At 59.7% G+C, this 44,079-nt stretch carries 41 protein-coding genes, 1 other RNA gene and 2 pseudogenes (1 of these 44 cut by a window edge); 18 read left to right on the top strand and 26 right to left on the bottom strand.

All coding sequences use genetic code 11. From position 1 onward, the window contains the following. The 11 genes and pseudogenes from E1958_RS04190 to rpsU all read right to left on the bottom strand — a co-directional run. On the bottom strand, nt 1–15 hold the 5' end (the start) of the coding sequence (locus tag E1958_RS04190; RefSeq protein ID WP_133510746.1) for a type II toxin-antitoxin system VapB family antitoxin. 180 nt of this gene lie to the left of the window's left edge; the window shows 15 of its 195 coding nt (coding positions 1–15); the start codon lies at nt 13–15; its stop codon lies beyond the left edge, outside the window. Between the two features lie 199 nt (nt 16–214). Then, entirely contained in the window at nt 215–1,504 is a 1,290-nt protein-coding gene (gene nuoF, locus E1958_RS04195) for an NADH-quinone oxidoreductase subunit NuoF (RefSeq protein ID WP_133510747.1), read from the bottom strand. Between the two features lie 4 nt (nt 1,505–1,508). Then, nucleotides 1,509–2,036: an NADH-quinone oxidoreductase subunit NuoE family protein gene (locus E1958_RS04200; RefSeq protein ID WP_133510748.1), complete on the bottom strand. Its 528-nt coding sequence runs from the start codon at nt 2,034–2,036 to the stop codon at nt 1,509–1,511. Next, nucleotides 2,036–3,295 (bottom strand): NADH-quinone oxidoreductase subunit D, encoded by a 1,260-nt coding sequence (locus E1958_RS04205; RefSeq protein ID WP_133510749.1) that lies wholly within the window; start codon nt 3,293–3,295, stop codon nt 2,036–2,038. Before E1958_RS04205 ends, E1958_RS04200 begins: the two co-directional genes overlap by 1 nt. Before the next feature lie 18 nt (nt 3,296–3,313). Then, nucleotides 3,314–4,036, bottom strand: a complete 723-nt coding sequence (locus tag E1958_RS04210) for an NADH-quinone oxidoreductase subunit C (protein ID WP_133510750.1) — start codon at nt 4,034–4,036, stop codon at nt 3,314–3,316. Nucleotides 4,037–4,050: 14 nt separating this feature from the next. After that, nucleotides 4,051–4,527, bottom strand: a complete 477-nt coding sequence (locus E1958_RS04215; protein ID WP_089726532.1) for a NuoB/complex I 20 kDa subunit family protein — start codon at nt 4,525–4,527, stop codon at nt 4,051–4,053. A gap of 74 nt (nt 4,528–4,601) precedes the next feature. Beyond that, nucleotides 4,602–4,958, bottom strand: a complete 357-nt coding sequence (locus E1958_RS04220; RefSeq protein ID WP_133510751.1) for an NADH-quinone oxidoreductase subunit A — start codon at nt 4,956–4,958, stop codon at nt 4,602–4,604. A gap of 531 nt (nt 4,959–5,489) precedes the next feature. Beyond that, nucleotides 5,490–7,244 carry a DNA primase gene (dnaG, locus tag E1958_RS04225; RefSeq protein WP_133510752.1) on the bottom strand — a complete coding sequence of 585 codons (1,755 nt, stop codon included), beginning with the start codon at nt 7,242–7,244 and terminating at the stop codon, nt 5,490–5,492. An 819-nt stretch (nt 7,245–8,063) separates the two neighbouring features. After that, nucleotides 8,064–8,525, bottom strand: coding sequence for an RDD family protein (locus E1958_RS04230; RefSeq protein WP_133510753.1), 462 nt, complete (start codon nt 8,523–8,525; stop codon nt 8,064–8,066). 142 nt (nt 8,526–8,667) lie between these two features. After that, a pseudogene (locus E1958_RS04235) lies at nt 8,668–9,112 on the bottom strand (GatB/YqeY domain-containing protein). A gap of 25 nt (nt 9,113–9,137) precedes the next feature. Continuing rightward, nucleotides 9,138–9,353 (bottom strand): 30S ribosomal protein S21, encoded by a 216-nt coding sequence (rpsU, locus tag E1958_RS04240; RefSeq protein ID WP_089729578.1) that lies wholly within the window; start codon nt 9,351–9,353, stop codon nt 9,138–9,140. A gap of 51 nt (nt 9,354–9,404) precedes the next feature. Between rpsU and E1958_RS04245 the strand changes: the two genes are divergently transcribed. Both E1958_RS04245 and tsaD read left to right on the top strand, forming a co-directional pair. Then, a complete protein-coding gene (locus E1958_RS04245; RefSeq protein WP_133510754.1) occupies nt 9,405–9,590 on the top strand; it encodes a hypothetical protein in 186 nt (61 codons plus the stop codon). A gap of 338 nt (nt 9,591–9,928) precedes the next feature. Further along, a complete protein-coding gene (tsaD, locus tag E1958_RS04250) occupies nt 9,929–10,954 on the top strand; it encodes a tRNA (adenosine(37)-N6)-threonylcarbamoyltransferase complex transferase subunit TsaD (RefSeq protein WP_133510755.1) in 1,026 nt (341 codons plus the stop codon). A 365-nt stretch (nt 10,955–11,319) separates the two neighbouring features. On the opposite strand, the gene plsY is transcribed toward tsaD, so the two are convergent. Next, the gene (gene plsY / locus E1958_RS04255; protein ID WP_133510756.1) at nt 11,320–11,922 is read right to left on the bottom strand and encodes a glycerol-3-phosphate 1-O-acyltransferase PlsY; all 603 of its coding nucleotides are present in this window, start codon (nt 11,920–11,922) and stop codon (nt 11,320–11,322) included. Between the two features lie 161 nt (nt 11,923–12,083). Between plsY and E1958_RS04260 the strand changes: the two genes are divergently transcribed. The 4 genes from E1958_RS04260 to folK all read left to right on the top strand — a co-directional run bounded on the left by E1958_RS04260 (nt 12,084) and on the right by folK (nt 14,673). Further along, nucleotides 12,084–13,106 carry an AAA family ATPase gene (locus E1958_RS04260; protein ID WP_133510757.1) on the top strand — a complete coding sequence of 341 codons (1,023 nt, stop codon included), beginning with the start codon at nt 12,084–12,086 and terminating at the stop codon, nt 13,104–13,106. Then, entirely contained in the window at nt 13,103–13,618 is a 516-nt protein-coding gene (locus E1958_RS04265) for a hypothetical protein (RefSeq protein WP_133510758.1), read from the top strand. The genes E1958_RS04260 and E1958_RS04265 overlap by 4 nt, the downstream gene beginning before the upstream one ends. Before the next feature lie 73 nt (nt 13,619–13,691). Then, the gene (gene folB / locus E1958_RS04270; protein WP_089729569.1) at nt 13,692–14,048 is read left to right on the top strand and encodes a dihydroneopterin aldolase; all 357 of its coding nucleotides are present in this window, start codon (nt 13,692–13,694) and stop codon (nt 14,046–14,048) included. A 25-nt stretch (nt 14,049–14,073) separates the two neighbouring features. Next, a complete protein-coding gene (folK, locus tag E1958_RS04275) occupies nt 14,074–14,673 on the top strand; it encodes a 2-amino-4-hydroxy-6-hydroxymethyldihydropteridine diphosphokinase (RefSeq protein ID WP_133510759.1) in 600 nt (199 codons plus the stop codon). 1 nt (nt 14,674) lies between these two features. On the opposite strand, the gene E1958_RS04280 is transcribed toward folK, so the two are convergent. Beyond that, complete coding sequence (locus E1958_RS04280) at nt 14,675–15,430, bottom strand: pteridine reductase (protein ID WP_133510760.1); 756 nt, start codon at nt 15,428–15,430, stop codon at nt 14,675–14,677. A gap of 478 nt (nt 15,431–15,908) precedes the next feature. Here E1958_RS04280 and E1958_RS04285 point away from each other — a divergent pair, with 478 nt between their 5' ends. Beyond that, nucleotides 15,909–17,192: a hypothetical protein gene (locus tag E1958_RS04285; RefSeq protein ID WP_133510761.1), complete on the top strand. Its 1,284-nt coding sequence runs from the start codon at nt 15,909–15,911 to the stop codon at nt 17,190–17,192. A 73-nt stretch (nt 17,193–17,265) separates the two neighbouring features. Continuing rightward, on the top strand, nt 17,266–18,489 hold the full coding sequence (locus E1958_RS04290; RefSeq protein ID WP_133510762.1) for a class I SAM-dependent methyltransferase: 1,224 nt from the start codon (nt 17,266–17,268) through the stop codon (nt 18,487–18,489). A gap of 317 nt (nt 18,490–18,806) precedes the next feature. On the opposite strand, the gene E1958_RS04295 is transcribed toward E1958_RS04290, so the two are convergent. Together E1958_RS04295 and ffs are read right to left on the bottom strand one after the other, a co-directional pair. Continuing rightward, the gene (locus tag E1958_RS04295) at nt 18,807–19,706 is read right to left on the bottom strand and encodes a complex I NDUFA9 subunit family protein (RefSeq protein WP_133510763.1); all 900 of its coding nucleotides are present in this window, start codon (nt 19,704–19,706) and stop codon (nt 18,807–18,809) included. 166 nt (nt 19,707–19,872) lie between these two features. Further along, nucleotides 19,873–19,969: signal recognition particle sRNA small type (ffs, locus tag E1958_RS04300), an RNA gene on the bottom strand. Between the two features lie 500 nt (nt 19,970–20,469). Between ffs and E1958_RS04305 the strand changes: the two genes are divergently transcribed. After that, the gene (locus tag E1958_RS04305; RefSeq protein ID WP_133510764.1) at nt 20,470–20,958 is read left to right on the top strand and encodes an LEA/WHy family protein; all 489 of its coding nucleotides are present in this window, start codon (nt 20,470–20,472) and stop codon (nt 20,956–20,958) included. Nucleotides 20,959–21,065: 107 nt separating this feature from the next. Here E1958_RS04305 and recG read toward each other — a convergent pair whose 3' ends face one another. Then, nucleotides 21,066–23,177, bottom strand: a complete 2,112-nt coding sequence (gene recG, locus E1958_RS04310) for an ATP-dependent DNA helicase RecG (protein WP_133510765.1) — start codon at nt 23,175–23,177, stop codon at nt 21,066–21,068. 524 nt (nt 23,178–23,701) lie between these two features. Between recG and E1958_RS04315 the strand changes: the two genes are divergently transcribed. Together E1958_RS04315 and E1958_RS04320 are read left to right on the top strand one after the other, a co-directional pair. Beyond that, nucleotides 23,702–24,454 carry an SDR family NAD(P)-dependent oxidoreductase gene (locus E1958_RS04315; RefSeq protein WP_133510766.1) on the top strand — a complete coding sequence of 251 codons (753 nt, stop codon included), beginning with the start codon at nt 23,702–23,704 and terminating at the stop codon, nt 24,452–24,454. Nucleotides 24,455–24,780: 326 nt separating this feature from the next. Further along, on the top strand, nt 24,781–25,203 hold the full coding sequence (locus tag E1958_RS04320) for a secondary thiamine-phosphate synthase enzyme YjbQ (protein WP_133510767.1): 423 nt from the start codon (nt 24,781–24,783) through the stop codon (nt 25,201–25,203). 678 nt (nt 25,204–25,881) lie between these two features. Here the strand turns inward: E1958_RS04320 and rplI are convergent. The 7 genes from rplI to E1958_RS20770 form a co-directional block, all read right to left on the bottom strand. Then, a complete protein-coding gene (rplI, locus tag E1958_RS04325) occupies nt 25,882–26,331 on the bottom strand; it encodes a 50S ribosomal protein L9 (protein ID WP_133510791.1) in 450 nt (149 codons plus the stop codon). Nucleotides 26,332–26,598: 267 nt separating this feature from the next. Next, complete coding sequence (locus E1958_RS04330) at nt 26,599–27,480, bottom strand: hypothetical protein (RefSeq protein WP_207787743.1); 882 nt, start codon at nt 27,478–27,480, stop codon at nt 26,599–26,601. A 102-nt stretch (nt 27,481–27,582) separates the two neighbouring features. Then, nucleotides 27,583–27,807: a 30S ribosomal protein S18 gene (gene rpsR / locus E1958_RS04335; RefSeq protein ID WP_089725656.1), complete on the bottom strand. Its 225-nt coding sequence runs from the start codon at nt 27,805–27,807 to the stop codon at nt 27,583–27,585. A 15-nt stretch (nt 27,808–27,822) separates the two neighbouring features. Next, nucleotides 27,823–28,260 carry a 30S ribosomal protein S6 gene (rpsF, locus tag E1958_RS04340; RefSeq protein ID WP_133510769.1) on the bottom strand — a complete coding sequence of 146 codons (438 nt, stop codon included), beginning with the start codon at nt 28,258–28,260 and terminating at the stop codon, nt 27,823–27,825. A 304-nt stretch (nt 28,261–28,564) separates the two neighbouring features. Then, nucleotides 28,565–29,008, bottom strand: a complete 444-nt coding sequence (locus E1958_RS04345) for a tetratricopeptide repeat protein (RefSeq protein ID WP_133510770.1) — start codon at nt 29,006–29,008, stop codon at nt 28,565–28,567. A gap of 128 nt (nt 29,009–29,136) precedes the next feature. Beyond that, nucleotides 29,137–30,012: an inositol monophosphatase family protein gene (locus E1958_RS04350; protein ID WP_243448405.1), complete on the bottom strand. Its 876-nt coding sequence runs from the start codon at nt 30,010–30,012 to the stop codon at nt 29,137–29,139. A 251-nt stretch (nt 30,013–30,263) separates the two neighbouring features. Then, nucleotides 30,264–30,500, bottom strand: coding sequence for a hypothetical protein (locus E1958_RS20770; RefSeq protein ID WP_165741859.1), 237 nt, complete (start codon nt 30,498–30,500; stop codon nt 30,264–30,266). A gap of 67 nt (nt 30,501–30,567) precedes the next feature. On the opposite strand from E1958_RS20770, the gene E1958_RS04355 reads away from it, so the two are divergent. The 5 genes from E1958_RS04355 (at nt 30,568) to E1958_RS04375 (ending at nt 36,930) form a co-directional block, all read left to right on the top strand. Continuing rightward, nucleotides 30,568–31,737: a hypothetical protein gene (locus E1958_RS04355; protein ID WP_133510771.1), complete on the top strand. Its 1,170-nt coding sequence runs from the start codon at nt 30,568–30,570 to the stop codon at nt 31,735–31,737. A gap of 162 nt (nt 31,738–31,899) precedes the next feature. Continuing rightward, nucleotides 31,900–33,396 (top strand): hypothetical protein, encoded by a 1,497-nt coding sequence (locus E1958_RS04360; protein WP_133510772.1) that lies wholly within the window; start codon nt 31,900–31,902, stop codon nt 33,394–33,396. 36 nt (nt 33,397–33,432) lie between these two features. Beyond that, entirely contained in the window at nt 33,433–34,863 is a 1,431-nt protein-coding gene (locus E1958_RS04365) for a UbiA family prenyltransferase (RefSeq protein ID WP_133510773.1), read from the top strand. Between the two features lies 1 nt (nt 34,864). After that, on the top strand, nt 34,865–36,196 hold the full coding sequence (locus tag E1958_RS04370; protein ID WP_133510774.1) for an FAD-binding oxidoreductase: 1,332 nt from the start codon (nt 34,865–34,867) through the stop codon (nt 36,194–36,196). After that, nucleotides 36,193–36,930, top strand: coding sequence for an SDR family oxidoreductase (locus E1958_RS04375; RefSeq protein WP_133510775.1), 738 nt, complete (start codon nt 36,193–36,195; stop codon nt 36,928–36,930). Before E1958_RS04370 ends, E1958_RS04375 begins: the two co-directional genes overlap by 4 nt. A gap of 455 nt (nt 36,931–37,385) precedes the next feature. Here E1958_RS04375 and E1958_RS21610 read toward each other — a convergent pair whose 3' ends face one another. From E1958_RS21610 to E1958_RS04390, 3 genes and pseudogenes are all read right to left on the bottom strand, one after another. Further along, nucleotides 37,386–37,517, bottom strand: a complete 132-nt coding sequence (locus tag E1958_RS21610; protein ID WP_279512414.1) for a hypothetical protein — start codon at nt 37,515–37,517, stop codon at nt 37,386–37,388. A gap of 1 nt (nt 37,518) precedes the next feature. Then, nucleotides 37,519–38,157: pseudogene (locus E1958_RS04385) on the bottom strand (integrase core domain-containing protein); the annotation flags it as partial. Between the two features lie 532 nt (nt 38,158–38,689). Next, on the bottom strand, nt 38,690–39,409 hold the full coding sequence (locus tag E1958_RS04390) for a ComF family protein (RefSeq protein WP_207787606.1): 720 nt from the start codon (nt 39,407–39,409) through the stop codon (nt 38,690–38,692). Between the two features lie 734 nt (nt 39,410–40,143). On the opposite strand from E1958_RS04390, the gene acnA reads away from it, so the two are divergent. Together acnA and E1958_RS04400 are read left to right on the top strand one after the other, a co-directional pair. After that, nucleotides 40,144–42,804 carry an aconitate hydratase AcnA gene (acnA, locus tag E1958_RS04395; RefSeq protein ID WP_133510777.1) on the top strand — a complete coding sequence of 887 codons (2,661 nt, stop codon included), beginning with the start codon at nt 40,144–40,146 and terminating at the stop codon, nt 42,802–42,804. An 811-nt stretch (nt 42,805–43,615) separates the two neighbouring features. Next, on the top strand, nt 43,616–44,079 hold a 464-nt coding region (locus E1958_RS04400; RefSeq protein WP_481752897.1), incomplete at its 3' end, for a transposase.

Consider the following 44,079-nt stretch of genomic DNA (forward strand, 5'->3'; position numbering starts at 1 on the left):
AAGTGTTGTTCTCATATTCGCCTCCATAAGCAATATATGCATATTCATACCGTACTAAAAGTAAAGAAAGTAAAGCCATAGTCACTGCAATGCTAATAGGACAGGATTATCTTTTGAATGAAAAATCTTGTTAATCCTGGAAATCCTGTTAATCCTGTACCATTAGGACGAAAGCACGAATCACCAAGAATTGCTCCACATACCTCCCGCCACCTCAGGCGGCCTCGGCCATGCTCCTGCCATGCTCGATCATGTATTCGAATTCATGGCGGTAGTGCTTGAGGAAGCTCTGGACCGGCATGGCCGCGGCATCGCCCAGGGCGCAGATGGTACGCCCGCCGATGCGCGCCGCTACCCCATCCAGCAGGTCCAGGTCTTGGGGTCGGCCTTGTCCGTGGAGGATGCGATGCAGCACCCGGGACAGCCAGCCGGTTCCCTCACGGCAGGGGGTGCATTGGCCGCAGGACTCCGCGGCATAGAAATGGGACAGATTGGCCAGGACCTTGACCATGCAGGTCCCCTCGGCCATTACGATGACGGCCCCGGAGCCGAGCATGGAGCCTGCCTTGGCGATGGAATCATAGTCCATGTCCGTCTCCAACATGACCTCCCCCGGCATCACGGGCACCGAGGAGCCGCCGGGGATGACCGCCTTGAGCGCCTTCCCGTCCTTAACGCCGCCGGCCATCTCCAGCAGGTCTTTGAAGGGCGTACCCAGGGGGACCTCGAAGTTGGCGGGCTTATTGACATGACCCGTCACCGAGAACAACTTGGGACCGCCGCTGTTGGGCCGTCCCTGGTCCAGGAACCACTGACCGCCCTGCTCCAGGATGACGGGAACCGATGCCAGGGACTCGGTATTGTTGATGGTGGTGGGCCTGCCGTAAAGCCCTGCCTGGGCCGGGAACGGGGGTTTGGGGCGGGGCTGGCCCTTCTTGCCTTCGATGGACTCGAGCAGTGCCGTCTCCTCGCCGCAGATATAGGCGCCGGCCCCCAAGTGGACGTAGAGATCGAAATCTACGCCCGAACCCTGGATATCCTTACCGATCAGGCCCGCCTCGTAGGCCTCCCGCAGGGCGGTCTCGAAGCACGCGATGGGCTCGTAGAACTCACCGCGAATATAGTTGTAACCGACCGTGGCGCCGATGCAGTAGCCGGCAATCGCCATGCCCTCGATGAGCTGGTGGGGGTTGTAGCGCAGGATATCCCGGTCCTTGCAGGTGCCGGGCTCGCCTTCGTCCGAGTTGCAGACGATGTATTTCTGGCCCGGGGCAGTGCGGGGCATGAAGCTCCACTTGAGCCCGGTGGGAAATCCCGCGCCGCCGCGCCCACGCAGGGCGGAACGCTTGAGCTCCTCGATGACATCATCGGGGTCCGGTTTGTCCTTGAGGATCTTCTCCCACTGGACGTAGCCGCCGATGCCGCGGTAAGTCCCGAGGGAAGCCGGATCTTCCAGATACAGGGTGCGGAAGCAGACGCTGTTGTGAGTGGGGGACTGGACCATGGCCTCACTCCAACCCCGCGATCAGCGCGTCCAGCGCCTGAGCGGACAGGTTCTCGTGATAGGTCTTGCCGATGAGCACCGCGGGGGCATGGCGGCAGGCGCCCAGGCACTCCACCTCCTTGAAGGTGAATCTGCCGTCAGCCGTGGTTTGGCCGGGCTTGACACTGTACTTCTTCTCCAGGTGCGCGATCAGGTCCTCGGAGCCGGACAACATGCAGGAGATGCTGTTGCAGACGCATACTTTGTGCTTGGCCGTCGGCTCCAGGTCGTACATGCCGTAGAAGCTGGCGACCTCGTAGACCGCGATTTCGGGCATTTCGAGGTAGGCGGCCACGTCATCCATGAGTTCCCGACTCAGCCAGCCGCCGTTGGACTCCTGCACCAGGGTCAGGGTCGGCATGACTGCGGATTGCTTCCACTCGGGCGGGTATTTGGCGATGTGGCGGTCGATCTCGGCGCGGAGCTCGGGTGTGAACAGGGTCTCCTTGTCACAACCGGCGGGGACACTGAGGGGGGCCGTTCGGAAGCTCATCAGCGGTCGATCTCCCCGAATACGATGTCCATGGTGCCGATGACGGCGACCACATCCGCCAGCATGTGTCCCTTGGTCATCTCGTCCATGGCGGAGAGGTGGACGAACCCCGGCGCCCGGATCTTGAGTCGATAGGGCTTATTGGCACCGTCGGAGAGGATATAGCAACCGAACTCACCCTTCGGCGCCTCCACCGCGGCATAGACTTCGCCGGGAGGCGGACAGTAGCCCTCGGTGAAGAGCTTGAAATGATGGATCAGGGCCTCCATGCCGTCCTTCATTTCCGAGCGGGGAGGCGGTGCGACCTTGTGGTCGTCGATCATCACCGGGCCCGGATTGGCGCGCAGCCAATCCACGCACTGTTTGATGATCCGGTTGGACTGACGCAGCTCCTCGACCCGCACCAGGTAGCGGTCGTAGCAGTCGCCGTTTTGGCCCACCGGGATATCGAAATCCACCTGGTCATAGGCGGCGTAGGGCTGTTTCTTGCGCAGGTCCCAGGCAAAACCGGAGCCGCGGATCATGGGACCCGTGAAGCCGAGCTGCAGGGCGCGCTCGGGAGAGACGACGCCGATGCCGACCGTGCGCTGCTTCCAGATCCGGTTGTCGGTGAGCAGGGTTTCGTACTCGTCCACATAGGTCGGGAAGCGCTCGGTGAAGTCTTCGATGAAATCGAGCAGCGACCCGCCGCGGGCGGCGTTCTTGCGCTCCATATCCGCCTGGCTGTGATACTTGGTGGCCGCTTCCGAATAGCGGGGCATCCGGTTGGGCAGGTCCCGGTAGACGCCGCCGGGGCGGTAATAGCCGGCGTGCAGGCGGGCACCGGAGACCGCCTCGTAGCAGTCCAAAAGGTCCTCGCGCTCGCGAAAGCAATAGAGGAACATGGTCATGGCGCCTACATCGAGCCCATGGGACCCCAACCAGAGCAGGTGGTTCAGGATACGTGTGATCTCGTCGAACAGGGTGCGGATCCACTGAGCGCGTTCGGGGGCTGTAATCCCCAACAGCTTCTCGATGGCACGCACATAGCCGTGCTCGTTACACATCATGGACATGTAATCGAGCCGGTCCATATAGCCGATGCTCTGATTGAAGGGCTTGGACTCGGCGAGCTTCTCGGTGCCCCGGTGCAAGAGTCCGATGTGGGGATCGGCGCGGACGATCACCTCGCCGTCCAGCTCCAAGACTAGGCGCAGGACCCCGTGGGCCGCCGGGTGCTGGGGGCCGAAGTTGAGGGTGTAGTTGCGGATTTCAGGCATCTTGCTCAGACATCTTGCTCAGACATCCGGGGCATCCGGTGATGTGGCCGATCCGCCCTCACAGCGGGCATCGGCGCGGATGACGCGGGGCACCAGGGTCCGCGGCTCGATGCTCACGGGTTGGTAGACCACCCGCGCCTGCTCGGGATCGTAGCGCATCTCCACCTGCCCGACCAATGGAAAGTCCTTCCGGAACGGATGGCCCATAAAGCCATAATCGGTCAGGATACGTCGCAGGTCCGGGTGACCATCAAAGAGAATACCGAACAGATCGAAGGCCTCGCGCTCGAACCAGTCGGCCGACGACCAAACCGTCACCACCGAATCCACCATGGGCCGGGGCGCGCCGGCATACACCCGCACCCGCAGGCGCCGATTGTGAGTCAACGAGAGCAAATGGTAGACCACGGCGAAGCGCTTGGGATCCTCGATCTCCTCCAGCTCGAAACCGCGGGCGACACCACGACCGAAGCCGCTGCTCGAAGCCTCTGCCGTTACCCACTCCGAACGCCCGTAGACCGCATAGTCCACCCCACAGACGTCAATGAGCTGCTCGCAGCGAAAAGCCTCATGGTCGCGGAGCGCGGTGGCGACCGCGATCAAGGTTTGCCGGGGAACCACCAAGGTGACTTCACCCGGAGCGGTCAACACTCCGCAATCCTGGGCGCCGAAATGTTCGGTGAGCCCATCTGCCAGTGTATCCAACCTGGCGTCGCCGGTTTTCGATTCCTGGTATGACATGTGCAGATAACTGCTCAGCGGGCGATGGTGTTGGTACGGCGGATCTTGTTCTGGAGCTGGAGGATGCCGTACAAAAGGGCCTCCGCCGTCGGTGGGCAACCGGGAATATAGATATCCACCGGCACGATGCGATCACAACCCCGCACTACCGAGTAGGAGTAGTGATAATAGCCGCCGCCGTTGGCGCAGGAGCCCATGGAGATAACCCAGCGCGGCTCGGCCATCTGATCGTAGACTTTACGCAGGGCCGGCGCCATCTTGTTGCACAGGGTGCCGGCTACGATCATCACGTCGGACTGACGGGGACTGGGGCGGAAGACGATGCCGAAGCGATCGAGGTCATAGCGGGCGGCACCCGCATGCATCATCTCCACGGCGCAACAGGCCAAACCGAAGGTCATGGGCCACAGGGAACCGGTACGCGCCCAGTTGATCAGCTTATCCGCCGTGGTGGTAATCACACCCTGCTGGAGGATGCCCTCGATACCCATAACCGACCTCGCCAGTGATGGTTAGAAGCACAAGAACGGCAACGCCGCCGGTCCGCACCTTTATGCCGGGACCCTTATTCCCACTCCAGGGCCCCTTTCTTCCACTCGTAGATGAAGCCGACAACGAGAATGCCCAAGAAGACGACCATGGCGACAAAGCCGACCTTGCCTACGGCGTCCAGCACCACGGCCCAAGGAAAGAGGAAAGCGATTTCGAGATCGAAGATGATGAAGAGGATGGCGACGAGATAGTAGCGCACGTCGAACTTCATGCGCGCACTCTCGAAGGCCTTGAAGCCGCATTCGTAAGGGGCGTTTTTGGCCGCATCCGGACGCTGCTCGCCAAGCACGAAGCCCGCCGCGATGGCCCCGCCCCCAACCAAGATCCCAATCACCAGAAAGATCAGGATGGGCAGATAGTTTTCGAGCATCCCCCCTTCTCCTACCCCGCACGATGTAATTCTTATGATGGCAGGTGTAGCGGCGGAGTCTAGTGTAGTTCGTGCTCGCCTGTCAAGCCGCCTTTCCGCTGATAATTATCCTATTTTTCATGTAATTAGCCCTTATCCCCTAGTACCCAATTCACCTGATTTTACTGGTTGTCATTGCGAGCGAAGCGAGAAATCCTTGTCCCGACGAAGGAGGGATCTTGTAACTTTGTGGTTGTCTCATCGCCAAAGATCCCTCGCTACGCTCGGGACAAGGATCTCTCCCTGCGGTCGAGATGACAAATGACAATCGGCAAAATTGGATGAAACGGGGTGCTAGGATGTGTTGACATTTAGGGTTAAAACGGATCCGAGCATCGGATTGCGTTACGCCGCGTTCGGCACGGTGCCTGTTCGGGTGCAAGACACCTGCGGCGCGGAGTCGAGGTTCACGCGGCGCGGGAACAAGAGAGAATCAATGGGTTAGTTAGACAGCCTCTTAGGCATTGCTGTGCTCGATCAAGGCGCCCGGTATTACAGGCCGTCGCGTCGTGTATCGGATCGATATCCCCGTAGGCCCTGCTTTTCTTCGTCGTCGAGCTCGGATAGGCTGGCGCGGCGGCACAGGAGTTCAAACTTGGCGTCTCTGGCCTCGGCGTTGAGGGCCTTGATAGCGCCGCACAGATCGGCCGCCCGCCCCGCTTCGGGGATGCCGGCGAGCAGTGCAGGATCGGTGAGCCGGCTCAGATAATGCCGGTAACCCTCATCCAGGCTGTCTTCCAGGTGGTGGACGAGTTGGGCGGTGGTGAGCTCGGGGTCGGCGGCAATCCGTTCGAGCAGCTCGGACAGTAACTTGAGGCCGGGTTGGTCGAGGGTCTTCCAGTCATCGTCCAGCTCGGCTAACTGCGCGGCCAGCCGCGGCTGTTGCAGGACCAGGGCGACCACCAGCCATTCCCGGGGTGGCCGTTTGTGGGGTTCCGGCGATCCGGTGCGTCTCCTGCCGGCACCCGTGCCGGTATCGAGGCGGTTGCGGGCTACGCCCACCAGCTTGGCGAGGCGAGTGCCCAACATGTCACGAAATAGGCCGGCGGGGACTCGGTCCAGCAGGGGCTTGGCCAGGGTCGCCAAGCGGGCGCGACCGTCCAGGCTGGACATGTCGACCTGAGCGGCGAGGCGGTCGAACAGAAAATCGGACAGGGGCGTCGCGGTATCTAGGTGCTGCTCGAATTCGGTGCGGCCTTGGCACCGAATCAGGGTATCCGGGTCGTCGCCCTCGGGCAGGAATAGGAAGCCGATCTGCTGGCGGCCGGTGGCCAGCGGCAAGGCGGTCTCCAGGGCCTTCCAAGCGGCATCGCGCCCGGCGCGGTCGCCGTCGAAGCAGAATATCAGCTCCGGGGCGGCGCGCAGGAGCAGCCGCAGATGCTCGGCGCTGGTGGCGGTGCCCAGGGTGGCGACGGCATAGGTGATGCCGAATTGGGCCAGGGCGATGACATCCAGGTAGCCTTCGACCACCAGCAGGCGCTCGAGTCTACGCTTGGCCTGCTGGGCCTCATACAGCCCGTAGAGCTCGCGGCCCTTGTGAAAGACAGGGGTCTCGGGCGAGTTCAGGTATTTGGGCTTTTCGTCGCCGAGCACCCGGCCTCCGAAGCCGATGACTCGGCCCCGGCGGTCGCGGATGGGGAACATGATCCGGTCGCGAAAGCGGTCGTAGCGCCTGCCGTCCTGCTCGATTACGAGTCCGCCCTGGAGCAGGCGCTCGCGGACCTGGGCGCTGCCGCCGAGGGTCCCGAGTAGGAAATCCCAGCCGGGTGGTGCGAACCCGAGCCCGAAGGCGGCGGCCACCTCCCCGCTCAGGCCGCGACCTTTGAGATATTCCACGGCCCGGGGAGCCGAGGGGTGTTGGCGTAGCTGGCGGCGATAGAGCTGAGCCGTTTGGTCAAGCAGGTCGTAGAGTGGACGCAGATCCGGACCTGCCCGGACACCCTCCCCATCGACAGGGATCTCCATACCGGCCTGTTGTGCCAGCTCCTCCACCGCCTCGCGGAACTCCTGGCGCTCGTACTCCATCAGGAAGCCGATGGCGCTGCCGTGGGCACCACAGCCGAAGCAATGGTAGAACTGCTTGTCGGGGCTGACGGTGAAGGACGGGGTCTTCTCGTCGTGAAACGGGCAGCAGGCCTGGTAGTCCTTCCCAGCCTTGCGCAGGGAGACCCGGCTATTGATGAGATTGACGATGTCGGTGCGGGCGAGCAGGGCGTCGATGAATTCGGGAGGGATCCTGCCGGCCATGGGTCAAAGCGAGCAGCAGCGGTAACCAGTACGGATGTTCTCAACTACCGATAACATCGAGCCGGAGCCTCAGGGAAAAGTTAGCCGCAAACAAACGCAAATGGCCGCAAATCGACGAAAACGGACCTGGAACCGTCACCGATGGCGAGCTGATTATGACCACTTTGCGTCTATTTGCGCTCATTCGCGGCAAACGAATCATTCCCATGTTATCGGTACTTCGGCACTGTTGTACTCGCCCCACAAATTACCGGCAGTGAAAAGCGGAGCTCGTTAGGTTGGGCAAAGCCGGTAGGATGTGGTGAGCGCCTGCCTACCGCCCCAGGGATGCCTGCCTGTGCGTCCCACACGCAGACAGGCCGGTACGGCAGACAGGGGGCAGGTAGGCAGCGAACCGCATCTTTGGACGGCAGCGTGCCCAACAAATCATTTAAATATTAACCACCACCCGATAATCGCCTCCGTAGCTGTGAAGCGGTAGTGCCGTAGGATGCGGTGAGCGCGCTAGGTCTTACAGGATGGCACCACGAGGAGGCGCGAACCGCATCGATGGACGCCCGTAACGAACCGCATCAACCCTCATTGCGCTCGTTCCCACGCTCCAGCGTGGGAACGTCGTCTTGTCCGCTCCAGCGGACGCAGCTCTTCTGTGCTGATAGACATTGGTGGTTAGCCTACCGAGGCGCTTAATCGACGCTGGAGCATCGGGATCTGCTCCCACGCTGGAGCGTGGGAGCCAGCCGAACCACAACTCACCAGCAGCGAAAAGCAGAGCGAGGAACGAGCGGTGCTTTTTCCTGCCCGAGCGCACTCGCCTTGTTAAGTATTTTCTATCTTTATGACAAGTGTGCCTGCCATCATATCGTGCAGACCTTGCTTCCTCTTTGTCCAGCCAACCATCATATATCCGATACCGAGGATTAACGCAGAGATGAATGATGCGAAGTACCGGCCTGTAGCTCTGCCAAAAGAAATACGATTGCCATTTTTATCGACAACCTTCAAGTTCACGACTTTTTTCCCGACCGACGCTTGCCATGATGATGAATGCAGTGCTGCAAAATAAATCCAGTACACGATTATATTGAGAATAGCACCCATCAGTTCTACCACCGCTATCTCCATCTCATCAGTTGCGGGTGTCACTGCACGAAATAGAAACGAGATAAGTAGTACAGGGATAAGTAGGACCACCATATCAATAAAGGAAGCTCCTACCCGTATCCAGAACCCCCCAAATCGAGTTGCCTCGTTTATTTCATAATGCGTTTGTGTATTCATTGCTATCTAATCCTCTTATTGAGACCTTGAAAAACGCTTTCTAGCAATTTTTCAAGACACAAAATCAAAACGGCAGGGCATTCTCGTTCCCTACGGATACCTTAAGTTTTAAAGTGCCCGTGAAGAGTAGCAAGAGGAGACGTCAGCCCGCGAGGCGTTCCTTGACCAGCCTGCTGACGACGCCCATGTCCACCCGGCCTTGGGCCTGGGGTTTGATCCGACCCATGACCTTGCCCATGTCCTGCATGGAGGTGGCCGCTACGGCGGTGATGGCCTCGTCGACCAGTGCAATCAACTCGTCTTCACCCAGAGCCGCGGGCAGGTACTCTTGGCAGATACCAACCTCGTAGGCTTCCTGCTCGGCCAGATCTTGCCGGTTCGCCTTGGTGTATTGCTCACGAGCATCGCGCCGCTGCTTGACCAGCTTGTCGAGCACCGCCAGGACCTTGGGTGTCGTCGAGCTCGATCCGCTCGTCTACCTCCCGCTGCTTGATCGCGGCGAGTATGAGGCGGATGACGCCGAGCCGGCGTTTGTCGCCCGCCTTCAGGGCGGCCTTCATGTCATCTTGGATGCGCTGTTTGAGCATGGATGTGTGCCCTGTGGAGTCCGGCTCAGTAGAGGCGATCCCAACGCCGATTCTCGCGCTGTAGCTTTTTGTGATGGCGCTTGACGGCGGCGGCTTTTTTGCGCTTGCGCTCCGCGGTGGGTTTCTCGTAGAACTCGCGGCGGCGCACCTCCGCCAGGACGCCGGCCTTCTCGCAGGAACGCTTGAAACGACGCATGGCGACTTCGAAAGGTTCATTTTCCTTTACGCGGACATTGGGCATGAAACAGGTTTCCTCGTTTGGTCGCTCGTAATGGCTGAGATAAAGTAAAATATGATACTTGAATCGTTTGCAGCCTTGCAAAGGCGTTGCAAAGCAATCCTGAATGATTTGGCGCTGTTTGGGGAAGCGGACGTGTTGCGTTCGACGCACAAGGGCGCGCTGATCGTCTGCCAGGTCAGTACCGGCGTCGGTAGTGGTAAATTTTTAACTGATAGATTGGCTGATAGCGCCCGTTAGGATGCGGTGAGCGCGGTATACCGCCTCATGGATGGCACCGACTGTCGGCGCGAACCGCACCGCCGGATGGTCCGTGCCCGACAGTGCGCACGCGCTTTCGGGATTCGATTACGGGCACCTTTTTCGTCAACGGCATGCTTGAATAAGCAACGGGTTAGAGCCGCCTGATCGCTGAAAATACCTATTTTTTCAAGGTGCCTTTAGGGGGGTTGATGCGGTTGCTACGGGCGTCCATCGATGCGGTTCGCGCCTCCGCGTGGTGCCATCCTGTAAGACCTACCGCGCTCACCGCATCCTACGGCACTACCGCTTCACAGCAGCAGCAATAGATATCCATCATGCGGGTGCTGGGCATCGAGACCTCGTGTGACGAGACGGGCGTGGGCGTCTTCGACGGTGACCGCGGTCTGCTCGCCCACGCCGTCTACAGCCAGGTGGAGATCCACGCCGAGTACGGCGGCGTGGTGCCGGAGCTCGCCTCCCGTGACCATGTGCGCAAGACCCTGCCGCTGATCCGGCAGGTCTTGCGTGAGGCCGGGCTGCCCAAGGAATCCATCGACGGCGTGGCCTTTACCGCAGGCCCCGGGCTGATCGGCGCCCTGCTGGTGGGGGCCGCTGTCGGCCGCGCCCTGGCCTGGGCCTGGGGCGTACCCGCGATCGGTATCCACCACATGGAGGGTCACTTGCTCGCCCCCATGCTGGAGGCGCCGGCACCTGCTTTTCCCTTTGTCGCCCTGCTGGTGTCCGGCGGTCACACCCAGCTCCTGGAGGCCGCGGCGATCGGCCGCTACCGCCTGCTCGGGGAGTCCCTAGACGATGCCGCCGGGGAGGCCTTCGACAAGACCGCCAAGATCCTCGGGCTGCCCTACCCCGGCGGTCCTGCCCTGGCGAGACTGGCGGAGCATGGGGACCCGCAGCGTTACCGATTCCCGCGGCCCATGACCGATCGTCCGGGACTGGATTTCAGCTTCAGCGGGCTCAAGACCTTTACCCTGAACACCTTGCAGCGGGAGACGGCACGGACCCATGATCCGGCACGGACCCGGGCCGACATCGCCCGCGCCTTCGAAGAGGCGGCGGTGGATACCCTGGTCATCAAGTGCCGCCGCGCCCTGCGCCAATGCGCGAACAGGCGCCTGGTGGTGGCCGGCGGCGTGGGCGCGAATCGACGCCTGCGGGCGCGGCTGGACGCCATGGCGGCGCAGGAGGACACTGAGGTCTTCTATCCGCGACCGGAATTCTGTACCGACAATGGGGCCATGATCGCCTACGCCGGCTGGCAACGGCTGCGCGCCGGTCAAGCCGAGCCCCTAGCCTTCACGCCCAGATCGCGTTGGTCCATGGAAGAGCTGCCGCCGGTTTGAGCGCTTGCCCGGCATACGAGAGCGTAGGATGCGGTGAGCGCGGTGGTTCTGAGCCTGCCGGTCGGTGCGCGCACTCCCCGCGCGAACCGCATCAATGGTGTGGTGAGCGTCTGCCTACCGCCCCAGGAGGGTGTCGCAAAAGGCACCGATCTCGCCCTTTGACCCCTCTCCCCAACCCCTCTCCCGGCGGGAGAGGGGCTTTTGCGACACCCTCCCCAGGGACGGGGCGGGCGGGCAGCGAACCGCATCTTTGGACGGTGGGCATGCCCACACTGGTTGGGCACGGGCAGTTCATTGATGCGGTTCGCGCCTCCTCGTGGTGCCAGCCTGTAAGACCTACCGCACTCACCGCATCCTACGGGCGATCAGGGCCTTTTTTCGGGATCGGTGAGCTTGGCCTCGGCACCGGACATCAGGTTCCGGATGTTGCTGCGGTGACGCCAGAACAGGCTCAGGCTGATGAGTACCTGCATCCAGATCAGTAGGGGCTCCGGCCGGAAGATCCAGACCACGACCGGCGCCAGGGCCATGCTGACCAAGCCGGAGACCGAGGAGATCTTCAGCAACTTGGCGACGACCAACCAGATGGCAGCCACCGTAAGCCCGATGGGCCAGTAGAGTCCGAATTGTACCCCCAGCGCCGTCGCGACCCCCTTCCCCCCTCGAAACCCGAAGAACACCGGATACAGGTGGCCGAGGAAGACCGCCAGCCCGGTTGCCGCCAGCAACCCCGGGCCCGCATCGAGCAGTTGGCCGACCAACATCGGTATCAGTCCCTTGAGGCCGTCACCCAGGAGGGTGATGGCCCCGGCCCGTTTCCCACCGATGCGCAGCACATTGGTCGCGCCGGGGTTGCTCGAGCCCTGGGTCCGCGGATCCGGCAGGCCCATCAGCCGGCACACGATGATGGCACTGGAGACAGAGCCCAGCAGATAGGCACCGATAACGAGGAGTAGGTCTGCAATCATGGCATCCCATTGGAATCCCAATCCGGGTAGAGGTCAAGCCGACCGGAGGAGAGATTCCGTACCTGTCAGTTGCCCTTGGTGGCCGGTCCAGCCCTCGGGATGTTAGCATCTTGGGATATCCTTAAGCTGAGCATCGGAATGCCGCAAACGGTAATCCATCCATGGGCCTCTCACGCATCCGTGTCGACCACTTCACAGCATTCGATACCCTCGACCTTGATCTTTCGCCCGGGGTCAACGTCTTGGTCGGGGCGAATGCAACGGGCAAAACTCACTTGATGAAGATCGCCTATGCCGCTTGCGATATCACCAAGACCCGGCTGGACTTCGCCGAGAAGCTGGTGCGTGTCTTTCTTCCATCCGGTCGTGCCCTGGGGCGTTTGGTGAAACGCCGGCAGGGGGGCTCTCAGGGCATGGCGGAGATTTTTCGGGGCAAGCACAAGTTGCGGGTATCTTTCACCAATCACGGGAAGGCACCGGAGTCCGCGACAGTAACAGGTAGCAAGCGCTGGGGGACAAAGCCGATCGAGTGTGTATACATTCCGGTCAAGGAGATGCTGTCCAATGCGCCGGGGTTTCGGTCACTCTATGCACAACGAGAAGTTCACTTCGAGGAGATCTACGCGGATATCCTGGATCGCGCCTATCGACCGGCCCTGCGTGGCCCGATGGACGACCAGCGCAAGCAATTACTCACCATGATTCAGCACGCCATGGAAGGTAAAATCGTGCTCAAGGAAGAAGAATTCTTCCTGCGCAACAAACAGGGAAATCTGGAATTCACTCTGCTTGCGGAGGGCATGCGAAAGCTTGGCCTCCTGTGGCTGTTGATCCAGAATGGAACTCTGCTGCGCGGCTCCGTGCTATTTTGGGATGAGCCGGAGACGAATCTCAATCCCAAACAGTTCGGTGCACTGATTGAAATCCTCCTTGAGTTACAACGTCTCGGGGTCCAGGTATTCCTGGCGACCCATGATTATGCCATCCTCAAGGAACTGGATCTTCGGCGACAAGAGAGGGATCAAATCCTATTCCACGCGCTGCACCGGGACAAAAATTCGGGTGAGATCGGTTGTTACAGCACGTCTGCATTCCTGGACATCCATCCGAACGCAATCCTCGATGCCTTCGCTGATCTCTATGACCGCGAAGTCAAACGTAGCCTCGGGGATATGACCCAGTGACCACCCTGCGGGAGCGGAACATCGAGATCGAGATCCCGGATGCCCTCAATGGGCGTAAGTTCGACGACCGGACACATGGTCTTTCGCATTGCATGAAGGCTGTGGATTTCATCGTCGAGCTGACCGACCGTATCCTGTTCATCGAGATCAAGAATCCGCCCGATACCGCGTCATTGCCACCTAACGCCAAAGGCGATTATGTCGAACAATTCCTTAGCGGTGGTGAGGATGCTGAGTTCTATTACAAGTGTCGGGACTCATTCCTCTACGAATGGGCGGCCAAACGGACCAAAAAGCCGATCTATTATCTGATCTTGGTAGCCTTCGCACGTTTGACCAAGGCGGATCTTGTCGCCCGAACCGAGGCGCTCAAGCGCAAGCTGCCTGTGGTGGATGCGGTGCCGGAAACAGCAGGCTGGCAAGGTTCCTTCGTCGCCGGATGCGCCGTGTTCAACCTTGATACCTGGAACCAGGCGTTTCCGACATATTCCGCCCGGCGCATTTCGGCATAGGGCCAGAAGCCATATCTGCGCTTGTCAGACGGTGAAACCGTTGTGACCGGAGAAATCATAAAGAGGAGCTCACATGGATATCGTCTTCCTGCGCGGATTGCGCATCGAGACCGTCATCGGTATCCACGACTGGGAGAAGGAGATCAAGCAGCCAGTCGTTTTGGATCTGGAGATGAGTACGGACGTAGCCAGGGCCGCGGCCAGCGATCGCATCGAGGACGCGCTTGACTACAAGGCCGTTTCCAAGCGCCTGAAGCAGTTCGTAGGCGAGAGTCGGGTCGAGCTGGTGGAGACCCTGGCGGAGCGCTGCGCCGGGATCATCCGTGACGAGTTCGGGGTGCGCTGGGTTCGGCTCAGACTCAACAAAATCGGCGCTGTTTCCGACGCCACGGACGTGGGCGTCGTCATCGAACGCGGGGCGCGCGGTTGACTCTGCGCAACGGCAGTCGATCGTCATGTCCCACGGTCAACCGCTCGATCCGAAGCGCGAACGTCCTGCTACCGCACCTCACCTCCGTGGTGAGGCCACTCTTACATCGCAGGATCCCCATGGAAAATTCAGCCGCAAGGCGCGTTGCTGGATCAGTATCGGCAGCAATCAGGATCGGGAACGCTGTATCCGGGGTGCGGTGCACGCCCTGCGCGCACGGTTCGGGAGATTGATCTTGTCTTCCGTATATGAAAGCGAGGCGCTTGGCTTCGATGGCCAACCCTTCTTCAATCTGGTTGCCGGATTCGATTCTGGCGAGCCGGTAAGCGTGCTCCTGGCCTCCTTGCGCGCCATCGAAGATGGCTTCGGGCGCGTCCGCGGTCCGAACAAGTTCGCGCCTCGGACCCTGGACCTGGATCTGCTAACCTACGGGGGTCTCGCCGGAACGATCGACGGCTGTACCCTGCCCCGAGACGAGATTCTGTACCACGCCTTCGTATTGGGCCCCTTGGCGGAAGTAGCCGCTCAGGAGCGCCATCCGGCTAGTGGACGCTGCTATGGGGAACTCTGGCGGGCCTTTGAAAAATCCGCCCAGCCCCTGCGGCCGGTTGCCTTTGAGTTCTGATTTATTGCTGGAGCGTCCTGCCGCCGTCGACCGTGATAATCTGGCCGGTGATGTAATCGGCGTCGCGGACCAAGAATATCAGGGCGCGGGCGATATCCATGGGCGTACCGGTACGTTTGAGGGCCGTGTGTGCGAGTATCTCCTCTTTGGCGCCTTCGCCTAGCGCCTGCTCGGGCCATAGGATGGCCCCTGGAGCGATGCCGTTGACCCGCACCTGGGGCCCCAGCTCCCGCGCCAGGGCCTTTACCATCATGGCGTTACCCGCCTTGGCAATGGAATAAACGGGATAGCCCTTCAGGGGCCGCTCGGCATGGATATCCACCAGATTGACCACACAACCGGAGGCGGCACGCAGCAGGGGCGCGGCCGCCTTGGTCAGGAAGAAGGGCCCCTTGAGGTTGGAGCCCATGAGGTCCTCCCACTGTTCCTCGCCGGTGTCGTCGAAGGGTGTCGGGTAGAAGCCGGATGCGTTGTTGACCAGCACGTCCAATCTGCCTCGGAAGGCACGGACCCGCTCGATCAGGCCAGGAAATTCATGACAAAGGTTGAGATCGGCCCGGTGCAGTAGCACGGAATCGGGTCGGGACAGCGTCAGCTCGGCCTCGAGGGCCCGGGCGGCGGCCTCCGAGCCCCGATAGTGGAGGACCAGGTCCATGCCATGCGCGTGCAGGCTGCGCGCGATCTGGGCACCGATGCGGTGGGCGGCGCCGGTGACTAGTGCAACCTTTCCCGAGAGTGTTGCTGCGTTTTGCGTCACTTGGAGTAATCCTGAATTATTTGGTGTTGTCGGGAGGGAACAGATCCCTCCTGCGTCGGGATAGGGTTTGACGGGTTGCGTTGCGACGCCCAACGGCTCGTTGGTCTACGGCCAGGCTAGTGCCAGCGTCTTAACGCAACCTACACCCACATGATCCCCCGCGCTACCGACCCGCGCGGCCTCGCGTTAAGTGTAGGTTGGGTTAGGCGCGCGGTTCGATCCCGAAGTACAGTGACAGGGCTGAACGCGCCCTAACCCAACACGCCGGACTGGTCCCGACGCAGGAGGGATCTTTTCCCACAACCAACGCCAAATAACCCCGGACCGCGCCTGGACCGGCACGCCGCCGAACGCGGCGTAACACAACCCGACTGAATTACTTGGCGCTGTTTGGGAGACCGAACTAGGGCAATCCCGCTATACTCCTTCGTCGTCGGTGAGATCGATCCCGGTCGCTTAAGGAGAAGGAATACAGCATATGCCACCTTGGTTATCAATGTGTGGATCACTCCGAAACCCTACCTGCATCCGCATCATCTTGGCGATCTTGGCCGCTGTTCATGTCGCCATCGTGTCTTCGATTCTAGTGGAAGACCGATCCGTTATCTGGCCGCTGCACCACGATACCATCTACTGCTACGGTCGCGGGGCCGATTTCTATGCGGTTTACCACGCGGGGGTCAACACCCGTCGCGGGATGAATCCATACATACCAAACAACGATGGAGTAACACCCTACCACTATCCCTTTCGCTATCTTCCTATTGTGGCACTGGCCGCCCAAGCACTCACGTATCTGACTCCCAACACGGCTTATCTCCTCTGGATTCTGCTGCTGGAAGGACTCCTGGTGCTGCTTCTGTTCATAGTATGGCGCAGCATATCCGACCCGGGGTACCGTCTCGCAACGGTAGCATTACTCCTTGTCAACAGTCCCTATTTCCTTGAGCTCCACATGGGCCAATTTACCTTTGCTGCGGTCGCATTGTGTTACCTGGGACTTGTTCTCCCGGCTGGTTCGCTTCTGTTTACGCTATCAGTCCTGCTCAAGCCGTTATCTCTGGCTGTCTTGCCTGCCATCGCACGCGAACGGCGCTACTGGTTTACCTGCCTGTTCGCCATCGCCTGCCTGCTCCTGGTTTCAGTCCCGTATTTCATTCATCACCCCGGACAGGGGATCGGCTTCGTCAAAACCAACTTCCTCCCAGGAGTAAGGCTCCATACCGGCAACTGCGGGTTGGTGTACCTTATGGAGCTCCTCGCAATTGATGGAGACATAGCGCTGCTTCATCAGCACTGGGGATTAATGCATGTGTTTCGATTCCTGGTGCTGGCTACCACGGCTCTACTCGTATTTCATTCCCGAGCGTCAAGGGTAGGTGTCGGCGTATCTGCGCTCCTACTTGCCCATTTCCTCACCTATCAGGACGTATGGGAACACCATATGACCGGTGTCTGTGTCGTGGCTGCTGTGCTGATGACAGTTCCCGATTGCACTAGGCTGAGATATGTTGCAGTTCTATTTTGTCTACTGCTGTTGGCGCTGCCGACTCCCTTTGGGCTAGTGGACATAGTAAAGGACCCGTCAATGTTCGATCCAAAGGGGCAGTGGCCCCGCTATGCCTTTTACATCATAGCGCTACCGAAGGTCTTACCGACCCTGGCCTTGTATGCAATCGCAATGAGCGAGGTCTTCCGCGGCGGCTTTAGGACACCACGGGAAGCGATACGGAATGCACTGACCAAGGCACCCGCCCGTTAGCGATCCTGAATGATTTGGCGCTGTTTGGGGGACCGGACGTGTTGCGGGTGCGATCCTGAATGATTTGGCGTTGATGCAATATCCACCCGCCCAAATCCCTGCACCGGACGCCGCCGCAGTCGCGCACAGTCGGCGGCTCTTAGATTTGATCCGGGACGAGGCGGCAGCCCGCGGCGGGCTCCTGCCCTTCGATCGCTACATGGAGTTGGCCCTTTATGCCCCCGGTCTCGGCTACTATGTCGCCGGCACCCCCAAGCTCGGGCCCCACGGGGATTTCACGACCGCTCCCGAACGCTCACCCCTGTTCGGGGCCTGTATCGCCGCGCAGTGCCGGGAGGTGATGGAGGCCCTGGGGGAAAGGGAGGAGGACGGAGACATCCTGGAATTCGGCGCCGGCTCGGGGGCCTTGGCCGCGCAGATACTGTCTTCCCTCGCGGACGCCGCGACCTTGCCTCGCAACTACCTCATCCTGGAACTCAGTCCCGAGCTGCGCGCGGATCAGCAGCGCCTGCTCGCGCAGCAGGTACCGGAGCTGCTGGCGCGCGTGCGCTGGCTTAACCGCCTACCGACCCAATTGCGAGGCTGCATCCTGGCCAACGAGGTACTCGACGCCATGCCCGTGCACCGTTTCCGCATCGGCGCGGACGGCAGGCCCCGGGAGCTGTGCGTAAGGCCTGCGCCGAACGGCCTGGAAGAGGTCGCCGCGGAACCCATCCGCCCGGAGCTCGCGACGACCCTAGGCCCGCTTCAGGATCAGGGGTTGGCGGTCGATCCCGGTTATGAATCCGAGCTTAACCTGTGCCTCGCCCCCTGGATCCGAGCCTTGGCGGAACCATTGGAACGGGGGCTGATCCTGCTCATCGACTACGGTTATCCGCGGGCCGAGTATTATCGCAGCGACCGCCGCCGCGGCACCCTGTTGTGCCACTACCGCCACCGCGCCCACCCGGATCCCTATCTGTATCCCGGCCTCCAGGACATCACGGCCCATGTGGACTTCACCGCCGTTGCCGAGGCAGGGGTCCGAGCCGGGCTGCGCATCGCAGGCTTCACTACCCAGGCCCATTTCCTCATCGGCTGCGGTCTCGACCGCTTGCTGGCTCAGGTCGCCGCCGGCCCGGACGCCATGGATGCGATGCTCGGCGCCAAACAGCTGGTCCTACCCTCGGCCATGGGCGAACGCTTCCAGGTGATCGGACTGGACAAGGGATTGGCTATGGATTGGACCGGTTTCTCCTTTCGCGATCTGCGTGATCGGCTCGGTTGCCTAGAGCCTGTCTGGCTTACGCGTTCGTAGCAAGAGAGCGAGGGGTCGCGGCAGATTTTCCACTCGATGAGGCTATAGCTAAGCCTATTTAACGAAAGCGAGCGGGAAATCCGACCGGACGCCTCGTTTCCGCATCTCTCGATTCTGCAAGCAGAACAGCCGTATGCCAGACAGGCCCTTAGAAGCTGTCTAAAAACTAATATATTGATTTCAAAGCGGTAGGCTGGGTCGAGGAACGAGACCCAGCAAGCCAGACTTGCCCGTAAACGCTGGGTTTCGTTCCTCAACCCAGCCTACCCTCTACTTTGGCCTATGGCCCTTTTTTAGACAGCCTCTTAAGAAAGGGCTCAGTGCAGATAACCGGGAACCAGGGCCTCCACGGTCCGGGGCTCGATGCCGAGCTCTGCCAGACCATCGTGCTCGCAGATACTGTCGGTCTGTAGGGAGAGGTAGTTGTCCATGGTAAAGGGTTTACCCGGCAACAATTGAAAGACCCGGGCCTGGAGTCGAGCCCCGAAGTCGGGGAGTCCTATCACCATGGTCTTGCGGCCGATCAAACCCGCCGTGTACTTGACCAGTTCTCTGAGGGAATAGATGCGGGGGCCACACAGGTCGTAGCCTTTGCCTACGCAGCCGGGGTTGGCCAGGGCCTTTGCCATCGCGGATACCACATCGCCTACATAGACGGGCGCGAAACGGGCGTCCGGGCAGGCCAGGGGAAAGACCCCCGGTGTGATCTTCAGAAGGGTGGCAAAACGGTTGAAGAAGCCGTCACCGGGGCCGAAGATGACCGAGGGGCGGAAGCTGGTTACCTGCATATGGGTACCAGCGTGGGCCAGGTCTTCGCCCTTGCCCTTGGTGCGGAGATAACGGCTCGTACCCCGGGTGGACTGGGCATGCAGGGCGCTCATGTGCAGGTAGCGGGGCACCTCGACCGCCTGGGCCGCAGCGAGGATGCGTTCTACCAGATCCACATGGACCCGCTGGAAGGTCCGGCCACTCCCCTCGTTGAGGATGCCCACCAGATTGATAACGGCGGTGCAGCCTTCCAATTGTTTCTCGAGGACACCGGTCTCAAAGATATCCGATCGACGCAGCTCGGTACCGGGGACGAGCGATAGATCCCGATGCCGTTCCGGGCGCCGGGCAAGCAGCCGACACCAGTAGCCGGACGCCGCCAGCCGGGTAACCAGATGGTGACCGACGAAACCGGTCCCGCCCAGGATACAGATACGCTGATTGGTCATGGTGATGACTCCAAGTCGCGACAGGCGAGGATTCGCGTGACTCGTCGTTTTTCTTTAGTCAGGGTCCGCTCTCCACCCCAATCCACACATTCGCGGGCATGACAGACTATTACAGCAATGTTATCGGTAATTGAGAGCATTTGTACTATGTACGGAGGGAGGCGGTCCCCGCCAGCCACACCTCGGCACCCGCTGCCACCGCTACGGCTGCTCCCTTCCGGGCCTGACCGGGTTCACGGCTTCGCGTTGCGAGGGGACCGACGAGGACCACCATAAAGAAAGCCCCACGCAAGCCAGGGCTCGGATGGAAACGCTATCAAAGCGAGCTCGTGAAGACAAGGCCACCGTTGGGGCGAGCACGTGCCTCCCGGAGGTCGGGCACAGCCCGTAGGATAGTGGTAGGGCGGGTAAGCCAGGGACAGCACCACCCGCCATATATGTGGTGAGCGCAGCAGGTCTTACAGGATGGCATCACGAGGAAGCGCGAACCGCATCAATGGTGCGGTGAGTACCTGCCTACCGCCCCAGGAGGGTGTCGCAAAAGCCCCTCTCCCGCCGGGAGAAAGCCTGCGCCGAGCGCAGTGAGGGGGCTTGGGGAGAGGGGGGTCAAAGGGCGAAAATCGGTGCCTTTTGCGACACCCTCCCCAGGGACGGGGCAGACGACGAACCGCATCTTTAAGGACTGCTCGGAAAACGCCCATGTTAACCCGCATAATCTGATAGCCTTGTCCCGGATTCAATCCCTGACCATGGACTGCTTACGATGTATCAGCTCGCTCGTCCTTACCTGTTCTCCGCGTTGCTATTGCTGCTCGTACTCTCCGGCTGCGCCCAGCTCACCAAGCCCTGGGCCTCGCCCGAGGTGAGCATGGCCGGGTTCCGCCCCGGTGAGTTCACCCCGGACCGGCAGACCTTCATCGTCAGTCTCAAGGTCAAGAACCCCAACGATCGCACCTTACCTGTCAAGGGCGCGACCTATGCGCTGGAGGTGGAGGGCCACGAGATCGCTAACGGCGATGGCGATCTCGATCGGCAGATCCCGGCATTCGGCACAGAGGTCGTCGATGTCGAGGTCAATACCCAGCTGTTGGATCTCGTCCGGAAGGTGCCGGAGCTGGCCCTTACCGGCGGCAAATGGGACTACCGGATCTCGGGTATCCTCAAGCTCGCCGGCGGTTACTTACCCGTGCCGTTCAGCTATGGTGGCGAGGTCGAGGCGGCCGACCTGATGCGGCTGATGATGAGCCGCTAGCAATCCTGAATTATTGGGCGTTGTCTGGGGGAAAAGATCCCTCCTGCACCCGGACAGACACGGTGTCGAACGCGGCGTCCCAAACAGCGCCAAATCATTCGGGATTGCTACACCCTTCCATATTCCACCCGTTCCCCAAGCCAGCGTTCGATGAGTGGACGCACATGCCCTGGATATCGATCGAGGATAAGATCCGCGGTCTGCCGGGCCGCGGGAAGCAGACGCTCGTCGCCGGTGGGATCGGCGATCCGAAACTGCACACCCCCGGTCTGCCTGGTCCCTAGGACCTCCCCAGGGCCACGCAGCTTCAGGTCCTTGCGGGCGATCTCGAAGCCGTCGCTGCTCTCGCGCAGGATCGCCAACCGTGCCCGCGCCTGTGGGGACAGGGGGGCATGGTAGAGCAGCACGCAATGGCTCCGGACCGATCCGCGCCCTACCCGGCCCCGAAGCTGGTGGAGCTGGGCGAGACCGAGACGCTCCGGATTCTCGATAATCATCAGGCTGGCGTTGGGGACGTCCACCCCGACTTCGATTAGGGTCGTCGCTACCAGCAGGTCCAGCTCACCGGCGGCAAAACCCGCCATCACGGGCTCGCGCTCGGTGGCCTTCAAGCGACCGTGGACCAGGCCCACGCGCAGTTCGGGCAGGGACGCGGCGAGGGCCTCGGCGGTGTCCTCGGCGGCCCGGCACTGCAGGGCCTCGGACTCATCGATGAGGGTGCAGACCCAGTAGGCCTGACGCCCCTGGATACAGGCGTCCCGTACCCGCTCGATCACCTCCTGACGGCGGCCGTCGGGGACGGCAACGGTGGTCACCGGAGTGCGGTCCGGCGGCAGCTCGTCGATCACCGAGAGATCGAGGTCGGCGTACAGGGTCATGGCCAGGGAACGAGGGATGGGGGTGGCGGTCATGATGAGCTGGTGGGGTGCCTGCGCCGCCCGGGCCCCTTTCTCCTTCAGCTTCATGCGCTGGTGCACACCGAACCGGTGCTGCTCGTCGACGATGACCAGTCCCAGGTCTCGAAACCGGACATCGTCCTGGAACAGGGCGTGGGTGCCTACCGTCACCGGGGCCCCCTCCCCCGCGATGCGTGCCACCAATTCCGCCCGCTCCCGACCCTTGTGGCGACCGGTCAGCCACAGGGGGTCCAGCCCCAGGGGCTCTAGCCAACCACGCAGGTTGCGCAAGTGCTGTTCGGACAAGAGCTCAGTGGGCGCCATCAAGGCAACCTGGCGGCCGGATTCAACGGCCTGCAGGGAGGCCAAGGCCGCGACCACTGTCTTGCCCGAGCCTACATCCCCCTGCAGCAAGCGCAGCATGGGGTGCGGGCGCTGCAGATCCCTCGCAATCTCCTCCGTCACCCGGTGCTGGGCGGCGGTCAGCTCGAAGGGCAATCCTGCCAGCAGTTGTGCGCGTAGGCGCCGGTCTCCGCTGAGTACCGGGGCCCGGATGCGCTGTTGCCGGTACCTGAGACGACGCAGGCCGAGCTGGTGGGCCACCAGTTCGTCGAACACCAATCGGCGCAGGGCGGGATGACGGCGATCGCGCAAGGCCGCCGCCGAGGTCGCGGCCGGTGGTCGGTGGAGAAGACACAAGGCCGCCGCCAGGGTTGGAAACCGGAAGCGCTCCAGGACCTCCCGCGGCAGCCATTCCTCCAGCATAGCGTCGTCCTGCTCCAACAGCGCCAACGCCTGATCCGTGAGCAAACGCCAGGAGGATTGCTGCAACCCCTCGGTAGTCGGATAGATAGGGGTCAGGGTATCTTCCAGGGGCGGCGGTTCAGCGCGGCCATAGTGCCGGTATTCCGGGTGCACCATCTCCAAGGACTGGGGACCGCGGCGGACCTCCCCAAAGCAACGTAACTTGGTCCCCGGCTTCAGAGCAGCGGCCTGCTTGCCGGAGAAGTGAAAAAAGCGCAACAGAATCCCCCCTTGTTCCGAGGCGTCCGCAAGCCAGACCTTGAGGGAGCGGCGGCGACCATAACCGATGCCCACATCCCTGATCTCCCCTTCCACCAAAACCTCGGTGCCGGGTTCCAGGTCGGCGATCGGCACCACCCGGCTACGGTCCTGATAGCGCAGCGGTAAATGGAACAGCAGGTCCCGGACCGAGGTGATACCGATCCTGGCGAGCTGTTCCGCGACCTTCGGACCCACGCCGTGGAGTTCCTCCACAGGTACTTGGTTCAAGGCTTGAGTCTTACTAGGTCCTGTTGACATTTAACGCTAACCGACTGTTTTCATATATTAAATGTCCACAGCACCTAAGCGGTCCGCACAGCGGACCCTACCCTAACGACTTGATTGACTGTAGGGTCCGCTGTGCGGACCTTCTAAATGTCAACACACCCTAGTGGGCGTTTTCAATTGAGCTGAATCCTCATGAAAATCAAGCACATCAGGTCCATGCAGCAGCGGCTACGAGTTTCCGAGACACTCCGCGGCGCGGAGCTTCTGCGTTCCCACGCGGCGCGTGGGAACGAGAGAAAATCTGTTAATTGAGAACGCCCCCTAGTACACTGTTTCACAGAAATCTTCTGGTAAAATCAACCGCTGTCATCCCGAGCGTAGCGAGGGATCTTCTAATAGGACGAGATTAACAGGATTTCCAGATTATTTTTCTGAACAATCGATTATAGTATTTTGTTAATCTTGGAAATCCTGTGAATCCTGTACCATTAAGAGGCAAACCCGGAGGTCAGGGTTTACTCCTTAAATTAAATCTCAACACGCCCTAGGAGCACATGAATCGGTTCGAGAATCAGGTGGCGATCGTCACCGGCGGCGCCCAGGGCATCGGCCTGGGCATCGCCCGGCGCCTGGGCAGCGAGGGCGCCCGCGTGGTGCTCTTCGATATTAAGGCCGAGCGGTTGCGGCAGGCCATAGGCGAGCTCGAAGGCGCGGATATTTCCGCCCATGCCGTGCCGGTGGACGTGACTGACGAGACCCCCGTCAACGCCGCAGTGGCGGAGGTGCGGGAGAAGTTCGGGCGCATCGACGTGCTGGTCACCGCCGCGGGCGTCGCGGGCCTGACTAATCGCAAGACCCACGAAGTGGACGTGGGAGATTTCCGCCACGTAATGGAAATCAACGTCACCGGGATGTTCCTGTGCTGCCGGGCCGTCCTGCCGGTCATGCTCCAGGCCAATTACGGGCGCATTGTCAACATCGCCTCCATCTCCGGCAAGGAGGGCAACGCCGGGATGCTGGCCTACTCCACCTCCAAGGCCGCGGTGATCGGATTGACCAAGGTGATGGGCAAGGAGTATGCGGAGACGGGAATCACCGTGAACGCCCTGGCGCCGGCCGTCGTGCGCACGCAAATGGTCGACGAGCTGCCGCCGGAGCAGGTAAAGTACATGACTGACAGGATCCCCATGAAGCGCACTGGTGAGATTGAGGAGATCGCCGCGCTGGCCGCCTACACCGCTTCGCCGGAAGCCGGCTTCACGACCGCATTCACCTTCGACGCTACCGGAGGCCGCGCCACCTACTGAGCGGGCGGACGGCGGAGACCCCATGCGGGAGCGGAAGGAGGGGCGCCGTGTGGAACGCGATGCGGAGGATCTATGACATAGATAGGTTCACTATTCACCTTAATCGAGTGCAAAATCTATGTTAGATCCTGATGTATCCCCACAAAATCAACCTTGGAATCAGTCACTTACGCCTCAAGGCATGGCCTGACCCATACCTACACCCCGGCTGTTCCGTTAACTTATTGATTTAAAAAGCTATTTTGTGGGGATACCTCAGTATTAGATCCCTCATTCGGACAGGCGGCCCCAGCGTGCCGAACCGCACGACCGGAGGAAAACCACGCATGATCGCCCAGCAGCGCCTTACCATCACCACCCGAGGGCGAGGTACCTATGACATTACCAGAGACGTGGAGAAGACCGTGCGCGAAAGTGGTCTGGCGACAGGCATTTGCCATGTCTTCGTGCACCACACCAGCGCATCGCTGATCCTGTGCGAAAACGCCGATTCCACGGTCCGAGACGACTTGGAGGCCTTCATGACCCGCCTGGTCCCGGACGGAGATCCATTGTTCGACCACACCCAAGAGGGACCGGACGACATGCCGGCCCACATACGCGCCATCCTCACCAAGATGGACCTTACCTTGCCGGTAAGCGAGGGGCGCTGCGCCCTCGGGACTTGGCAGGGAATCTATCTCTATGAGCACCGCATCCATGCCCAGCGCCGCCGGGTGACGGTAACCGTCAGCGGGGTGCGATCCTGAATGATTTGGCGTTGTCCGGAGGGAAAAGATCCCTCCTGCGTCGGGACAGGGTTTGACGTGTTGCGTTGCGACGCACCAAGGCTCGTTGATCTGCTGTAACGCCAGTGCCGGCGTCTTAACGCAACCTACACCCATATTATCCCCGCGCGGACCTCGCTTTGCGTGTAGGTTGCGTTAGCCGCACGAGAAAACGCTTCGGGGGGCACGGCGTCGAACGCGGCGTAACGCAACACGACGCCTTCTCGGGCAGCACCAAATAATGCCGGACAGCGCTGTTTGGGGGACCGGACTGTTACTTATTCCTCAAGTGTAAGCCTTGGCAATTTTGACCGCTTCTTTTACTTCCATCGATCTCTAACTCTTTCAATGCATAACGTTGGGACCCAACAGTTAAGCGTTACCGGTCGGCAAACAAGAGGAGAAACCACGAATCACCCGAATCCTCGCAGATCGATTCGCGCCGATTCGCGCGATTCGTAGTTTTCTCTTACGTCTCGATTGTCGGGCAAGGGCGTGTTCAGACTCGTTTGTATAGCTCGGCGCCGGGGCATACGCCTACCGACCTACCACTGCAAGCGGGCGGCACCTAACTTAGCGGCATTGAGCTTGACGGGCATGACTCCCTCGATTTTCCATTCCCAGGTCAGAAGCCGGAAAGGGGACTGAGGGGTTACGGGGTCACTTCTCGGGGATGATCCGGAGCCTGATGGTGGCATCCACATCCGCATGGAGATGAAGCACCACCTCGTAGTCGCCGGTGGCACGGAACGGTCCTTCGGGCAGGCGAACCTCCTGACGCTCCAGGGTTATCCCCATCGCTTGCACTGCCGCGGCAATGTCCTGGGTACCCACGGAGCCGAATAGTTTACCCTCGTCGCCGGCCTTACGGGCTACCGTCACGGTCAGGCCCTCGAGCTTCTCGCGGCGGGACTCGGCCGCGACCAGGCTCTCCACGGCCGCCCGCTCCAGTTCGGCCCGCCGCGCTTCGAATGCCTCCAGGTTGGCCGCAGTCGCCGGCACTGCAAAGCCGGAGGGAATCAGATAGTTGCGTCCGTAACCGGCACGCACCGAGACCTTCTCTCCCAGATCGCCCAGATGCCCGACCTTCTTCAACAGGATAACGTCCACTTGGGTACCCCCTAGCGATTTCAGCAACACGGAACATCCCGGCCAACCCGGAATCCCGATAGACTAGTTAGTCTTAGCCTGAAGTATCCCCACAAACCAGCTTCTCGGGAGCAAGTCCAGACGCTCCAGCGTCGAAACCTTGTCCCGATGGAGGAGGGATCTTGACCGCTGGAGCGGCCACACTTGCGTTCCCACGCTGGAGCGTGGGAACGAGCCAAGCGACAACTTATTGTTTTAGATCGCAATAATATGGGATACATCAGAGTCCTAGCCCTTTTTTCGCGCCGCCACTCGGGTCCGCAGATCGACCCAGCTATCCAGGAAACCGAACCCCGCGACCAGAATCTCGGCGTAAGGCGTGGCCAGCAACAGCAACCCGTAGAATCCGATCAGCCACCCGCGATGCGTGGAATAGGTGTGGACGAGGCTATGCACGATCGCCACCCCCTGCAGGAAGAATAGGGGCGCCAACAGCAACAAGAGCTCGGTCGCCCACATGGCCTCGTCCAGCAGGAGAACCACGACTGCCAGCCCCAGCGCCGGATAAGCTACGCCGGAGCGTACCCGCAAGGCGCGGAACTCGGCACCGAAGCCACCCGGATTGTAGAGCAACGCCTGCCACCAGCGCCCCATGAACAGAGCCAGCAGGAGTTGGAGGTAGAAGGTTGCGGCGAACGCCCCCGTCATCCAGCGGGCGGCCCGGGCTACCAGCTGTTCGCTCACGGCAGCATCGATAACGCTGCTCTCCACCAAACTCCGGCGCACCGGTTCCAGGAGTTCCATCCAATCGGCAGCCGGGTCCGCCGCGAGCAGACGAATTCCCGCCACCACCAGCAAGCCGAACAAGGCGGCCACCTGGACCGTCAGCGTCAATGATCGGGCCTGACGCAGCACCAGGCCCAACACCCAGACCGGCAGCCACAGGATCAGCACGAAACCGACGGCCGGCCACGGACTCCCCAGGGCGGCAAATGCCAACAATCCACCGGCAAACCCGGCAAAGGCGCCCACGACCAAGCCCTCTTCGGCGCCCTTGCGCAGGGTTACCAGCGCAATGACCGCCGAGCTGATCAATCCCACCAGGGGTACGATAAGCGACAGCATAGCGGACGCCGCCGCGACCAACGTGGCCTGGGAGCGGCCACGCATAGTAAAGCTCGCCAGCGACTGCACCGGATATCGCCTGCTTAGGTGTGGATTGGACGCCGGAAACCGGGCGGAACCGGCCCGGCACCTGCTTACATAACCCGGTCAGTGACCGTCGGTGTAAGGTAGCAGGGCCAGGTAGCGCGCCCGCTTGATGGCCTGGGTCAGTTGGCGTTGATACTTGGCCGAGGTGCCGGTTATGCGACTGGGAACGACCTTACCGGATTCGCTCACATAAGACTTGAGTAAATGCAGGTCCTTGTAATCGATCTCGGTGATGCCCTCGGCGGTAAAGTGGCAATAACGCTTGCGGCGAAAAAAACGCGACATGAAGGCCTCCGACGCTTAGTCCTCTACCCTACTCATGGGGTCTTCTACCCTACTTATGGGGTCCTCATCTTCCATCCCGGCGGTATGGGCGCTCGGCTCCTTGCCGGAAGAACCCTCGGACGGCTCCCGCCCCTCCGCCGACTTGGCCAGGGGCGATGCCCCGGTAACGGCCCGGTTGCGGCGAACGATCAGATTACGCAGTACCGAGTCATTGAATCGGAACGCATGCTCGAGCTCGTCTAATGCCTCCCGATCGCACTCGAGGTTCATCAGCACATAATGGGCCTTGTGGACCTTGTTGATCGGATAGGCGAGCTGGCGCCGTCCCCAGTCTTCCAGGCGATGGATGACACCGCCGCGTTTCTCGAGATTTTCCCGGTAACGCTCGATCATGGCGGGCACCTGCTCGCTCTGACCGGGATGCACCAGAAAAACCACTTCATAATGTCGCATGACAGCTCCTTTCGGCTTGATCAGCCTCCCGCCATTGCGGTGAGGCAAGGAGTCTCCCACTTCGGGGCAAGGATGCCTCCCCTGCTCAATTGGCTCAATTGGCTCAATTGGCTCAATCGCGGCACCGGCTTGAACACGCCGCCGGCCAAAAGCGGACTTTCGCCCGGCACTTTAAGAAAACCCGTGGAGAGGATTCTTCAAGATACCCTGTGGGTAAGCGTATGAGTATACAGGAGACCCGGAGGTGATCAAAACCGCAAGGCCGGCCAGTCCAGGGCGAACGCACATTCCATTCCGGTTCCGATCACCGTCCTTCAAAGCCGGCCACTCGGTACCATTTGTCGGCCATTGTTTGATCCTTTTCCACACCGCGACCCTCTTCGTACATCTTCGCCAGGGTCGTCTGGGAGCCCGCGAGGCCCTGCTCGGCGGCCTTCGTGAACCAGTGCACCGCCTGCGCCGCATCCTTTTCCGTGCACTCGCCCTCCAGGTACATGAAGCCGAGTCCGTGCTGGGCGATGTCCAAGCCCGCCTCGGCGGCGGCCTGCATGTACTTGAAGGCCAGGGGGTGGTTCTCATGCATGCCCAGGCCGTTTTGGGCCATGATGGCCATGCGGTATTGGGCCTGGGGATTGCCTGCCTCCGCCAGTGGGGAGAGCAGACCGGCGGCAATGGAGAACTGCCTGGACTCGAAGGCAGCGATACCGCTTCCGAGCGCCATGTCGAATTCTGTCAGCTCGTTATTCATGGCAATTGGATCGATGTTGTTGGAATAGACACCAGCCGTAGCGTTCGGGTCCACAAGCCTGCCCGCGCCTCTAACATGAGGCCGGGGGTTCGAAATCAAAGCGGCCGGCCGTCCCTGAGAAGCCGCGCTCAGCCGTCCCCGTGCGGCAGCCCCGACCACCATTCGAGCAAGCGCTCGAACAGGGCCCCGTTCTCCGCCGCGATGGCCATGCGTGGCTCCAACGACAAGCCTTCGGCCGCTGGTCCCCCACTACGAGCAAAGAGGCGCGACATGGCCCCCGCCTCGGAGGCAATCAGCCGACCCGCGGCATAGTCCCACAGCTTCTGCCCCCCGTGGAGATAGAGCTGGATGCGCCCGGCCGCCAGCCAGCACCAATCCAGGGCGATAGATCCCAGGTTGCGCTGCGAACAGAAGGGCGACTGTCCCCCCATACTGGGCAGATCCTCCTTGGGCAGGCGTTTGAGGTCGACGATCGCCAGACACTCGCGCAGCTCGGTCCGTCCCGATGGCAGGCGCAGTGGCTCGCCGTCGCAAAAGGCCCCGCGGCCGCGCTCGGCGCAGAAACACTCGTCGTGCACCGGATCGACGATGCACCCCAGGACCGGCTCGCCCCCTCGCAACAAGGCGAGGGAGATGCAGAAGTAGGGAAACCCATAGGCGTAATTGCTGGTGCCGTCCAGGGGGTCCAGGCACCATACGCCGACGTCGGCATTAGCGATCAGCCGCTGCTGCGTCGCCGGGGTCATCTCCTCTCCGAGCACCGGTATCTCGGGCCAGATGCGGCCCAGCTCGTCGCAGACCCGCTGCTGGGTTGCCAGATCCGCCTCGGTGACCAGGCTGCCATCGGCCTTGGAACGGGTGGCGGCATGCCGGAAGCGGGGCATGATCTCCGCCTCGGCGACAGAGCGCAGCAGGGAACAAAGACGACCCAGCTCAGGACTCATGAGTTTTTCTCGATGCAGGGCATAAGGCGTGGCACACACCGGCATACCCAGTGGTATCAAGGGGGGTCCCCAAAGGGGTAGTGGTAAATTTCTAACTGATAGGGTGGTTGATAGTCCAAAAAGACTTCAGCCCGCGGAGCCGCACAGCGGCCCAACCTACCCCCTACCAGTTAACAATTTACCACTACCCCCAAGGGAGACGAGCACGGAGCGGGGAGGCAGTTTATAGTCAGCACATCCCGCACAAAGCATTAGGCCACATTTCACCCCTTCAGACCATGAGAACCGGTCACATAAACAGCCAAACCTGTTCAAAAACCGAGTCTGCAATCTGGGTAGTGGCTCAGTTCGCGAAAAATCGGAAATTGCGAAAAAACGCAAGGACGCCAAGACGCAAAGAAAGAACAAAGAAACTTTGCGTCTTGGCGCCATTGCGTCGTGGCGTTAAATGGGCCGGAAAGTGAGCGGCCAAGCATAAATTTTTCAAACTGAGCCACTGCCGCAATCTGGCGGGACTTGACATCTAACTTAATGGCATTGCCCTGCAAACAACCATCACCTGTATAATCACCACATCACTCAGAATCGATATTATCCATAGGGGGCACCTTACGAATGATTTGGCTGACTGACGATAGGAACCGCCGCGCCGTAATCGTGGCTATAGCTTGTACGGCGTTTTTCATCTCTTTCATCTTCTTAAATCGATGGGTTTTCACCGAGTTAGGAGTTCAGTCCTTCGGAAGACTGTGGCATTATTATATCAGCTATTTCGATTTTGGATTCAAAAAACGCGCGTTATTCGGTACCCTACTTACTGAGATCGGGTTGAACAAAATTACTTCCAATGAGTACGTGTTTGCATACGTCACTTATGCATTGAAGATATTCTTATTTACTGCTCTTATTCTCTACTTCTGCCTAAGGGCAGTGCCTTTCGATAACCTTGTCGGATATGCCGTGGTGTTTCTCTCGCCGGCATTCATTCTACAAAGCGGCTATATTACGGGGACGCAGGACTTTCAACTTCTTATCATCATGGCTATCTTGATTCTGTTTGTAAAACGGGATGTCTGGCTGACGATCTTTTCCTGTGTCGGGGTGCTGATGCATGAGCTTTTCATTTTTTTCTTGCCGGCGATATTTTTTCTTCACACCTACCGCTCCGAACCTCAATGGCAAATCACGCAAAGGAAAGTTGCACATGCTGTACTTCTGTCCTTGCCAGTCATTATCGTCATCGCAAGTGTCTTATTCTTCGGCAAGATTGACACTCAGGAGATTCCAAAAGCTTCATATGAAGAAGTGATGGAGAAAAGGCTCCCTAACACAGCTTATAAGCGTTCTCTATGGGGTGGTTATAGTGAACTGTCCCGCCCTATCCAAAGCTATACGCGAAGCGGAGAACATGTGGTACGATCGTTGCTGGAGGCTGCCCGTTACATAGCCATCCCTCTAGTCTATGCTTTATCCCTTGCGATGCTAGTTTCTCTCTACTTGCGAGAATCGAGTCTTCTCCTTAGACTAGCGGTATTCCTCGTAAGCGTATTTCCAATATTCGCTGTATTTTCTGGGTACGATTTTTACCGATGGATCGGAATGTCTGCCAACGTTTCGCTTTTATTGATGGTCTATTTATCCGCGTTGAAGAGGATCCATGTGCCGGCGACGGTATTATCCTTTCTCTTGGTCTTCTCATGTTTGGCCCCCTTTGGAGGAGCAGAGCTGGAGAGACCGTTTCCGGCTCACCAGCTACTTCTTGAGAAATTGGTTGAGCCTGGATAACTCAGTGAGGTAAGCCTGCGGCTTTGCCGGAGGACTGACTGGTAGAGGGTAGGTCAGACCGCTGTGCAGCTCGACGGGTTTAGGTCTTTTGGGACTATCAAGCACTCTATCATTTAAAAATTTACCACTACCATAGTGCTTAGTTCAAGGGCTACAAGAGAAATGCTTGTATCTGAGAAGCAGCGTGAAGTGATGAAGGTCTGGGAGTATGTTGCAATAGGCATTTTGTGCCTTATTGCAGGAATCTCAATTATCGAATCAGCGTATATAGGGATTAACGGTAATCATACGTTCAGGCAGGCGGACGTTTATGGCTACATACTAGGAATTTTAGAATTAAAAGACTTTGAGTTATTTGATCTGTTTTCAGCTCGACCTCCTTGGGGCGAACGAGCGGTATTTGATTTGCCGGTTTACGAGTATACGATTGCTATGCTTTCTCGCCTGTTGGACAAAGATCCATTGGTAACCACACGCTATGTCAACTTAGTTCTTTGGACGATCACTGCATTTTTCGGCTATCGCGCGGCTACAACTATTAGCTACCGCTTCGGGGGCTTGATTTTTGTGGCCTTATTTGCAACGTCACCGCTTTTTTTACATTATTTTTCCGTTCCCCTTCCGGATAATCTAGCGATAGCATCTTCCATGTTGGCAACGACTTTCCTAGTTAGTGGAAATCGAAATTGGAAAGCATATGCTGCGGCGTTACCTTTCGTAGCTCTCGCTTCTATAGTGAAGTCACCCATACCTTTTATTTTTATTGTGTTCTCTGCGTGCTATATCCTGTCATCAATCATTCACGATAAGCTCGTTTTCGGCATCAAGCTTTGGAAAGAATTGTTACCCCTTGTTATCTTTCTAATAGGTGCTCTTACAATAGCTTTATTTACGGAAGTTTATCGAGGCTGGCTTATGTCTGAGGTCGGGTCCGAGGCCGGTCATCTTTGGCAGTGGTATTTTGGTTCTCCGGATCTACGTCTTAGTAAGGGATTTTGGCTTGTGATTAAGAGTCGATTTGATGGATGGCAACCTCCCTATTTTCTTATGCTCTTTGGGATAGTCGCAGCGTTATTTCTGATTTTAGATCGAAGTGCCCGTGCCGTTATGGTCCTGATTTCAGGAGCCCTTGCTTTTTTTTCCGGGTGGCTGGTTTTCTCCGGCATACATGCAGCACACGATTACTATCAGCTTCCAACAGCATTGATAGTGTTTCTGTCTCTTGCTACCCTAGTGGCTAGCCTGATGCAGGCGTTGGAGAACAGACAATGGGTGTCGCTGCCTGTCACATCTGTTTTTCGTATAATTCTAATAGCCGTGTTTTTCTACCAAATAGCGACAGGGGACTCGTTAAGTCAAAAAAGCCGCGTTAACTTTTGGAATGCGGTGGAGTATCTCTTGCGCCAAGAAGAGGTTTTTCTCTTTGTAGCCAATGAAAAACTCAACCCCGCTTTCGGTGGTTATGTGAGCACCAAGTTCGTTATCATGTCACCGGCGGAATTTGAAGCGGACTGTGACGAACATTTGAAAAAATACACTGCCGTTTTGTTCGAGGGTCTCGGTAGTGCTTGCCTTGAATCGGCTAAACTTCACGCTCAGCACTATATTCGAGATGAAAACAGAACTTTCCTACGGTTGGAAAAATCCGGAGGGACTTGACACTATGTCAGGGTGGAGCGCAAGGACGATACAAGCATGAACGGCACCGCATCACGACCGCTGGGTGTGGACCTGGATGGAACCCTGATCCGCACGGATCTCCTGGTGGAATCCATTTTCGCGCTGCTGAAGCGCAATGTCTTGTTCGTGTTTCTGCTTCCCCTATGGCTGCTGAAGGGCAGAGCACACCTGAAGCATGAGATCGCGGCGCGGGTCGATATCGATGCCGGTTTGCTGCCGTATCAGGGTGATTTCCTCGCTTACCTGAAGCAAGCATATGCCGACGGACGCAGGCTTATCCTGGTTACCGCCGCTAATGAGCGATTTGCCGAGGCCATTGCGCTGCATCTGGGTATCTTTCACCGGATTGTGGCCAGTAACGCCACCGTCAATCTATCCGGAAGGCGCAAGCTCGAGCGTTTGCAGGACCTCTCCGGTGACGGTGGCTTCGACTACGCGGCCAATGCCATGGTCGACCTCCCGGTGTGGGAACAGGCCGGTGAGGCCTTGCTGGTCAATCCCGAACCGGGGGTGAAAGCGGCGGTAGAGCGCCGGGGCAAGGTCACGCGGGTCTTTGAGGATCGTACCGGGAACCCGCTCAAGCACTACCTCAAAGCACTACGGATACACCAGTGGTTGAAGAATCTCCTGGTTTTCGTCCCCCTATTGTTGGCCCACCGGTTCGGTGATTTGGTCTTGGTGGGGCAGGCGCTGCTGGCCTTCCTGGCGTTCGGGTTGTGTGCATCCAGCGTCTACCTGCTCAATGACCTGCTGGATCTGCCGGATGATCGTCGACACCCGACCAAGCGGCATCGCCCCTTTGCCGCAGGTACCATCTCGATCGTCTATGGGATGATGCTGATCCCCGGACTGCTGATCGGCGCATTTGGCCTCGCGCTTTTTCTGCCCATCGAGTTCATGGGTATGCTGGCGTTTTATTACCTCATCACCCTGACCTACTCGCTATGGCTTAAAGGTGTCGCCCTGGTGGATGTGATGGTGCTGGCCGGGCTCTACGTCATTCGCATCATCGCCGGTGCCGCCGCGGTGTCGGTCATGCTCTCGTTTTGGTTGTTGGCCTTCTCCATGTTCCTATTCTTGAGTTTGGCATTGGTCAAACGCTTCACCGAGCTCTTGACAATGCAGCAACAGGAGGGAATCGCTGCATTCGGACGGGGTTACCGGACCACCGATCGGGAGACCCTATCCCAGTTCGGCAGCACCAGTGCCTACAGTGCCGTGCTGGTGCTTGCCTTCTATATAAACAGCGAAGCGATGCGGGATCTCTACACGCACCCGGAGGTTATCTGGCTACTGTGTCCGCTGCTCTTGTACCTGATGACCAGGATCTGGTTGCTGGCACGTCGTGGCGAGTTGGACGAGGATCCCGTGGTGTTTGTAATCCGGGATCGGTACAGCCAATGGCTGGTGGGAATCGGCGCGATTCTGCTGTGGCTGGCGGTATGACATGGCAGCCAAGCGCTATCAATCCTGGGGACGCTATCCCAAAGCCGATCAAGCGGCATGCAAGCTCTATTGGCGTGATGCCCCCTTACCGCTGGATAGGATCGGGGATAGGACCTGCCTGCCGTTCGGGAACGGCAGGAGCTATGGCGATGTGTGCCTGAACGACGGGGGTATCCTGTTGGATTGCCGGCAGCTGGATCGCTTCATTCGATTCGATACCGATACCGGCATCCTGCGCTGCGAGGCCGGCGTTCTGTTAGCGGACATTCTGCGCTTGACGGTACCGAAAGGTTGGCTGCTACCGGTCACGCCGGGCACCCGCTTCGTGACGGTCGGCGGTGCCATCGCAAACGATGTCCATGGCAAGAACCACCACCAGGCCGGTACCCTGGGTCGCCACATCCGCTGCTTCGAGCTCTTGCGCTCAGATGGTGAGCGACTCATTTGCGCACCGAATGACAACCCGGCCTTCTACGAGGCGACCATTGCCGGGCTGGGCCTGACGGGGGTCATTACCTGGGCCGAGCTCCAACTGAAACAACTGAAGGACATCCGCAATCCGTACCTGGAGCGGGAGATCATTCGCTACGGCAACCTAGATGAGTTCTTCGCGCTGGCCTGGGAGTCTAACCGAGACTACGTGTACACCGCGGCCTGGATCGACTGTTCGGCAACCGGGACGCAGCTCGGTCGGGGCCTGTTCATCCGCGGGAACCACGCCGAGTCCATTACCGGGAAGCCCCCGCGACCACCGACCCGGCAGCTGAGATTCCCGATCGACCCCCCGTTCAGCCTGATCAACGGCCTGACGTTCAAGCTGTTCAACCGCCTCTATTACCATCGGCAAGCGTCGGACCGCATGCGGGATGTGGTGCATTACGAGCCCTTCTTCTATCCCCTGGATACCATCCAGGACTGGAACCGAGTCTATGGCTCCAAAGGATTCCTGCAGTATCAATGTGCCGTGCCCACCGACCGGATGGAAGACGCCATCCGAGAAATCCTGGAGCGCATCGCCAAGGCCGGTATCGGTTCTTTTCTCGCCGTGCTCAAGCTGTTCGGCGACCAGCCGTCACCGGGACTCTTGTCATTCCCCATGCCGGGCGCAACCCTGGCCCTGGATTTCCCCAATCATGGCGAAAAGACCCTGCGCCTGCTGGACCAGCTGGATGCGGTCACCAGAGGGGTTGGCGGACGCCTGAACCCTTCCAAGGACGCCCGGATGCGCCCGGAAGATTTCCAAACTGCCTATCCCCATTGGAAGACCATGGAGACCTATCTGGATCCACGCATTTCGTCCGGTTTCTGGCGGCGCGTGACGGTGCAGTCATGAGAAAGACACTCATCATCGGGGCCACATCCGCCATCGCGCAGGCAACCGCAAGGCGCTTTTCCGCAGCGGGAGACGCCCTGTTCCTGGTCGCACGCAATGCGGACAGACTCCCGATGATTGCCGATGACCTGAGAATCCGCGGCGCATCAAGGGTCCGGGTGCAGGCGCTCGATGTGCTCGATTACGACCGGTACCAGGCGATCATCGAGACGGCCATCGAGGCACTCGATGGCCTCGACCTGGTACTCATCGCCCACGGGACCCTGCCGGACCAGAGGACCTGCGAGGGATCCTTCGCCGCGACCCGGGCGGCGTTCGAGATCAATGCCCTGAGCACCATCTCGCTGGTGACCTATCTGGCCGACTACTTCGAGGCGAGCAGGCAAGGAACCATTGTCGTGATCACCTCGGTAGCCGGAGATCGCGGCAGACAAAGCAATTATGTCTATGGTTCCGCGAAGGGTGCCGTGACCATCTTCCTGCAAGGGCTGCGGAATCGGCTACATCAATCCGGCGTCAAGGTCATTACCATCAAGCCGGGTTTTGTCGATACACCCATGACCAGCGCGTTCGAGAAAGGCGCCCTCTGGGCCACACCCGAACAGATCGCTGATCGAATAGTTTCTTCTATCGCCAAAGGTATCGATGTCAGCTATGCCCCCGCATTCTGGCGGCCGGTTATGGCACTCATCCGGTCGATCCCGGAAAGGTTCTTCAAGCGCATGAAATTGTGATTCCGATACAATGCGGCCATCATCGGGCGGACTGAGCAGGCTACGGCATGAGCGATAGAGAGCTGCTGGAGTTTGAGCTGGCGGACGGAATCCCCGTCTATGTGGAGACCACAGACACCGGGACGGACGCGGGCCTGCGCCGCGTGGACCGCGGCCTAGGGGGCTTTGGCTCGTTCCCACGCTCCAGCGTGGGAATGCCGTTGTGGCCGCTCCAGCGGCCAAGGTTTCATGACGCTGGAGCGTCAAGATCCCTCCTCCGTCGGGACAAGTTTGCTCCCACGCTGGAGAGACTGTGAAAGAAATCGCCCGTGCTTGCGGGCTTGGGTTGCAGCACCTCGGAAGCCCGGAAAGCGGTGCCCAGGCGCTAAATCGGCGGTGTCTAGCCGCTGAGTGCCGGCTCCTGGATTTGTGGTGGGCAAGCCCATAAATAGCTAATAAAAACAGTGTGTTATTCTTCATGCGGCCAGGTGTGCGAGGACCTGGCTATTCCCGACCTGTTTTCGCCGGACGCAGTAATCCCTCAATGCGCCGACCCCGAGCCAGTTGACCACCCGCAGGAGGTTGTAGCCAAGAATCATCAGGCTCATCTCACCGCGGACCTTCTTGAAGCCGCGTACCAGGAAGTGGTCCCAGCCGAATGTCAAGTCCCGCCAGATTATAGACACATTTTTTGAACAGATTAGGCTGTTTTTGATACCAGTTTTTCATGGCTTGAAGGGGCGGGATGTGGCCCAAAGCCTTTTGGGGAAGGTGTTGATTATAGACCTGGACGTAGCGTTTGAGGGTCTCGGCCAAGTGCGCGGATGAATCGAAGCGGGTGGTGCGCAGCACGTCAGCGATACGGCCATTGAAGCGCTCGATCATGCCGTTAGTCTGCGGGGTTCTGGGCTTGATCAGGCGATGTTCGATGTGGTTGTCGGCACACACCCGATCAACAGCGTGGGCGCCGGTGGGCTGGCGCTGGCCGGTGGCACAAAAGCGGTCGGTAAATTCCTTGCCGTTGTCGGTTAGGAGCGTGGTGATTTTGAGCGGAGCGGTGTCGATCAGGCGCTTCAGGAAACCGCTGGCGGTGGTTGCCGACTTGTCCTTGAGGATTTCGACGTAGACCCAACGCGTGGCCCGATCAATGGCGGCGAACAGGTCCGTGCGCTGGTCTTGGTCTGGCATTTGGGGCAGGTACTTGACATCGACGTGCACAAAGCCGGGGGCGTAGTCCTTGAAGGTTTTGTGGGGGGGGGTGTCTGCGCACCGTCCTCCTGGGGTAGCAGGGTCTTGGATACCTGAATGTATTGGCGGGTCTTCGGGGTGGTGGTCGCATTGGCATGCAAGTGGATATTCATGGTGCGTTCTCCGCTACAGACGTGGCTACAAGCAACTCCATGACCTCTCGGGCACGCAACAATGACCCAATTTTACTCCCTATGTAATCATCCGGGACCTGACAGTTAAGGTTTAAATGGAAACATAGCCAATAGCAGTGTGTTGGGTACGCCACGAGCTGCACCCCCTCTCCCTCTAAAAGAGGGTCGGTGAGAGGGGATCAAACAAGAAGTGGGGAGTGGTTAATGAACCGCTCTACTACCTAGCTTCAGTCTATCTTTCTGGTACGGGATTGACAGGCACAATGAGGTGCCCACAGGGCTGGCCGCATCGTACAGGAAAAATAGACCGAAACTGGGTACTACGCTAACCACTTAAAAATTTGCTACTACCCGATTAGGCAAAAAATAGCTCCCACTCCGGGACCACTCGGCGGAGATCAGGGCGTACGTGCCACTGCCCAGACGTCCACACGCTTGACGCCGGCCTTCAGCAGCACCCTGGTCAGCTCCGAGACAGTGCTCCCGGTGGTGACCACGTCGTCCAGAATCGCTACCCGTTCGACGCCCGGCGGGTGCAGGATACGGAATGCCCCACGTACATTAGGCTGCCGCTCCTTCCGCGCCAATCCGGCCTGGGGTGGCGTAGCCGAAACCCGCACGCAGCTATGGACATCCACCGGGATCGAAAACACGCGACCCAGGGTGCGGGCAAGCTCGAGGGCCTGGTTGTAACCCCGCTCACGCAATCGCTTCGCGTGTAACGGCACCGGCACAATCAGCTCCGGCAGCTCGGCGCCACACTCGCCCAGAGCATTCGCCAGACATTGCCCAAGCAGCCGGGCCAGATTCAGACGAGCCCGGAACTTGGCCCCACCCACCAGGATAGGCAGGGGCCCCTCGTAACGGAAGGCGGCGTGACAGACGGCGTAGGGCGGCAAGCGGCGTTGACACTCACCACACAGAGCGCCCGACGGCCGCTCGGCGGGCAAGGGCAGCGCGCAACGGCGGCAGCAATCCCGGTTTCTGGGCAGATCCGCCAGACACGGGGCGCACAGATCCAGCTCACCCTCTCCCTGGGCGCCGCAGAGCACACAGGTCGGTGGATAGAGTCCCCTCAGGAGCCGTTCCCTAGTTTTCCAGAACCCGGGATGAGTCAATCGAAGCCCCGGTCACAACTCGGCCGGTCACAACTCGGAGGGCAATGTGGTTGTCGGCGTATACTCACGGGGCTCTCAGTAACTTCACGACCTCTCCGGCACACAAGAATGGCCTCATCTTCGACTCTATTCAATCATCCGGGACCTGATAGCCATGAAACTCAACTCCTACCCAGATACGGACTCCCTATATATCGACCTGTCTCACCGCACCGGCGTGGAAAGCCGTCTCTGGCTCTCACGCTCCAGAGGGTATGAAAGTATTCGCTTTATTCTGATGTTGGTGGGATGAAATTTTCTCATTTCACGCTAAATTCTGCGCAAAGTGGGTATAGGAGCAAGATATGCTGCCTAATTTTGGAAATTGTGTCCCCCTGTCCCTCCCACTCTGAGAATTCGGTAATACTTTCACAGTCTCTCCAGCGTGGGAACGAGCGCAAAGCTGCATTGGCCGCGGTGATTGGCGCGCCGTCACCCGACACCGGATGGCCGGCGTGTCGGGTGGCGGCCATCCCTGGCCTTACCCGACCTACGGGCTACGGGCTTGCCGGCCGGTGCCTGCACTCCCCGCGCGAACCGCCTCGATTAGAGCGAAGGCGCCGAGGTGACGGACCTTTGCTCAACCTAATCGCACCGCAAAAATCTGCGTAATCTGCGATATCAAGGATAGAGATTCAGGTTAAGATGCTTTAGGTTTCATTTCGGTCATGCACGCGCAACGGTGGAGTCTATCGATGCACAACAGCTTTCAGGCCAGGTCCCGGCTCAAGGTTGGGGAGAAGGATTACGAGATCTTTCGTCTCGCTGCGGTAGCGGGGAGCGAACGCCTCCCTTACTCCATGAAGATTCTGCTCGAGAACCTATTGCGCAACGAGGACGGCGTAACCGTTCGGCGCGAGGATATCGAGGCCCTGGCAAGCTGGGACCCCCAGGCCGAGCCCTCCCATGAGATCCAGTATCGTCCGGCCCGAGTACTGATGCAGGATTTTACCGGTGTGCCGGCGGTGGTCGATCTCGCCGCCATGCGCGACGCCATGCAGGCACTCGGCGGAGATCCCAAGCGGATCAACCCCCTGCAGCCCGCCGAGTTGGTCATCGACCACTCGGTGCAGGTGGACTACTTCGGTTCGGACGACGCCTTTGCCAAGAATGCCGAGCTCGAGTTCCAACGCAATCAGGAGCGTTACCAGTTCCTGAAGTGGGGGCAGAAGGCCCTGGACGGCTTCAAGGTGGTGCCCCCGGATACCGGCATCGTGCATCAGGTCAATGTGGAGTATCTGGCGCGGGTGGTGTTTCCGAACCCCGTTGCCGGCACCACCCAGGCCTACTTCGATACCTGCGTAGGCACCGACTCCCACACTACCATGGTCAATGGGATCGGCGTGCTCGGTTGGGGCGTGGGGGGCATCGAGGCGGAGGCCTCCATGCTGGGTCAGCCGGTCTCCATGCTGGTCCCCAAGGTGGTGGGCTGCAAGCTCACCGGGGAGCTCAAGGAAGGCGTGACCGCGACCGATCTGGTCCTGACCATCGTCGATCTGCTGCGCCGCCACGGGGTGGTGGGCAAGTTCGTGGAATTCTACGGTCCCGCCATCGGTTCCCTCCCCATGGGCGAGCGTGCGACCATCGCCAATATGGGCCCCGAGTACGGCGCGACCTGCGGGCTCTTCCCCATTGACCGGGAAACCCTGGACTACCTGCGTCTCACCGGGCGCAGCGAGGAACAGGTGGCCTTGGTGGAGGCCTATGCCAAAGTCCAGGGGGTGTTGCATACGGCCGACGCCCCCGCGGCGGACTATTCCGAGACCCTGGCACTGGATCTGGGCACCGTGGTGACTTCCCTGGCCGGTCCCAAGCGCCCCCAGGACCGGGTGCCGCTCACCGACCTGGCGACGCATTTTCCCGCGGCCCTGGCCGATCTCAAGCAGGAACGCAATATCCCTGATCAGGGACCGGCCAAAACGGTGGTCAAGGGTCAGGAGGTGGCGCTCTCCGACGGCTCCATCGTGGTCGCCGCCATCACCTCCTGCACCAATACCTCCAACCCGTCGGTCATGCTCGCTGCCGGTCTGGTGGCAAAGCAGGCGGCCGCGCGTGGTCTCAAGGCCGCACCCTGGGTCAAGACCTCGTTGGGCCCCGGCTCTCTGGCGGTGACCCGTTATCTGGAACGCGCCGGGCTGACCGAGCCCCTGAAGCAGCTCGGCTTCCACAACGTGGGCTACGGCTGCACCGTCTGTATCGGTAATACGGGTCCCCTGCCCGAACCGGTCTCCAAGGCCATTGCCGAGAAGGACCTGTGCGCGGTATCCATCTTGTCGGGAAACCGCAACTTCGAGGGTCGGGTCCATGCCGAGGTGCGCATGAACTACCTGGCCTCCCCGCCGCTGGTGGTGGCCTATGCCATCGCCGGGCGCATCGACATCGACCCCTACCGGCAACCGCTGGCCGAGGACCGGGACGGAAACCCTGTCTATCTCAAAGACCTCTGGCCGACCCAGGACGAGATCAGGCAGGCCATCGCCGACCATGTCACGGCGGACGAGTTCAAGGCCGCTTACGCGGATGTCTTCGCCGGGGACGAACGCTGGCAATCCCTGGGGGCCGCCACCGGCCAGACCTACGATTGGCCCGACTCCACCTACATTCGGAAACCGCCCTATTTCGAGGGAATGAGCCTCTCCGTGGGAAGGGTGCCTGATATCCGGGGGGCCCGGTGTCTGGCCCTGCTGGGGGATTCCATCACCACCGACCACATCTCCCCGGCCGGCGCCATCAAGCCCGATTCGCCCGCCGGCAAGTATCTGCTCGACCAGGGTGTAGCGCCGAAAGATTTCAACAGCCTAGGCAGCCGGCGCGGCAACCACCAGGTCATGATGCGCGGTACCTTCGCCAATATCCGCCTGCGCAACCTGATGGCCCCGGGCACCGAGGGCGGCGTCACCCTCCATCAGCCCAGCGGCGAGCAGCTATCCATCTATGACGCGGCCATGCGTTACCAGGCCGAGGGCGTGCCCGCCATCGTCATCGCCGGCAAGGAGTACGGCTCCGGGTCCTCCCGCGACTGGGCGGCCAAGGGGCCGCGGCTGTTGGGGGTGAAGGCCGTCATCGCCGAGAGCTACGAGCGCATCCACCGTACCAACCTGGTGTGCATGGGGGTGCTGCCGCTCCAGTTCATGGCCGGAGAGACTGCGACCTCCCTCGGACTTACGGGGTACGAAATCTTCGACATCGAAGGATTGGACGGCGGTAACGCCAAAACGGTCAGCATACGGGCCATCGCAGCCGAAGGCGGCGAGAAGACCTTCCACGCGATTGTGCGTATCGACACCCCGAACGAGGCGGACTACTACCGCAACGGCGGCATCCTGCACTATGTCCTGCGCCGCCTCGCTGCGTAGGTCGGGTTAGGCGCGTCTTTCGATGATGAGGGATGCCAACACCATTGAACGCGCCGTAACCCGACGTTCAATTGTGCGTGCCTGCTTGATCCATAGAGATGTAGGATGCGGTGAGCGTCAGGGATGACCGAACCGCATCGTCGAATGGCCCGTGCCCGACAGAGGTTTTGCCCAATACTCGGTGTTCCGTGTCGGGCACCTCGCCGGCCTGCCGGGTGGTGCCCACTTGCCGACAGGATGTCGGCGCTCCCGGCGGCGAACCACATGATACGGTGAGCCTGCCTGCGCGTTCCGCACGCAGACAATGCCCGACATGCGGTGTTCAGCCTATCCGGTGGGCGCAGCCCACCCTACGGGCTGCGGAGCAGTCCAGGCCGGATTGAGCATGGGAAAAGGCATCTTTTTATCCACAGATTGCGCAGATTTTCACAGATTATTTCATTCTTCATCTGCGGAAATCGGCGTAATCTGCGGATCAAATAAGGGATGTCAGGTCCCGTGTGATTATATACCGCCCAGGAGTTTGGTAACCCTCTTCCTGAACCAAAAGGGCACCGCTTGATGTACGCATAATAGGGTAAAGACAGGTATTTTGAAGCGATAAGGGGCTCGGCTCGATTAATCTCCGTTGATCGGCTTCCTCAGAAATCGAACCTGGTCCTTTTCCCGCAAGATGGAAGTTCGCCGTAGTTGTTCGTTGGAAGAGACCGAGGCAACAAGTTGTATAAAAGGACACCCATTTTGTTTGACTTGACCCTCCTCCTAAGCTAGCATTCCTCTCAGCCCAATATTCTCAGCCAGGAGTCCGACCATGACCGCTCCCCGCTCCGCTCTCGTCTCCCTTGAAGACACCCCTTGGTATCACTGTGTATGCCGCTGTGTACGCCGTGCCTTCTTGTGTGGCGAGGATCATGCCTCGGGCATGAATTTCGACCACCGCCGCGGTTGGATTGTCGAGCGTATTCAGCAGCTTGCTGGCTTATTCGCCATTGATGTAGCTGCCTACGCGGTGATGAGTAACCACTATCACATCGTGGTGCGGATCGACCGAGAACGGGCCTTGGAGTGGTCAATCGATGAGGTGCTGAGGCGCTGGACGGGGCTCTTTACCGGCCCCTTGTTGGTGACGCGTTATCTCTCGGAGTCGCGGGCGGGGATGACCCGGGCGGAGATTGCCGAGGTCGAAGAACTTGCCGAGGTCTATCGGGCTCGGCTGCACGATTTGTCCTGGTTCATGCGCACGCTCAACGAGCACATCGCCCGCCGGGCCAATGC

It is taken from the genome of Candidatus Thiosymbion oneisti (assembly GCF_004359955.1).
Lineage (GTDB): Bacteria > Pseudomonadota > Gammaproteobacteria > Chromatiales > Chromatiaceae > Thiosymbion > Thiosymbion oneisti.

Bases quoted from the DNA above. Each gene is read 5' to 3' on its own strand.
- nuoF (WP_133510747.1), bottom strand. From the start codon at position 1,504: ATGGTCCAGTCCCCCACTCACAACAGCGTCTGCTTCCGCACCCTGTAT.
- E1958_RS04200 (WP_133510748.1), bottom strand. From the start codon at position 2,036: ATGAGCTTCCGAACGGCCCCCCTCAGTGTCCCCGCCGGTTGTGACAAG.
- E1958_RS04205 (WP_133510749.1), bottom strand. From the start codon at position 3,295: ATGCCTGAAATCCGCAACTACACCCTCAACTTCGGCCCCCAGCACCCG.
- E1958_RS04210 (WP_133510750.1), bottom strand. From the start codon at position 4,036: ATGTCATACCAGGAATCGAAAACCGGCGACGCCAGGTTGGATACACTG.
- E1958_RS04215 (WP_089726532.1), bottom strand. From the start codon at position 4,527: ATGGGTATCGAGGGCATCCTCCAGCAGGGTGTGATTACCACCACGGCG.
- E1958_RS04220 (WP_133510751.1), bottom strand. From the start codon at position 4,958: ATGCTCGAAAACTATCTGCCCATCCTGATCTTTCTGGTGATTGGGATC.
- dnaG (WP_133510752.1), bottom strand. From the start codon at position 7,244: ATGGCCGGCAGGATCCCTCCCGAATTCATCGACGCCCTGCTCGCCCGC.
- E1958_RS04230 (WP_133510753.1), bottom strand. From the start codon at position 8,525: ATGAATACACAAACGCATTATGAAATAAACGAGGCAACTCGATTTGGG.
- rpsU (WP_089729578.1), bottom strand. From the start codon at position 9,353: ATGCCCAATGTCCGCGTAAAGGAAAATGAACCTTTCGAAGTCGCCATG.
- E1958_RS04245 (WP_133510754.1), top strand. From the start codon at position 9,405: ATGATACTTGAATCGTTTGCAGCCTTGCAAAGGCGTTGCAAAGCAATC.
- tsaD (WP_133510755.1), top strand. From the start codon at position 9,929: ATGCGGGTGCTGGGCATCGAGACCTCGTGTGACGAGACGGGCGTGGGC.
- plsY (WP_133510756.1), bottom strand. From the start codon at position 11,922: ATGATTGCAGACCTACTCCTCGTTATCGGTGCCTATCTGCTGGGCTCT.
- E1958_RS04260 (WP_133510757.1), top strand. From the start codon at position 12,084: ATGGGCCTCTCACGCATCCGTGTCGACCACTTCACAGCATTCGATACC.
- folB (WP_089729569.1), top strand. From the start codon at position 13,692: ATGGATATCGTCTTCCTGCGCGGATTGCGCATCGAGACCGTCATCGGT.
- folK (WP_133510759.1), top strand. From the start codon at position 14,074: ATGTCCCACGGTCAACCGCTCGATCCGAAGCGCGAACGTCCTGCTACC.
- E1958_RS04285 (WP_133510761.1), top strand. From the start codon at position 15,909: ATGCCACCTTGGTTATCAATGTGTGGATCACTCCGAAACCCTACCTGC.
- E1958_RS04290 (WP_133510762.1), top strand. From the start codon at position 17,266: ATGCAATATCCACCCGCCCAAATCCCTGCACCGGACGCCGCCGCAGTC.
- E1958_RS04295 (WP_133510763.1), bottom strand. From the start codon at position 19,706: ATGACCAATCAGCGTATCTGTATCCTGGGCGGGACCGGTTTCGTCGGT.
- E1958_RS04305 (WP_133510764.1), top strand. From the start codon at position 20,470: ATGTATCAGCTCGCTCGTCCTTACCTGTTCTCCGCGTTGCTATTGCTG.
- recG (WP_133510765.1), bottom strand. From the start codon at position 23,177: ATGTCAACAGGACCTAGTAAGACTCAAGCCTTGAACCAAGTACCTGTG.
- E1958_RS04315 (WP_133510766.1), top strand. From the start codon at position 23,702: ATGAATCGGTTCGAGAATCAGGTGGCGATCGTCACCGGCGGCGCCCAG.
- E1958_RS04320 (WP_133510767.1), top strand. From the start codon at position 24,781: ATGATCGCCCAGCAGCGCCTTACCATCACCACCCGAGGGCGAGGTACC.
- E1958_RS04330 (WP_207787743.1), bottom strand. From the start codon at position 27,480: ATGCGTGGCCGCTCCCAGGCCACGTTGGTCGCGGCGGCGTCCGCTATG.
- rpsR (WP_089725656.1), bottom strand. From the start codon at position 27,807: ATGTCGCGTTTTTTTCGCCGCAAGCGTTATTGCCACTTTACCGCCGAG.
- rpsF (WP_133510769.1), bottom strand. From the start codon at position 28,260: ATGCGACATTATGAAGTGGTTTTTCTGGTGCATCCCGGTCAGAGCGAG.
- E1958_RS04345 (WP_133510770.1), bottom strand. From the start codon at position 29,008: ATGAATAACGAGCTGACAGAATTCGACATGGCGCTCGGAAGCGGTATC.
- E1958_RS04355 (WP_133510771.1), top strand. From the start codon at position 30,568: ATGATTTGGCTGACTGACGATAGGAACCGCCGCGCCGTAATCGTGGCT.
- E1958_RS04360 (WP_133510772.1), top strand. From the start codon at position 31,900: ATGCTTGTATCTGAGAAGCAGCGTGAAGTGATGAAGGTCTGGGAGTAT.
- E1958_RS04365 (WP_133510773.1), top strand. From the start codon at position 33,433: ATGAACGGCACCGCATCACGACCGCTGGGTGTGGACCTGGATGGAACC.
- E1958_RS04370 (WP_133510774.1), top strand. From the start codon at position 34,865: ATGGCAGCCAAGCGCTATCAATCCTGGGGACGCTATCCCAAAGCCGAT.
- E1958_RS04375 (WP_133510775.1), top strand. From the start codon at position 36,193: ATGAGAAAGACACTCATCATCGGGGCCACATCCGCCATCGCGCAGGCA.
- E1958_RS21610 (WP_279512414.1), bottom strand. From the start codon at position 37,517: ATGAGCCTGATGATTCTTGGCTACAACCTCCTGCGGGTGGTCAACTGG.
- acnA (WP_133510777.1), top strand. From the start codon at position 40,144: ATGCACAACAGCTTTCAGGCCAGGTCCCGGCTCAAGGTTGGGGAGAAG.